Below are 57,671 nucleotides of genomic sequence, written 5' to 3'. Positions count from 1 at the left end.
GCTCGGCAATTGGAATTGGTGCTAGCGCTAGACGGTGAAGAAAAGGTAGCAGGTGACCCGCTGGCCTCCTTCGCATACCTCACGGAAGATGTGCAGGAAGAACCTCAAATCCTTGAGGAGGGTCGGTACCACCTCGTTGTGGGGAATCCCCCCTATGTCACGGTTAAGGATAAAAAGCTCAATGAGCTTTACCGTGAGCTGTACAGTGCTTGTTCAGGCACTTATGCGCTTTCCGTTCCGTTCGCCCAGCGATTCTTCGAGCTTGCTAAAAGAGGGGGAGCGGATGGGTTCGGTTATGGTTTTGTTGGGCAGATCACGGCAAGTTCCTTCATGAAGCGAGAATTCGGGACTAGGCTAATCGAAGAGTATTTTGCCCGTAACGTCGAGCTCACTGAGGTGATTGACACATCGGGTGCCTATATTCCCGGACACGGAACACCAACTGTGATTCTGGTTGGGAAGCGCCGGGCGGGTCGCATGCGTTCCGCAACTGTTCGGGCTGTCCGCGGGATTCAGGGAGAGCCCTCTGCCCCTCGGATCGGGCGAGAGGGTTTGGTCTGGAGTGCCATTGTCAGGCAGGTCGATCAGCCGGGCACGGTGAGCAGGTGGGTTGCTGTCGAGGACCTAGATCGTGAACACTATTTTGGTAAGCATCCGTGGGTTCTGTCAGATGGCGGAATCGAAGTCATGGGGCAAATGGCCAAGGCTGGCGACCGCTCACTCAAGTCCATTATTGAGCCGCCTATTGGGCGTGCTATTCGAGCTGGGGCGGACGAGGCGTACCTTCGCCCTTCCCGTAGAACTTATAGGACGGTTACTGGTCCAGAAGGCCTCCGACCTCTGATGGTTGGCGAAGTGGTGCGAGACTGGGACGCTAATCCGACCGAATCAATCTGGTACCCTTATGCTCCAAATATTGACACGCGGTCTCTAGAAGTAGATTTGTGGCCACTTCGGCGAGTTCTAGAAGCCCGTCGTACCTTCCAAGGTGACATGGCTGCAGCTGGCCTGCGGTGGTGGGATTATATGCAGTACACGGCTTCTGCGTATCGTACTCCGCTTTCCATTTCGTTCTCCTTTGTTGCTACACATAATCACTTCGTGCTGGATCGGGGGGGCCGGGTATTTAATCGGTCTGCGCCAGTCATCAAGCTTGCTACCGACGCTACCGAGAAAGATTATCTGCGTGTTGTCGGAATCCTAAACTCATCTTCTGCGTGTTTTTGGCTAAAGCAAGTTAGTCATAATATGGGGAGTACGGTTGACTCTAAGGGGGCTCGCCAAAGCACCCTTCCATTCGAAGATTTTTTTCAGTTCAATGGGACACCAATGGCGGAATTTCCGGTCCCTGCCGAGTTGCCGAGCGGGTTGGCTGCCGCCATTGACACACTAGCTCAACGACTTACGTCAGTCGGTCCGAGTGTCATGCTGACTGAGCGCACTCCAACATCTGCGGAGCTCAGGGAATGTAGGAGTCGGTGGGAATCCGTTCGCGCCCAAATGATCACTCTCCAAGAGGAACTCGATTGGCAGGTCTACTCGCTCTACAATCTGCACTCCGAAGACCTCCGCGTATCCGAGGACCCCGACGACCCCAATATCCCCGAACTCGCCCTCGGTGAGCGTGCCTTCGAGATTGTGCTCGCGCGCCGCGTGGCCGCAGGCGAGGCCAGTGATGAGTGGTTCAAGCGGCACGGGTCCACGCCCATCACGGAGATCCCCGCTCACTGGCCCGCCCCCTACCGGGAGATCGTCCAGAAGCGGATTGACGCCATCGAGTCGAACCGGGCCATCGGCATGGTCGAGCGGCCCGAGTACAAGAGGCGTTGGGCGACCGAAGGTTGGGACGCGCTGCAGGAGAAGGCCCTGCGGGCCTGGCTGCTCGACCGGATGGAGAACCGCGACCTCTGGTTCGACCAGAACGGGCAGCCGACCATCCTCACCCTGGCCCGCCTCACCGACGCGCTTTCGCGCGACGAAGACTTCGTCTCCGTCGCCAAGCTCTACGCGCCCCGTAAGGACTTCGCGAAGGTCGTCGCCGAGCTGATCACCGACGAGCACGTGCCGTTCCTCCCGGCCCTGCGCTACAAGCCGTCCGGGCTCAAGAAGCGCGCTGACTGGGAAGAGGTGTGGGACCTCCAGCGCAAGGAGGACGCTGCTCCCGACGAGCCCGCCAAGCGGAAGATCCGGGACTCCATCCCCGTGCCGCCGAAGTACACCTCGGCCGACTTCCTCCGCCCGTCCTACTGGCGGGCGCGCGGCAAGCTCGACGTGCCGAAGGAGCGATTCATCTCCTACGGGCAGACCAACTCCGCCACCCCCGAGCTGTACGGCTGGGCCGGTTGGGACCACAAGGAGCAGGCGCAGGCCCTCGCCACGTACTTCACCAACACGGCACTGTCCACCGAGGAGATCACGCCGTTCCTCGCCGGCCTGCTGGAACTCCAGCCGTGGCTGTACCAGTGGCACAACGAGTTCGACATGCTCTACAGCGGCTCCCCGGCCGACTTCTTCGCCGGTTACCGCCAGCAGATGCAAGGCGAGCACGGGCTCACAGACGACGACCTCCGTGGCTGGCGTCCTCTGGCCGCGACGCGGGGTCGTCGCGCAGCAGTGAAGCAGTAGATAGGAGTAGGTCGACATCCGTCGGTGCGGGGGTCGCTCGGGGCGTGTGCGAGTGGCCCCCGGTCGGTACGCGCAGTTCGGCCCAGACGGTTTTGCCTGGGGCGGCCGGGCGAGGGGTGACGCCCCAGTCGTTCGCGAGCGCCGATACGAGGAGCAGGCCCCGCCCGGACTCGGATGCCGAGTCGGGAGTTGGGGGAGTGGACGGAGGTCGCCTCTCGGCACGGGTGTCGGTCACCTCGATGCGGAACACCCCCTCGGTCAGCGTGAGTTGGATGTGGAAGTCCCGGCCGGGGACGTTGCCGTGGCGTACCGCGTTGGCGGTGAGTTCTGCCGTGATGAGGGTGAGCGCTTCGTTTACGGGAGTCGCGTAGGGGTGACCCCAGTCGTTCAGGCGGTGCGAGACGAGCCGGCGGGCTAAGCGGGCGCCGCGCGGAGTTGAAGTAAAGCGCATGGCGAACTCGTGTTCGGGAGCTGGGCACTGGGGCATATGCCCGTTCGGGGGAGTTGCTGACTTCATGCGGTCAACCGTCGCGGACTCTGCGTAGCGTTGAACAGGAGCAACGCGCTGACGGGCGTGGGCTGTACGCGGGCGCGGTGTGCTTGTACGCGGTGTTGGGCGTGACCGGTTTGAGAGCCCCGCGTTGGGCGGGCGGGTCCGGTGGCTGTGAGGGTCGTACGGGAGGAGCTGCGGCGTGGACGACGAGGTTCAGCAGCCGGAGTACGAAGACGGGACGGGCATGTTGTGCGTCTTCGGGCGGCAGTTGAAGCTGTTCCGGGAGCGGGCAGGGATGGACCGTGTGCGGTTCGGCTCGCTGACCGGGTACTCGGCCTCGACCATCGCGTCGTTCGAGCAGGGGAGGCGCATTCCTCCGCCGAAGTTCATCGATCAGGCGGATGAAGTGCTAAGCGCGGGCGGGGTGTTGAGAGCGAGCAAGGAGGAGGTGGCTCGCGCTCAGTACCCGGCGTTCTTCCGCGATGCGGCCAAGCTGGAGGCCGAGGCGGTTGTGCTGCATGTGTACGCCACCCAGGCGATGCCGGGACTCTTGCAGTCCGAGGAGTACGCGCGAGCTGTGTTCGCCATGTGGCTCCCTCAGCTGGACGAAGAGATCATCGAGCAACGGTTGGCCGCCCGACTGGCACGACAGCAGATCTTCGATCGGAGGCCTGCTCCGCATCTGAGCTTTGTAGTCGAGGAGGCCGTACTTCTGCGGCCCCTCGGCGGTAGGGCGGTGTGGCGGGTGCAGTTGGAGCAGCTCTTACTCGTGGCGGAGAAGCGGAACGTGGAGATCCAGGTGATGCCACTCTCCCGTCAGGAACATGCGGGACTGGCCGGTCCGTTCACCTTGATGGAGATGAAGGATGGGCGCAGGATCGCCTACGCGGAGGTGCAAGGCGACAGCCGTGTGCACACGGAGCGAGAGAAGGTCCGGGAGCTTGAACGTACGTACGGAACTCTGCGCGCACAGGCCCACACTCCGGCAGAATCACGTGCGTTGATCGAGAAGCTGTTGGGAGAGAGATGAGCGGGGAGAAGGTCAGGCTCGGCCTGGACGGACTGGCCTGGTTCAAGAGCAGCTACAGCGCCGGTAACGGTGGCGAATGCGTCGAAGTCGCCGCCCTCCCCGGCACCGTCCACGTCCGCGACTCCAAGGACACAACCCGCGCCACCCTGGCCGTAGACCCCACGGCATGGACCACGTTCGTAAAGTTCGCGGCACTCTGACAACGACAAGACGAAGGCCTCGGCACGCGTAGCGCTCGCGCTTGCCGGGGCCTCCGCATATGTGCTGCACCTGTGAGGTAACCTGCACCTAGTGGGCACAATATGCACACAAGTGCGCGGAGTTACTGTAAGTTCCTGCTATGAACGAGGGCAAAGCGACCGAGAACCCCGAGTCCCGCTTCTCCGTGGCGCTGGTGAGCGCGGCGAGGCTTCCCGGTGTCCGCATCCACAGGGAGGCGTATCTCCGGAAGGCGCTGGCGCGCTATTGCTCCGAGGAGGAGATCCGCGTAGCCGTCGAACAGACCCCCGCCGTGGCGGGCATCTCGCTCGACGTGCTGGACAAGGCGGCCAACGACTCGATCCGCTACGAGACCGCGAAGGTCAGCGCGCTCTCGGCCGCCGCCGGCCTACCGGGTTTCATGGCCCTCCCCGCGACCGTGCCCGCCGACCTGGCGCAGTACTTCAGCCATATGTTGCGGATCGCGCAGAAACTCGCCTACCTCTACAGCTGGCCGGACCTGTTCTCTGACGACGGCGATGCCGTCGACGACGCGACGATGGGTGTGCTGACGCTGTTCTTCGGCGTGATGTTCGGTGCCCAGTCGGCGAACGCCGCCGTAGGTAAGGTCGCCGAGATGATGGCGAAGCAGGTCGCCAAGAAGCTGCCACAGAAGGCGCTCACCAATGGCGTCATCTACCCCATCGTCAAGAAGGTCGCGGCTTACATCGGTGCCGAGATGACGAAGCAGACCTTCGCGAAGAGCGTGTCGAAGGCCATCCCGGTCGTTGGGGCCGCCATCTCCGGCACGCTCACGTTCGCCACGTACCGGCCCATGGCGAAGCGCCTGAAGAAGCACCTCGCCGACTCGGAACTGGCGAAGCCGATGCCCCGAGTTGTGGTGGTGGAAGCCGAGGAGGTCTACGAGCCCTCCGTCGTCGCACAGGCTGAGAACCCTGCTCCGGACGAAACCGCCGTCGCGGCCGAGGGTTCCCCGTCCGCGTAGCTCACTCGCAGCCTGGCTGCCCTGCCCTGCCCTGGCCGTAGGCCCGTATCCCGTCAGTGCGGGGCGCGGGCCCGCACGATGAGCGTGCCCACGTTCTCGGGATCCGGTGCCTCCAACACCTGGGCGTCGACGTCCACGAAACCGTGTCGCTCAAGGATCTCGGTCCAGTCCTCCGGCGTGTAGGCCCAGCGGTAGATCCACAGCCGGCGGCCTTTGAAACCGGCCCCGTACATGCCCTGGACGCCGTAAGAGCCGGGCACTGCGGGGGCGTTGGAGAAGGCGAGCACTCCTCGGGGAGCGAGGCACTGGCGGACCAGCGGAAGCAGGCGTTCGGGGTCGGTGAACCACAGCGCGCCCCACACGCTGTAGATGGCGTCGAACCGCTCTTCGTCGTCGCCGGCGGTCGTGAGGTACCGGCACACCTCACCTTGTTCGAAGCGGGCGCCCGGGACGTGCCCGTACCGCTCGCGGGCCCGTTCGCACTGCACACCGGAGATGTCGACTCCGGTGGCCCGCACGCCCTTGCGGGCCAGGTATGCCACGTTACGGCCGCGTCCGAAGCCGAGTTCGAGGGTCGTGTCAGGCTGCTCCAACAGCTCCTCGCCGGGGCCGTGACCGTCGTACTGGGTCCAGCCGAACGTCAGCGGTTCGGCCGGTTCCTCGTCCTTCACCCCCTCCCCGTACCGGTTCCAGTAGGTCTCGAGGTCGTGGCTCATGGCGCGTTGGTCCCCATCTGACAGCGGTACGACGGACGTCCCGGCTGGGATGGGGGTGACGGTAGTGGTCACGGCGGACGGATTTCTGCTGGATCTCCGGAGTTTCAGTCGTACGGGAGGAGGCCGACTCCGCGGTGCGGGGCCGGCCTCCGGTGATGTTCGGCTAACTGAAACGTCCGTGCGTTCCCGGGTCAGTGGCAGTTGCTACCAGGGGCGCAGGGCGAGCACTGGAGCGCGTCCTTCTCCCACAGCGGCCAGTCGATCGCGAAGCCGTTGCTCTCTATGACCTGGGCGGTGCGCATGACGGTGCCATCGTTCTTGCGCTCGATCTCAGGGACGTGGTGGAGGAACCAACCGTCGAAGTTCCTGGCGCAGAAGTCGGCGTAGTTGCGGGTGTCGAGGATGAAGGCGTGGACACCCATGTCCACCAGGTAGCCGCAGCCGATCTCCAGGCCCTGGCCCCACTTCTCCATGGCAGTGATGAGGTAGGCGATGGCCTGGCCGAAGATGCGCTCCGCCGTCACGGTGTCGAACGGGTTGTCGCGGACCAGGAGCTTGATCTCCCGGTCCCACACCTCCGGGGAGACGAACGAACGCGGGTCCCGGACCTCGGTCCTGCGAGTGGTGATGGTTGTCATGGTGGTGCTCCCTTCGTTGTGGGTGTGCCGTGGTCGGGTGTGCCTGTTCCGCTCCACCACGGAAGCCTCTGGCCGGAGCTCGGGGAAGCGGCCCGGCGCAGTGCGCACGCCTTGTGCGTGATGCGCAAGCGCTGTGCGTGCGCCCTGCCGGTGACAGGCCGTCAGAGCTACGGTGGGTGGCACCGCGGGGGGACCGGGGGAGAGCCGAATGGGCACTGGTGTGGGGACACGCATCGACACCGTGACCGCCGCCGCGGATCTCGGCGCGGTCATCCGCGCCGCGCGTGCCGCCGTACGGATGACTCAGGTCCAACTCGGGCGGCAGTGCGGGTATTCGGCGTCGGCGGTGAGCCGTATCGAGTCGAACAAGTTGGTGCCGCCGCGCGACACGCTGCTGCGCCTGGCCGCGGCGCTCGGTGTCGAGCCCGTAGCGCTGGGACTGGTGCCTCACCCGGGCGAGTTACGCGCGGGACATGATGCGTCGAGGGCGGCTCCCGCGGGAAGGGTGGCCGTTAGGGTGCTGGGAAACGCAGACCCTGACCGCCAGGAGGACGAGCCGGTGCGACGCAGGCAGTTACTCGCGGGAGCAGTCGGCCTCGGGGCCGCCATGGCCACTGGGCAGGGGCGTGCCGTCGCGAGCAACAGGGCGTCGGACCCAGCGGGTCTACTGGAAGCCGCACTCTTCCAACCGCAGCCGGCCAAGCCCATGTCGCCGGCCCGGTTGCAACACGCCCTCAGCGCCGCCCGTCGGGACTTCAGGGCTGCCCGTTACGCGGTGCTGGGCGAGGATCTGGGCCGGCTGATCGCAGTCGGCGAAGCCACGCGCGAAGTCACGACCGGCGCTGCTCGAGTGCAGACCCAGTCGGTGGTGGCGCGTTCGTACGTGCTGGCCAGTGAGTTGGCGGTCAAGGTGAACTCCGATGTCGCATGGGCGACCGCCGACCGCGCGTTGAACGCCGCGCGGGAGAGCGGTCAGCCCGCGCCGCTGGGGGAGGCTGTACGGGTCCTGGCGATCGCGATGCGCCGATCCGGCCGTGCCGGGTCGGCGGTGCATCTTCTCGCCCGCACGGCGGCCGAGCTGGGCGGAGAGAACTCCGTGCAGGCCCACGCCGTACGCGCATCCCTGCTCTTGACCGGCGCTTACTCGGCCGCGCAGGCAGGTGACCGGGCCACGGCACTTGACCTGGCCGGAGAGGCCGAGGAGACCGCCGCGCGGCTCGGCGCCGACCCTCGTGTCGAGCTCTACACGGTCGAGGCCACCCCGGCGCAGGTGGCTCTCTATCGGATCGGCATCCACAACGTCCTGGGCACGCCGGACGAAGGCGTGGCCTACGCCCGCAGCATCTCGCCGACTGTGTTCCCCACAGCCGAGCGGCAGGCTCGGTATTGGACGGACGTCGCGCGCATGTGGGCACAGATCGGCGACCACCACCGCACCTACACGGCCTTGCGCGCAGTCGACCAGGCCGCGCCCGAGGAGGCTCGCCGACCCTCTGTACCGGCGCTCACCGCCGACCTGCTGTACACCTCCGCCCGTCTGCCCAAACTGCGGGAGTTCGCGGCCCGTACCGGCGCGGCGTGAACTCGCAGGTCTACGAAGGCGAAACGACGCGCTGTTCACCCTCGGCTTCACCGACCGTCCGACCGCGTGAGAGTCTCGGCTCACGCGGGCCGGGTTCGCCGCGGTCGACGCGCCGGTCTTCGATGCACCCGAATTCGGGCGCAACGGGGCCCTGCTCGTCAGCGGTCGCTCCATGCCGACACAGTCATGAGCGTTCTGCAGGACGCGATCACCGCTGAGGCAGGCACGTCGGGCCGGGGCTTTCGCCGTCGCCCGGTGAATCGACGCTCGCGGCGGACTCGCAGGGGGCGAGTCCGGCCAGGAAGGCCTCCGTGGCCGTGGCCCCGGCGGCGCCGATGTCCTGCTGGATACGCAGCGCCTCGCGCGCCCGTGCGCGGGCGGTGCCGATGTCACCTGCCGCCTCGGCGGCCCGGGCGAGCCCGGCCAGCGCTTCCGCTTCCTCCAGGGGACTGCCCAGGCTGCGGGCGATGTCCAGGGCAGACTCGTGTGCGGCCGAGGAGGCAGCCGCAGCACCGGCGGACAGCTCCAGCCTGCCCAGCGAGTTGTTCGTCGCGGCCACGCCCAGGCGATCATCGAGCTTGCCGTAGAGGTCGTGCGCCTCGCCGAGGCGCCGACGCGCCTCGTCCGGCCGGCCCGTGGCCAGCAGCACGTCGGCGGACTCCTTGAGCGCACAGGCCAGCCCCAGGTCCTCGCCGATCGCGCGGTAGAGGGTCAGCGAGGAGGCGAAGGCATCCTCGGACTCACGGTCCCTGCCGAGCTGATGCAAGGCGGCGCCGTAGTCGATGAGCAGTTCCGCTTCTAGGGACCGGTCGGCGAGCGTGCTCGCCAGCTCCCGTGCCCGGGCGAGGAGTTCGGCGGATTCCTCGTATTGGCCCATCAGGCGCAGGACGCTGCCCAGCTTGGTGGTCGCCTGCGCCTCGACGAGGGCGATCCCCAGTTCCCGGGAGAGCGCGATCGCCTCGCCGAGGGCGTCCTGGGCCTTGTCGTAGTGGTCCATGAAGTAGTAGGTGTTGCCGAGGTTCTTGAGCGCCGTGACCCGGCCCAGCACGCTGTGCAGCTCCTCGTAGAGGGGGAGCGCCTCGGTGAGCCGGCGCTCGGCCTCGGGGTAGTCGTCGACGATATAGGCCAGGGTGCCGAGTTCGACCAGCGCGTCCGCCACGCCCAGGCGGTCGCCCGCCGCACGGCTCAGCTCCAGCGCCCGGCGGTAGCTGTCCCCGGCCTCGGCGGTCCGTCCGGTCAGGAAGCACACCGAGCCCTGCTCCAGCAGGGCGGCGGCCCGGCCGCGTTCGTCCCCGGACGCGGAGAAGGCGTCGAGGGCGGCGGTCGTGGCGCTCTCGGCCCTCGGGTAGTCGCCGTGGTTGCGGTGCGCGTTCGCGAGTTCCAGGAGGGCGGTGGCCTCCGCCACTGGATCGCCCATCTCCCGTGCCGCCGCCACCGCTTCCTGGTGCAGCCCGGCGGCCACGTCCCAGGGCCCGCTCAGGCGCAGGTGCTGTGCCATGGAGGCGGTCAGAGCGACCACCCGGGGCGGACTGCCGGAGGCGGTGCGCAGGCAGGCGAGGAGATTGCCGCGCTCCGCCGCCATCCACGCCATCGCCGCTTTGCGGTCCCCGAGCGCGGGCAGCTCGTGGGTGGCACCGGTCGTGCGGGCACTGGGCGAGAGGGCGGCGGGGGCCGAGGCCGCCGGCGGACGGAGCAGGCGGTCGGCGACGAGGGAGGCGTCCTGGAAGTAGTCGAGCAGCCGCTCCACCGCGTTCCGCCGCAGCTCGGGGTCCCGGGTCTCGTTCAGTCCGCGCAGATACTCGGCGATCAGGTCGTGGAGTTCGTAACGGCCGAAGACGTGCTCGTCCAGCAGGTTGGCGTTGTACAGGGCTTCCAGCTGACGGGTGGTGCCGCGCACCGTGGCGGTCGTGAGCGCGGCGCCAGCGTAGGCGTCCAGGTCGGGGCCCGGGTGCAGCCCCAGCGTGGTGAAGAACTCCCGCCGGGCGGGAGGAAGGGCGCGGTACGACAGCTCGAAGGCGGCCGCCACCTCGCGGTTGCGGACGCGCAGGGCCGCTAAGCGGTCCGTCCCGTCGCGCATCTCCGCCACCAGGTGCTCGACGGTGAGCGTCTTCCGGTTCCTCATGCGCGCCCCGAGCAGGGAGATGGCCAGCGGCAGGTGCCCGGCCAGCTCCATCAGTTCGCCCACCGGGCTGCCCGGCGGCAGCGGACGTTGTGCCGTCCGGCGGAACATCTGCGCCGCCTCCTCCGGTGTGAGCACGTCCAGAGCGACCGTCACCGCGTCGAGGCCGGTCATCCGGTGCCTGCTGGTCACCAGGACCAGGGACGAGGGGGAGCCCGGCAGCAGCGGGCGGACCTGCGCGTCGTCCTGTGCGTTGTCCAGGACCAGCAGCACCTTGCGGTCGGCCATGAGGCTCCGCCACAGGGCGGCGCGCTCCTCCAGGGAGTCCGGCAGGTGGCGCGGCGAAACACCGAGCGCCGACAGGAGGTCCGCAAGCGCTTCGGCCGGAGACACGGTCGGCTGAGCCGAGAACGCGTGCAAATTCACGAAGAGTTGCCCGTCGGGAAACCGTTTGCGCAGCGCGTGACCGGCGTGCGTGACGAAGGCCGATTTTCCCACGCCCGGTTTGCCGTCCACCGCGTGCACGGCGATCACCCGGCCACCGGCCCTGGCCTTCCGCACGCCATCGGTGAGCAGTCGGAGTTCCCGCTCGCGGCCGGTGAAATGCGCTGTGTCACGGGGGAGTTGGTTGCGGGGCGGCACCTGTGGCCTGGTGTCGGCCACCGAGGACAGGTTCTCCAGGGCGTCGAACAGGGCGAGTATGTCGCGGCGACGCAGGTCGGCGACGCCCTTCGGTCCGCCGATGACGCTCAGGCAGTGATCGACGTACTGCTCCACCAGTGACCGGTCGAAGGAACGCCGCCACTCGCCACGCTCGATCATCGAGATCGTGGACTTCGATCTGCCCGTCGGTTCCCGCAGGTCGGTCAGCGTGAGCCCGGCGTCGCGGCGCAGCCGCTTCATCTCGCGCCCCAGCGCGGCCTTGTGTTCGTTGGTCATGTTTTGTCACTCCTCGTGCCACGTCCGGGTGGACTCCGGCGGGTTCCAGCGCGTTCCATGGATTCCCGTGCGTTCCGTGGATTCCAGTGCCGCGATCACCGGCGCGCCCCCGCTCACCTGCAAGAAAGCTGACATCTACGGTCCCCGTTCCGGAGTCCGGTCGATGACGGCGCGCTGGAAAAGATCCTGGGCTCGCGAAGCGAACCAGCTTCTGGCCGTCCGGCCGGGGGTGCGGCCAGGCAGCGAGAACGGCGAAGAGCATGACAGGGCAACCGCGTACCGAGCACGCGTCGTACGCCACCGGCACCGGCGCGTCGAAGTCGTATCTCTTCCTCTGCCCAATGTGGGCGCCGGCCCGGGGCGGAGTGCCCGCGTTCAACCGGGTGTTCGCCACGGCGATGGCGGAGAACGGACACCGCACCGCGTGCCTGGTCCTGAGCGCCACCGCCGAGGAGCACGAGGACGCGCGGCGGTGCGGGGTGACCCTGCTGACCGCCGACCGGACCCCGGCCGGGCCCGACTTCCTGCTGCCCGCGGCGGCCGCCGTCGGCTTCGGTGCCGATGTGGTCGTGGGGCACGACCGGTTCAGCGGCAGTGCGGCGTGGGCCTACGCCCGCCTGTACACGTCCGCCCGGCTGGTCTACATCGCCCACACGGTGCCCGCGGAGATCGAGCGGTACAAGAACTCGGGGGCGGCCACCGCCCGGATCGAGGAACGGGAGCGGATCATCCGCGAACTCGGCGCAGCGGCCGATGTCGTGGCCGCGGTCGGCCCGCGGATCGCCCGCCGCACGGCCGACCTGCTCGCCGGCGACGGCAGCACGGCCGCCGACGGCGTCGTCCGGCTCGACCCGGGCATCACGCTGCCTCGTCATCCCTCCCGGCGTCCGCCCGCGACGCGGCACGTGCTGGTGCTCGGGCGCACCGAGGACATCGGTCTCAAGGGGCTGGACCTCGCCGCCCGTGCCGTCGCCGACGTGCCCGTACTGCCCGGACCACCGCTGACGCTCCTGGTCAGGGGGGCCTCCGCGGACGAGTGCGACGGGCTGCACAGCACCCTCGTGGAGGTGTCCCGGCTGGCCCGGGAACGCGTCGACGTCCGCCCCTACACCGTCGACCCGGCCGAACTGCGGCGAGACCTCACCCGGGCCGCGCTGTGCCTGATGCCCTCCCGGGTCGAAGGTTTCGGCCTGGTGGCCCTGGAGGCGATCGCCGCGGGCACACCGGCCCTCGTGAGCGGCAGCAGCGGCGCCGCCGAACTGCTGCGCGAGGTGCTGGGATTCGAAGCGGAACCGATGATCGTGGAGATGTCCGGCGACGAGGACACCGACGTACGCCGCTGGAGCAGCGCGATCGCCAAGGTGACCTCCGACCTCGACGCGGCCTTCGCCTACGCCGAGAAGGTGCGGACGGGACTGGCCGGGCGGCTCGACTGGCAGGCCACCGCCCGTGCGCTCGCCGCAGCCGTCGACCGTGCCGCCGACGCGGCCCCCGCTCGCGACGCTTCCCCTCCGTCGCCGGTCTGACGCGCCCGTACGCCCGGCATGCGAGGTCTGTCCACCGGTAACGCGGGTATGTACCCGACCGGAGCCGGCGTACCGGGGGAGGCGACGGAGATTCTGTCGGTGGTGGTCAACATCGTGGTCGGTCTCGTGACCAGTGTGATCAGCGGCGGCTGCGTCTGGCTGTGGCAGCGGGGCAAGCACGCCCGTGTACTGAGCCGGAAGGCGGCGTTCTTCGGGATCAGGCCCGGAGGGGAATGCCTGATCGTGATGAACCACAAGTACGACCGGCCCGGCAGCGCGGCCCACCGTGACGTACAGGCGATGGTCGAAGTGGCCACGCTGGCGAGCGAGTTGAACAGCCAGGTGACCGTGGAGGCGAGCGGCACCTTCCAGGAGAGCAACGACGACCGGACCGAGTTCTGCATCGGAGGGCCCTGGAGCGGCTCCAACTCCCGCACGGCCGGACACCTGGCCGCGCATCTGCCGGGGGTGTCCTGGCTGCCGTTCGGTTCCGGACCCGACTCCAGCGCGATCCTGGTCGGCGGCAACCGCTTCCTGTGGGACCGGGGGAACGAGGAGTACGCGCTCGTCGCCAAGTTCACGCCGCTGGAGTCGACCTGTCCGGTGTTCCTGGTCTGCGGGCAGAGTTCGCTGGCCAATCACGCCGCCGTCCACTTCCTCAAGCGCGCCCACACGCAGGTGGCGAGGGCCGTCCCGTCGACCGACCGGTTCGCCGTCGTCGTACGGATCTCGTCCATCGCCACCTACGGCTTCCAGCGCGCCGACTTCGAACGCGACGTCTCCGCCGCCGCGTTCGCCGCACCTGTCTGATCACGACGGTCGACGGCGGTGACGGTCACCGCCGCCGGACCGAAGAACTGGGGGCCGGCGGCCGGAGGTGCTCAGCCCGTCGCCACCTGGGCACCCGGGTCGGCGCCGGTGAACGCTTCGGCGACCTTCGTGACCAGCTTTCGGGCGTGCATGCCCCCGCCGATGCCGTGCGGTGCGAACAGCTCCACGGTGCGCGTCGTGCCCCGGTCCCACACGTACATGTGGATCGCGGTTCCGTTGCCCTGGCCGCCGCCGCTGAACTTGGGCACGAACACGCCCACCGAGAAGTCCGGCGGGTCGTCATCCAGGGCGGCGAACGGTGAGTCGTTGTCGGGGGTGAAGTATCCGCTCAGGTCGTTGCCCATCACCTTCGCCGCCACGCCGCCGAGCACCGAACCCACGCCCCGTGCGCTCTGCGCTCCCGTGCGGAACACCTCGGCGCACTGCTTCACCGAGAGCGCGGTCTTCAACTGAGCCTGCTTGCTTCCCATGTACCGACCTCTGAGTTTCGTGTACGGCATTCCGGCCGTCCCCACGGCGGGGGGCCTGGGCGCGCTGAAGGCGGTGGGTCCGGCGCCACGAGGGGGAAGGCCGGCCAACCCGTGTCTCCCCCTCGCCACGGGCATCACCCGTCCTGCCCCCTCGCGACGCAAGCAGCGTATGGGCGTGACAGGGGGCCCAAACAGCGTTGCCCGTTGCCAGATCAACCGGTCGCCGTGCAGCCCGCGCAGCGCGAGGCGGCCGCCACGCGGGCGTGCAACTCCCGCATCCCCGGCCGGGCCTGACGCCGGCGCAGCGCGCGGGCCAGCAGCTGCAGCTGGGACCTGACAGCGTGCGAACACAGTCCTTGTGCGTCCTTCAGCAGGCCGTCCATCACGGGGACGACGGCCGTCAACTGGCCGGACGCGGCGTGGCCGAGGGCGAGCCGCGCGGTGAACAGGGCACGCAACCTGGTCGCCCGGACCGGCAACTGCTTCAGACCTGCCTCGATCATGGCCGCGGCCTCGTCCGGCCGCCCGAGGTCGTACAGGCACCAACCGCCGACCAGGCCACCGAGACTCGGCGTGCACTGTGAGCCGACCACCAGCGCGGACGGGCGCAGCCGGGCGTCCGGGCTCTGCGCCGCTTCGGCACCGCGGCCCTCCCCGGCCCCGGAAGCGGTGGCCGCTTCGAGTAGTTCACCTGCCCGGTTCAGGGCCGCCGTGCAGCGATCGCCGTTTCCCTCCAGCGCCAGGCCCTGGGCCTCCCGCAGGGCCGCAAGGGCCAGGATGCGCGGTTTGCCGGCGCCCCGCCGACCGGCCTCGGCGGCGTACTCGGTGACCCGTCGTGCGTCTCCCTGGTACAGCGCCAGGCCGGCCCTGCGGATGAACGTGTGGTCGGCGAGGTCGAACGCCTGGGCTTCCCGGGCCACGGCCTCGGTGCGCCCGATCCATCGTTCGGCCTCCTGCCGCTTCCCGGACTCCTGCGCCATCCATCCGGCGAACTCGCAGTAGAACGCCAGCAGTTCGAGGTACTGACGGCGGACGGCCGGGGTCTGCGCCGCGCGGGCCAGCATCGTCAGCACATCCACCGCACTGCTCACCTGCCCCAGTACAGGGGCGGGCGACATGCGCTGCGCGAGCCGGCGCAACTCGTCCAGGTGGACGGCGAAGTGGGTGACGGACCGAAAGCCCTCCGCTTCGTCCTCCTCGGGCAACACGGCCGGGCAGAGGGCCGACGGAGGGGCCCCCACACCGTCGTCCGCAGCGGCCCGCAGTTCCTGGTCCGCTTCTCGGGACGGGGCGGAGCGGGAAGGCCCGGCCGCAGCGGCGGGCGCCGGCACCAGGACGGACAGCTCCCCACCGGCGTTCAGCGCCGCGTCGCAGAGCCGGGCGAGGTCCGGGCTCGGTTCCCGCCTTCCGTTCTCCACCCGGCTGAGCTGGGACGACGAGTAGTGGACGCGTCCGGCCAGCTCGGACAAGGAAAGGTTGGCCCTTATTCGGCGTAAGCGAAGGGCTTCCCCGAAGGCGACAGGTGGCAAGGCGGTACTCCTGCTCAAGAGGGTGAGTCAGGACGATATAGGCGACACTTGCTACTTGTCCGATGATTCCCGATGATCCTTTGAGATGCGAGCCCTGCTGGGGACCGCCCGGAATCCGGCCTGTTCGAGCCTCCCGGGGCTGTCGGCCGGTCGGTCGAGCGGTGCCTCCACCTCGTCGACCAGCCGTGCCAGCTCGGCCGGTGCATAGCGGTGGTGCAGCCGCAGGTACTGATGGCTGCTCAGTTGCGCGATGGCCGGAGGCAGTTCGTGCTCCTGCGGTAGATTGGCGTTCAGCAGGACCGGGATCACCCGCACCCCGCTGTGGAACGCCTGAAGGATCTCCCGGCGCACCCAGTCGGCCGGATCGTGCAGACGCGGCCTGCCGTCGCGGTCGGTGGCCTCCAGCCAGCGCGGACCGATCACTGCCAGCAGCACCGAGGACTTCTTCACCGCGTTCAGGATGGCGTGCGCGAAGTCCTCGCCCGGAGGAATCGACCGAGGGGCGCGGAAGACGGAATCCGGCCCGAGACGAGCGCACAGTGCGGTGTCGATCAGGGCCGCGCCGAACGGTTCGTCGCCCGTCCGGTAGCTGATGAAGACATGGGGCGAGGGGCGGCCGCCGGGCTGCCGGTCCACCGAAGCGGGGGTGTCAGTGCTCATGGGGGGATCGAAACGCAGGGCGGCGGGTGAAAAAAACGGCCCCAAGGTGAAAACGCCTTCCGCCCCTGCTCAGCAGCCCGATCCGGGTCCCGCGGTGCCGCCCGGCTTTACCGCCGTCTGGCACGAGCTGCGGTCGGGCCTGCGCCAGGTGCACCGGGTCATGGCGTGCGCCCTGCGCGAGGACCAGGACGGCGAGAACGAGGCACTCCTGGCAGTGGCCCGCGCCCCGGCCTTCGCCCCCTTCGGACCGCGGGACGACTGCACCGACACCGAGCGCGGACGCTGGCTGACCGACCGCGTCGTACGGGGCGTGCAGCAGGCCCGCGACACCGCTTCCGCCGTGGTGCCGGGCGGCCTGGGCGGCGCCGCGGGCCAGGCCCTGGTCTTCTGGTGCCTGCATGTCGCACTCGGCATCCCGGTCGACGAACTGGGCGCAGCTCAGGAAGGTGACATCGAGCCCCCGCTGCGGGGACGGGACCTGGCGCAGAAGATCGAGGGCCGGATGTGGCTCAGCGCCCGACCCACCGGCAGGGCCGCGCCCGGTGTCGTCACCCTGCACCACGAGGTGCAGGCCGCACTGCGCGACCGTTTCCCCGCAAGGGAGGACGGAAGCGACGACGAACTCGCGCGCGCCCGCTTCGGTTACGAATGGCGCCGCCTCGCCGGCCTCGGCCGGCAGTCGGAGCGTGATCTGTTGACCCTGCTGAGCACCCTCGCCGCCGAACCGCTGCCCGTCTCCTTCCTCGCCGAGGCATGGGGGCCGCTCCCGGAACCACTGCGCGACCTGGGAACCAGCACATCCCTGATGGCCCTGGCCCTGCGCCGGCTGCTCGACCGCGGCCTGCTGCTGGTGACATCCAGAGGGGACGGCATCCGGCTCGTCGGCATACCGCGGCCGTTGCATCCGCTGCCCGCCGGGACGCTGGACGCCGCGCAGCGCCGCCGCTGGGCCAACATCGCCCTGCGCTTCCTCGCCGTGGCCCTGCGCGGGGACACCCACGACCACGACTCCTGGCCCGAGTGGCGTGACGCCCTGCCCCATGTGCGGCACCTCGTCGCGCTGGCCGAGGAGTACGGCGAGGGCCTGCCGGAGGCGGCCGACCTGATGGACCGGCTCTCGGTCTTCCACCGGGTCCGCGGCGAGGACATGGAGGCCCTTCAGGCCGCCCACCGCGCCCTGCACCTCTACGACAGGGCGGGCCACCCCGCGCCGGTCCAGCACGCCACGTACCTCACCAACTACGCGATGGCCGTGCGCATGGCCGAAGGTCCCGCCGCGGCGCTGGAGCCCGTCGAGCGCGCGCTCGCCCTGGAGGTTGACCGATCCGACGCCGACCACGCCCAGACGCTCAACCTCTATGCCTCGATCCTGGAGAGCGCCGGCCGGACCCGGCAGGCGGACGAGGCCTTCCGGCAGGCCCTCGCCATGGCCCGCCGCACCTACGGCGACTCCGGAAGCGAGGAGGACGCCGAGGCACTGGCCATGGTCCTCAACGACTACTCCGTGCACCTGCTGCGCCACGCCCCCGAGCAGGGCCCCGCGGCCAGAGCCGTAGCCGAGGAGGTGCTGCGGATGCTGGACGAGGCCGAGCGCGTCTCCAGCCCGGGAGGCTACGGAACAGAGCAGATCCTGCTGAACCGCGCCGCGGCCCTGCGCCGGCTGGGCCGCCTCGACGACGCCCGCCAGGTTCTGGAACGGCTCGTCTCTCTGTGCGAGGAGTGGGACGAGCCCACGCTTCTGCTGTTCGCCGCCCTCGTCGACCTCTCCGAAGTCCTCGATGACCTCGGTGATCCGCGCCACACCGAAGTCCTGCGCCGGGCGCATCAGGTCGACGACCTGCTCGCTGCCGCGCAGTCCGCCTGAGGCCGCTTCCGGCGGCCCCCGCAAGCGGGGCCCAGCGGACCTCGTACCTCCCGGTCCTCCCTTCCGTTCCTCCTCTACGATTCGGAACGTGAAAATGTTGTGGACTCACGGCTGGGCGACCGGCAGGTGAGCAGGGGGTTCCAGTCGAAGACTGGTATTCCGCCTGATCGAGTACAACAGGCGGCGGACGCCGCCGGATGGAGAGCGTGACACGACATGGCGCAGCCGCCCCTCCTCCGCGATGTCATCGACATCAAGGAGTCCATCTCCACCTCGGACTTCGTGCTGTCGCTCGCCGAGGCGACGACGCCCGAGGGCGCCGAACACGCGCTCAAGGACTACGTCGTCACCGAGCGGCTGCTGGAGAACTTCGACGAGGCGCTGGCCCTCATCAAGTCCGCGCTCGACGGGCACCGCTCCAAGGCGGCTTATCTCCACGGCTCGTTCGGTTCCGGTAAGTCGCACTTCATGGCCGTGCTGTACGCGTTGCTCAGCGGCCACCCCGCCGCCCGCGCGCGCACCGAGTTCGACCCGGTGCTGACCAGGCACGAGTGGCTGACCACGGACGGCAAGAAGTTCCTGCTCGTCCCGTACCACATGCTCGGCGCCAAGGCCCTGGAGCAGCGCGTGCTCGGCGGGTACGTCACCCACGTCAAGAAGCTGCGCCCGGACGCCCCGACCCCGCAGGTCTACCGGACCGACTCGCTCTTCGCCGACATTCGCGCCATGCGCGCCGGCATGGGCGACGACGCCGTCATCCGCGGGCTCGGCGGCAGCGACGCGGACGACGGAGAAGAGGACGAGTGGGGCGAGGGCTTCGCCTGGACCCCGCAGCTCCTCGACACCGCGCTCGCCGCCGAGGAGAACCACGAGGCCGGCACCCCACTCGACCTCCGCAACCCCTCCACCCCGGCCGAACTGCGCGCCAAGCTGGTCAACGACGCCAGCACCACCCTCCTCCCCGGCTTCGCCAAGAACGCCGCCGAGGACGAGCACGGTTTCATCTCCCTGGACGCCGGGCTGTCGGTCATCGCCGAGCACGCCAAGTCGCTCGGCTACGACGGGCTGATCCTCTTCATGGACGAGTTGATCCTCTGGCTTGCCACCCTCATCCACGACCAGAAGTTCGTGGCCCGCGAGGCCAGCAAGATCACGAACTTCGTCGAGGGTGGCGACGCCCGCCGCGCCATCCCCATCGTGTCGTTCATCGCGCGCCAGCGCGATCTGCGCGAACTCGTCGGCGAGGAGGTCTCCGGCGCCGCCGAGTCCTCCATTCAGGACACCCTGAACCTCGCCTCCGGCCGGTTCGACAAGATCACCCTGGAGGACCGCAACCTCCCGCAGATCGCCCATGCCCGCCTCCTCAAGGCCAAGGACGCCGAGGCGGAACGGCTCGTCGACGCGGCCTTCGAGCAGACCAAGCGGGTCGGCACCCAGGTGTGGGACACCCTGCTCGGCTCCGAGAAAGGCACGACCGGCGCGGACGCGGAGTCGTTCCGGCTGACGTACCCGTTCTCACCGGCGTTCATGGACACCCTCGTCCACATCTCGTCCGCGCTGCAGCGCTCCCGTACCGGCCTGAAGCTGATGGGCCAGCTCCTCGCCGACCACCGGGGCGAGCTACGGCTCGGCCAGCTCATCCCGGTCGGCGACCTCTACCCGGTGATCGCGGAGGGCGGCGACAAGCCGTTCACCGACAGCCTGAAAGTCGTCTTCGAAGCCGCCGACAAGCTCTACAAGACCAAGCTCCGGCCTTACCTGCTCAGTTCGCACGACGTCACCGAGGACGACATCGAGCAGTACCTCAACCGGCCCGAGTCCCTCACCGATCCGCAGCGGGCCAACCGCTGCCGCATGTTCGTCGGCGACAACCGGCTCGTGTGCACCCTGCTGCTGTCCGCGCTCGCGCCCAGCGTGCCCGCCCTGGCCGAGCTGACCATCCGAAGGCTCGGCGCGCTCAACCACGGCTCGGTCCTCGCGCCGATCCCCGGCGCCGAGGTCGGCATCATCAAGAACAAGGTCGCCGAGTGGGCGGCCAGGTTCCCCGAGATCAAGGAGACCGGCACCGACGCCAACCCGGGTGTACGGCTCGAACTCTCCGGCGTCGACGTGGACTCCGTCATCGCCAACGCCCAGGTCAACGACAATCCCGGCAACCGAGCAGCGCTCGCCCGCCGCCTGCTGTCGGAGGAACTGGGCGTCGAACACGGCCAGTTGAGCGACCAGCTCGGCTTCACCTGGCGCGGCACCGCCCGCAGCGCGGAGATCGTCTTCGGCAACGTCGCCGACGAGGACGAGCTGCCCGACCACGACCTCATGCCGCAGCAGGAGGGCCACTGGCGCATCGCCATAGACCTTCCCTTCGACGAGGGCGAGTACGGGCCCCGCGAGGACGCCAACCGGATGCAGCGTCTGCGTGAGCGCCAGCAGGGCGAACGGTCCCGTACCGTCGCCTGGCTGCCCGCGCATCTGTCCGCACAGCGCTTCCAGGACTTCCGCCGCCTCGTCGTCATCGACAAGGCGCTCGCCGATGAGCACCGCTTCGACACCCAGTACGCCGGCCACCTCAACGCCGACAACCGCAGCCGCGCCAAGGGCCTCCTCGAAACCCAGCGCGAGGCGCTGCTCAAGCAGGTCAAGGGTCTCTTCAAGCAGGCGTACGGTCTCGCGCAGAAGCATGTCGCCGATGTCGTGCCCCCTGACTTCGACGACCACCTCGTCGCCCTCCCGGATGTCGACGGTCTCACCCTGTCCTTCGGACAGAGCCTGCACGACTGCATCCGGCATGTCGCGGGCAAGCTGCTCGCCCACCAGTACCCCGCACATCCCGACCTCGATCCCGACGGCACCGGCATCCCCGTCAAGTCCGCCGACACGAAAAGGGTGTTCACGCACGTCCGGGCCGCGGCCGAGGCACGCGACGGGCGGGTCGAGGTCCCGGCCGCCGACCGCAAGCTCATGCAGCGGATCGCGGGACCCCTGCGCCTCGGGCAGCAGAAGGAGGCGTACTTCGAGCTGTCCCGTTACTGGGCCGACCACTTCCGCCGGCTCGCCAGCGCTCAGGGCGTCACCGGCGACCTCTCCCTGATCACCCTGACCGACTGGACGGACAAGCCCCAACCGCGCGGCCTGCCCGACTTCATCGCCCGGCTCGTCGTCGCCGCCTTCGCCGAGATGGACGACCGGGTGTGGGTGCGCGGCGGCACGGTACTGGACCCCGCACCCGAACTGTCCGCCATCAAGGACCATGACGCGCTGCGCAGCCAGCCGCTGCCCGCCGAGTCCGACTGGGACGTTGCGCGCGGGCGCTTCGAGACGATCTTCGGGCAGAAGGCGCCCGCTCTGCGGCGGGGCCGGATGGTCAACCAGTTCGCCCGCCAGATCATCGAGTCAGCGCGCACCCTTCGGGACCACGCGGCGGACCTGGTGCACCAGTTGGAGACCCACGCCACCTTCCTCGGCCTCGACCAGACCGCCGACACGGGCCGGCTCGCCCTCGCCCGCCGTTCCCTGCAACTGCTGGACGCCCTCACGGCGGAGGCCGGCAAGGGTGCGGCCGGGGCGAAGAAGACGGTGGAGGCCCTGGCCTCCTTCGACCTGGGCGAGACCAGCGCCGACCGGTACGGCACCTCCATCAAGCAGGCCCGCAGCGTCGCGGAGGCCGTCGCCTCCGCACCCTGGAGCACCCTTGAACTGGCCTCCGGACTCGGCCCCGAGGGCGAGGCACTGCTCGACTCGCTGCGCAACGTGGCCCGCGACGACCAGCGCACCGCGGACCTCCGTGACGCGCTGACCCGCACCCAGCGCGAGGTCGTTGCCCTGGTGAGGCGCAGCCAGTCCGCCGCCACCCCGCCCCCTCCCGTCGCGCCCCGGCCCACGGCCGACGACCTGTCCCTGAACACGGCGACCAGCGACCCGCGCATCCCCTACGTGCCGCAGGAGACTCCCGAAGCGGTCCCCCCGGGCAGCGGTAGCGGGCGGACGTCCGGCGGGCGCCGTACGACCGTGGCACGCGCCGCCGCCGACCTGCAGACGGAACTGTCCGAACTCGCCGCCCGCCATCCCGACGCGACCATCGAGATCACCTGGAAGGTCGTCGAATGACGGACACCGTCGCAGCCGCTCCCGGCGCCGTCCGGCTGAACACCGCGACCGTCACCCAGTACCTGTCCTCGCAGACCTCCCTCGCCGCCTCCCTGGCGGGGGAGGGCAGGCGCCGCGTCGTACTGCTGCGGTCCACGCCCCAGTGGGACGGGCCCGCCGAACCCGCGTGGGGCGAGGGCCGCACGGCCGGCATCGCGGTGGCCCCCTCACCCCTCGCCGTCCACGAACTCGTCCTCGACCACCTGGCAGGCCGACGACCCGGCCCCGCCGTCCTGGTCGTCCTGACCGACCGCGAACAGAACGAACTCGACCCGGCGATCCTCGCCCGCGTCCACAAGCTGCGCATCGACATGGTCGACGGCTGGGACGTCGTGCGGGAGGCCTTCGGCGCCCGGCAGATCGACCCGCGCCTCAAGGACGTCAACTGGGCCGCCGAAGCACTGCTCGACGCCACCCCGCCTGGCGGCTGGCCGCCCGTGCCCGGCGGCTGGCTCTCCCGGCAGTACGCGCTCACGGCGCTCGCCCAGCGCCGCCTGCGCCTGGGCCGCTACGACACCGAGGGCGGCACACAGCGCCCCGGCGACGACCGGCTCGACGCGCAGACCCTGCTGCACTGGTCGACCCGGCCGGGCGCGCCCGAGCGTCTGTCGGGGCTGCGTGGCCCCGAGCGTGCCGGACTGTCCGCCTTCCTCGCCGAGGAGGATCAGGCCGGTCTCGCCGGACGTGCCGTGCTCGCTCTCGTCGACGCCGAGCGCGGCGCGGACGCCGCCGCCTTCGGCCTCGTATGCGCGGCGCTCTGGCAGCACGCCGAGCCCGCCCCCGAGACGTATCAGGCGCGAGGCCGAGCCGAACGCTACTTCGGCGACCAGCCCCCTGCCGCCGGCGAACAACTCGACGCCCTGGTGGTCGTCTTCGGCCGCTTGGCCGAGGAGTACGTGACCATGCTGCTGACAGCCGGACACCGCACCAGCGGCGCCGATGCCGACCAGGCCCGCGAGGCACGCCGCACCACGGGCATCGTGCTCGACCGGGCGGCCGTGCTGGCCCGCCAGTTCGGCGCGCAGGCAGCCGCCGCCGCGAGCCCTGTCCTGCGCGGCGGTCTGGAGGCCCGGTTCACCGCCGTCGGGCAGGCACTCGCGGCGGGTGCCACGCCCGCGGTCGCCGACGCCGTACGACGCCTGGCGGACCACCGGCTCGCCGGCGATCCGGAGGAGTCGGCCCGCATCGAACGCGCGCGCATGGGGCAGCGTCTCGCCCGCTGGCTGGCCACCGAGCCGCCCACCGAGGCCGCCACTGTGGCCGACGCCATCCAGCGGCATGTCACCGAGACCGGCTGGGTCGATCTCGCCCTGGAGCACATCGAGGCCGGCGGCGACCCGGACCCCGTCCTCAAGGCCGCCTACGACACCCTCGGCACACGCGTCAGGGAGCGGCGGCGGCACATCGACGCATCCTTCGGACGCGCACTCGCCGCATGGACGGAAGCCGGCACCCAGCCCGGCGCCATGCTCACCGTCGAGACCTTCCTCAGCCGCGTGGTCGGACCGATGGTGCGGCGTGCGGAGGAGCGGCGGGTACTGCTGCTCGTGCTGGACGGAATGAGCGCGGCCATAGCGAACGAACTCGGCGAGGAACTGCGCCGTTCCTGGGCGGAGTTCGACCCCTTGCCGGAGGGCGGTCCCGTCCGCAGGGCGATGGCCGCGGCCCTGCCCACCGTGACGGCCGTGTCCCGTACCTCGCTGTTCGCGGGCACCTTGATGAAGGGCACCCAGGCCGACGAGAAGCGGCTCTTTCCCGCCCTGAAGGTGTGGGGCGGGGCCTCGGCCGCCGTGTTCCACAAGGACGATCTGCGCACCGAGACGGCGGGCGACACCTTCGGCCCGGCCCTCACAGAAGCACTCGCCGACGGCACAACCCATGTCGCCGTCGTCCTCAACGCCATCGACGACCGCCTCGCCAAGGAACAGAAGCTCGGCGACGGAGCGTGGCGGGTCGACGACGTACCCGGCCTGCGCGACCTGCTCCGGGTGGCCGCGGCCCAGGGGATGGCCGTCATCGTCACCAGCGACCACGGTCACGTCGTCGACCGTCACGGCACAAAGGCCGACGCCGCCACCGAGCCCGCGTCGGCGCGCCACCGCCTTCCCGGCGGCGGCCCGCTCGGCGAACGGGAGATCGCCCTTTCCGGGCCGCGCGTGGTGTGGCCCGAACCCGGCGCCTCCATCGTTGCGCTCTGGGATGCCGACTCCCGCTACACCGCGCTCAAGGCCGGTTACCACGGCGGGGCTTCCCTCGCCGAGTTCACGATTCCGGTGCTTGCCTTCCTGCCGTTCGGGGCAGAACCCCCGAAGGACTGGCGGGAGTTGGGAGACCAGCAGCCGGTCTGGTGGGCTCCCGACGAGACGGGCAGGCCGGTTCCGGTCGAACGTGTGGGGCAGACGGCCGACGCAGCCACGAGGAAGGGGCCCGCCAAGTCACGGAAGAAGCAACCTGGTCCAGGGACGCTTCCCGAGGCGCTCTTCGACGTACCTCCGACACCCCAGGGAGACGACGCTCTTGTCGCACCCACCGTCGTTTCGCGGACCGAGGCGCTCGTGACGGCGCTGCTCGCATCGGACACATACCAAGCACAGCTCGAGGGCCTGGCCCGCAAGCCACAGCAGGAGCAGGTCCACAAGGCCATCAGCGCTCTGCTCGACGCGGGCGGCACCCTGCCGGCGACCGCGCTGGCCCAGCGTGCGGGCATGCCCACCGCGCGCGGCGACGGCTTCGCGGCGGTCCTGCGGCAACTCCTCAACTTCGACGGCGTACAGGTGCTGGAGACGCTGCCGGACGGGCGCACCCTGCGGCTCCACGAGGCTTTGCTGCGCGAGCAGTTCGCCCTTCGAACGGGTTGACGGTGTCCGGGGTGCCTCCAGGTGAACGCCGGAGGCACCCCGGACGCCGCGGGCCTCAGACCACGAACGCCCGCAGCACAGTCGCGAAGGTCGTCAGCTCGTCGAGCAGTTCCTGCGGGAGCGGCTTCTCGTCGAAGTGGGCGATCCGGTTGCGGATGTCCTTCACTCGCTTCAACCGCCCGATGAACTGCTCCCGGGGCATGTTGGGCCACTTCAGCGCTTGCCAGTTGGCGTCGGCGCGTTCGGCCAGCGAGGTCTTCGTCTGGTCGCCGTCCAGGAGCCTCAGATAGTCGCCGAACATCAGGTCGGACACCTGGCCGCTGCGGTGTTCCGGCTTCTTGTTCGTCTGGACGGCTTTGACGGTCTCCGTGTCCAGGGCCGCGCCTAGGCAGCGGCGCAGCAGGGACTCGATCTCGCCCACGATGAAGAATGGGCGCGCCGCCCCCTCGAAGCGTTCCGTGACGTCCGCGGCAGTGATGATGCCCGAAAGACAGCCGTCGTCACCGCGGACGAGCAGGTAGCCGTGTTCGCGGATGACCGGGAGGGCGGCGAAGAACTCCTGGCGGGCGTCGTGGACCGGCAGCGAGTCCTTCTCCATCGCGTTGTCGAGCGTGGCCTGCTTGCCCGCCTCGTACATCTTGGCCACCGACCCCCAGGTGACGACCCCGTGAACCTGCGCCATGCCGGTGGTCACCGGCACCTGGGAGAGGCCCTTCGTGCGCATGAGGAAGGTCGTCTGGGACAGGGGTGTGCCGGGGCCCACGGACACCAGTCCGCGCCGGGCCGACGGCATGTCGCCGAGCAGCAGACGCTGCGGCAGGGCGTGCGAAGGCAGCGCCTCGTCCGCCTCGTCGGCCTCACCCTCCGGTTCGGCGGGCGTGCGCTGTGCGGGAACGGCCGTCAGCGGCACGACGTCGACAGTGCTGCGCAGACCGCAGACAGCGAAGTCCGGCAGCGTGGTCAGCCCGGCATCCGTCAGTGCCTGCGAGATCTGGTGCACCGTGCGATGGTCGCGGACCCTGACCTGGAAAAGGTCGAGGATCTCCTGCACCGACACGGTCCTGCCCTTGAGCGATGTCACGTCCCGCTCGTGTGGCCTGGTGGTCATCGCGCGTCGCCCTCCGGCAGATCGCGGAGCATCGTCCGCTTGCCCATGGCCGAGTGCACCAGGTCCTGCAACTGCTTGGAACGGTCGTGGTAGAAGCGCTCGTAGTCGTTCTCACGCAGCGCGTCAGGGTCGATCAAATGCGTGGTCAGGACGTCGTCGAACCACTCGGGACGCATGTCGGACGCCGCGATCATCGTGGACAGGTACGACGACGGCGCCCCTGTCATGTCCATCGCAGCACGGTAGGACAGGGGGGTCTTGTTCACGATCGAACTCGTGGGCAGCCCGCCGCTGTTCCCCCGCCGGAACCATGTCTTGGGGAAGATCTGCCGGATGTCCACGCCATACTCGTCGAGCCGACCGGGGTTGAGGGGCGCGCCCGTGTGGTGCCAGTCGACGGCCCCCTGCTTGATCAACAGGGCGTAAATGCCTTTGTAGGCCGCACTGTTGCGGGTGGTGAGAGTGTCGAGGCGGTCGGCGAAGAAGAACGCCTCGGTCACCGTCTCAGGCGCCCTGTCATCCTGCGCGATCCAGGGGACGAGCTGCTCCACGTCCTTGGTGAAGCGCGTCTCCGTGGAGCCGCCGTACATCTCCCCGAGGACCCCGCACCAGTACCACTGCTCGATCCTCTCCTCCGCGCCCAGACCGTCCGTCCCCGTGTCGAGGATGGCGCGGACGGCGGCGAGCGGGACGAGCTGGGTCTTGTACGGCAGATCGGCCGGCCGGACGATGCACTGACGCTCCAGGAAGTCCCCCACCCAGGCGAAGGCATCGGCGAGCTTGGGCGCAAGGCGCACGAAATCGGCCAGGGGGAGTTCGAGAAGGTCGCGGCGCTTGCAGGACACCGTAGTTCCGATGCCCTTCTGCTTGCGCTCCCAGGTGCGTACCAGCGCGATCGCCTGCAGGAAGTCGATGCTGCTCAGCCCGTTCTCGAGACCGCTGTCCAGACGGCCGAAGACGGGATACTTGCTCGCCAGCGCCTGCTTGATCTCCCGCCACACCTCGGGCAACTGGTAATAGTCCCCGGTGCGTTCGACGTAGTCGCGGTCCCCGGCGTAGGTCGCCGTGAGCAGTTCGAAGACGTTGAGGGGCACACCGCCCGTGTTGACCCGCTCGAACACCGCGCAGACAGCGTCCATGGAGGTGGAGGCGGCCAGCCGGATCATCGGGACCTGAAAGGCGCGGACCTGCTGAAGGACCGCCTCGTCGAACTGGCCCCACAGGTCCCAGTTGCGGTCCTCGTCCGCCTTGATGTACGCCCTCTTCCAATCGTTCACGCGCTGGGCGTCGAAGACGAAGTGCAGAGGGAAGAGGCCGGCCGCGCACTCGGCCTCGGTCGTGCTCAGATCCAGCACCACGGTGCGGTTGAAGTCCGTCCGGAGCACTTTGTCGGCCGGAACGGAGACGACCGCCTCGTCGCGGTCCGCGGACGGTCCCACGGCCTTCGCGATATCGACGTAGTACCAGCGCTGGATGGCCTTGCCCCGGGCGTCCGCCGTCTCCACCGGTGCGTCCAGCCACAAGGACTGGAACAGCGAGGTCAGGCGCTGCTGCCCGTCCAGCAGCAGAAGGTCGGCCTCCGGGTCGCTTTCCGGCCGCGCGCCGGTCAGGGTCCGCGAGCGGAACCGGGTGGCGCCGCCGGTCTGCAGCGTCATCACGACACCAAGTGGATAGTCCAGGGTGACCGTCGCGATGATCGCCCGGATCCGGTCGTCGTCCCACTTCCAGTTCCGCTGGAAGTCGGGCAACTGTAAGGAGCCCGAGGCGACATCCGCCAGAACGTCCTTGAGTTTCACGTTGTCGAGGGCCGCCATGTGACACCACTCCCCGCGCCGATAGTTGTACGGAGAGTGATTTCAGCAGCGGCTGAGGGTGACCGTCAACCGATTCAACGAAGTGGGCGGCACCGCCGGCGACAAGCGCTGGCGCACTCCCGTTCCGCTCTCGGTCTCCCGGCACGGATATGCCCGAGGAAATGGAAGACTGGTCCCGTGAGCACCACCGGATCACAGCGCCCCGTGCAGGTGAGCGCCGCCCGCCGCCGTACCGTCATCGACGCGCTGCGGCGCGGTGCCGTGCCCGAGAGCGGGCTCGATCTGCTGGCCACCGGACTCGACCGGTTCGAAGCGGCCCTCGACGCGGAACTCGACGCCGTCGCATCCGGCGCATCCGTGTTCAAAGCCGTCCGGGGCGAGTACGGGTCCGGCAAGACCTTCTTCACGCGCTGGCTGGGAGAGCGGGCCAAGCGCCGCAACTTTGCCGTGGCCGAGATCCAGATCTCGGAGAACGAGACCCCGCTGCACAGACTGGAAACGGTCTACCGGCGTCTCACCGAGCGCCTCGCCACCACCAGCTTCCCGCCCAGTGCCCTGCGGCCCGTCGTGGACGCCTGGTTCTACGCACTCGAGGAGGACGCCCTCGCGGACGGCGCGACCGAGGTCGAACTGCCTGCACAGGTGGAGAAGTTGCTCGTCGCGCGGCTCGCGGAGGTGTCCCGGCACGCCCCGTCCTTCGCCACCGCGCTGCGCGGCTACCGGGCCGCCCTGGCGGACGGCGACGAGGCCACCGCTGCGGCCGTCCTGGCCTGGCTCGGCGGCCAGCCGCATGTCGCGGCCGCCGCCCGCAGGTCCGCCGGGGTACGCGGCGACCTCGACCACTTCGGCGCCCTCGGCTTCCTGCAGGGGCTCCTCACCGTGCTCCGGGACTCCGGACACACCGGACTGTTCGTCGTCCTCGACGAGGTCGAAACCCTCCAGAGGGTCCGGTCGGACGCCAGGGACAAGGCGCTCAACGCGCTCCGGCAACTCATCGACGAGGTGCACTCCGGCAGGTTCCCCGGCCTGTACCTCGTCATCACGGGCACACCTGCCTTCTACGACGGTCAGCAGGGCGTACAGCGCCTCGCCCCGCTCGCTCAGCGCCTCGCCACCGACTTCACCACCGACCCGCGCTTCGACAACCCCCGCGCCGTGCAGATCAGGCTGCCCGGCTTCGACCAGGAGTCGCTGGTCGGCCTCGGCGCCACCATCAGGGACCTGTACGCGCAGTCCGCAACTTCACCCGAACGTGTGCGGACAGTCGTCGACGACACCTACGTCGCGGACCTCGCCCGGGCGGTCGGCGGGGCACTGGGCGGAAAGGTGGGGGTTGCTCCCCGCCTGTTCCTGAAGAAGCTCGTCGGCGATGTGCTGGACCGGGTGGACCAGTTCGACGACTTCGACCCCAGGCAGCACTACCGGTTGACGGTCGCGAGCAGTGAACTCACTGACGTGGAACGCAACCTCGCCGCCTCGGTTTCCGGCGGCCCCGCGGCGGCCGACGACATCGACGTGGAGCTGTGACGGTGGATGCCGGGACCCCCGAGGGGAAGGGCACGGGCGGCGAACCGGTCGATGTCCTCGACCGGCTCGACCCCGTAGTCCTGCACCACATCGTCAACACCCTCGGCTGGGCCGACCTGCGCCCCCTTCAACGGGCGGCCATCGATCCGCTCATGGACGGTCAGGACGCGGTGCTGCTGGCGCCCACGGCAGGCGGGAAGACCGAGGCCGCCTGCTTTCCCCTGCTCTCGGCGATGACCGAGCAGAAGTGGACCGGCACATCGGTTCTGTACCTGTGCCCGCTCAAGGCACTCCTCAACAACCTCATCACGCGCGTCGATTCCTACGCCCAGTGGCTCGGGCGGCGTGCGGCGCTCTGGCACGGCGACACCAAGGAGTCCCAGCGGCAGCGCATCCGTTCCGAGTCGCCGGACATCCTGCTGACCACACCCGAGTCGCTCGAAGCCATGCTGATCGGCGTCAAGACCGATCACGCACACCTGCTGGGAAGCGTAAGGGCCGTGGTGGCCGACGAGGTGCACGCCTTCGCCGGCGACGACCGCGGATGGCATCTGCTCGCCGTGCTCGAACGGCTGGAACGGGTCACCGGCAGACCGATCCAGCGGATCGGCCTCTCGGCGACGGTAGGCAACCCCGCCCAACTCCTGCGTTGGCTGCAGGGCGCGGGCGCCGAGAGCCGTATCGGGCAGGTCGTCGCCCCGGGGGTGCAGTTGCCGCTCGTCCCTGGCGAATCCCGGCACGCCGACAAGGCCGTGGCCGCCTCACCTCCCAGGCCCGCGGGGGAAGTTGAACTTGACTACGTGGGCTCCCTGGACAACGCCGCCAAACTCATCGCGGCCCTGCACCGTGGGGAGAAACGCCTCGTCTTCTGCGACTCGCGTCGCCAGGTCGAGGAACTCGGCGCCGCACTCCGTGAACGCGAGGTGACCGTCTTCCTGTCACACGCCTCCCTCTCGGTCGACGAACGCGTCCGCTCAGAGCAAGCCTTCGCCGAGGCCCGCGACTGCGTCATCGTCTCCACATCCACGCTGGAACTCGGCATCGACGTGGGCGACCTGGACCGTGTCATCCAGATCGACTCACCGGCGTCGGTGGCGTCGTTCCTGCAGCGCATCGGCCGCACCGGCCGCCGTTGCGGGACCGTACGCAACTGTCTGTTCCTCACCACGCACAAGGACACCCTGCTGCAGGCAACGGCCCTTCTGCTGCTGTGGTCGCGCGGCTGGGTCGAACCGGTCGTTCCCCCGCCCGAGCCACGTCACCTGGTCGCCCAGCAACTGCTCGCCGTCACACTTCAACAGCACAGACTCGGCGACCAGTTGTGGGACCGGCAGTGGAACGGCCTCGCACCCTTCGACCGATCCGCTGCCCCGATCCTCCGCTTCCTGACCGAGGAGGGATACCTCGACACCGACGGCGGAATGCTGTTCGTCGGACCCGAGGCGGAACGCCGCTTCGGCAAGCGGCACTTCATCGAACTGACCGCGTCCTTCACCGCGCCACCGCAGTTCACCGTCCTGTCCGGACGCACGGAGATCGGCCGCACCGACCCGAGCGTGCTCACCGAGGAACGCCCGGGCCCCAGACGGCTGCTGCTCGGCGGACGCAGCTGGCAGGTCACCTACATCGACTGGCTGCGCAAACGCGTCTTCGTCGAGCCCGCCGACGGTGGGGGGATCGCCAAGTGGATGAACGGCGGCATCGCAGGACTCTCGTTCGCCCTGACGCGGGCCATGCGCGAGGTGCTGCTGGGCGAGGATCCGCCGGTCTCACTCACCCGGCGTGCGGTGACGTGCCTGGCCGAACAACGTGAGTCGGATGCACCCGACACCGTGCACCCGGGCGGCACGTTGGTGACGCGCACCGGCAGGGATGTGCGCTGGTGGACGTGGGCCGGTTACCGCGCCAATGCCACACTGGCCGCCACACTGCGGTCGGTCACCGATCCGCTCCAACGGCCCACCGACAGTTGGCTGCGTCTGCGCGAAGACCTCACTTTGTCCGACTGGCGTGCGGCCCGTGAGGGCGTCGGCGAGAACCTGGTCCTGCCCGACGTGGACCATCGCGCTGTACGCGGCCTGAAGTTCTCCGCCGCCCTTCCGGAACGCCTGGCCGTGGCCACGGTGGCGGCCCGCCTGGCCGACTTCGAGAGTGCCCGCGCGGTGCTGGGCGAATCCGTCCGCTTTCAGCAAGCTAACTGAATGCCTATGCGTCACGTACATGTACAGGTACAGGTAGGGGACTGGGTATCGGTACGCGTTCTGACAACGGCCGTACGACGAGGGCGAGTTGATGCTGACGACGAAGTACTGTAGAGGCCGTGTGCAGGCGGGGGCCGACGGGTACGATTGCACCTCCGACTGGACCGATGCTCGCCCGACAACTCCCGGCTTCCGTGCGCGGGCTGAGCGACTGACCGCAGGGGGAACCGTGGCGGCGGATTGGATCTACATCCTCAACCCGCACCGGGACGTCATCGACGAGGAGCCGTGCGACAAGGAGAAGATTCTCCGGCTGGCGCTGGAGGATCCGGAGGCGGAGTTCTGGCTCAGCAGGCGCAATCGTATGAACCGCGGCGACCGCATCTGGTTCTACTTCACCAGCCCGGATGCCGCGGTCGCCGCCGTAGGTGAGGTCGACGACGAGCCGCGGGTCGATCCGGACGTCTCCTACCTGGTGGCCGTGAATCTGCTGCCCGAGGCGACGAAGACCCTGTACCGCGACCCGGTGGGACGTGAGGAACTCAACCTCGGCCAGGTCCGGTCCGTGCAGATGGTGAAACCGCACGCACTGCCCGTGCTGCTGGAGCGGGCCGGATTCTGAGGGCGACGGCGGCGGCGCGGCGCGTGCTCGCTAGGCTGCCGGCGTGCCCGACACAAAAGATCACCAGAGGGAACTGATCAGCAGGCAATCCCGCGTGCGCGGAATGATGCTCGGGCTCGCCCTTGGGGACTCCGTCGGAGCCGCGCGCGGCGCCCTGCCCGCCGCGGGGCCGCTACGGGCCGGTGTCAGCACGCAGCTCGCCTGCTTCACCGCCGAAGGCATCATTCGCGCGCAGGTGCGCGGCAATCACAAAGGCATCTGCTACGCGCCCGGGGTCGTTCTGCACGCCTACTGCCGGTGGGCGTTCCTGCAGGGCATCGAGACCGACAAGATGCGTAGCCGATGGGGGTCCCACACCCACTCCTGGCCCGACGGCTGGCTCGCCCGCGTGCCCGCTCTGGGCGAGCGCCGCGGCAGTGCACCCGCGACGGTGGCGGCCTTGTCCCGGATCGACGCGGGGGAGGAGCGGATGGCCACCGCGAGCAGGGGCCATCACGCCCTGACCCGAGGGCTGCCGATCGCGGTCACCGGCCTGCAAGGGATCACCCAGGCCGACGCAGTCGCCGCGCTGACCCACGCTGACCCGGCCGGGCGGAGCGCCACTGTCCACGCGGCCGTACTGGCCCACTACTGTCTGACGGCCGCCGCCGCCGACGACGTCGAGTCCGGTCGTTCCGTCGTACGGGACGCGCTGCAGGCGGGCGTCGCGGCCCTCGCGCCCCGAGACGAGCGCAGGAGTCTCGTCGCCACCGACGAGGAACACAGCCGCCTCGCCGAGGCGTTCCGGCACGCCGTAAACGAGCCGGCGGACCCCTCACGCCTGGCGCAGCTCGCACCCGACCCCACGGCACCCTCGGCACTACTCGGCGCCCTCTACGTCGCCGCCTCCTTCCCCGACCGCGCGGCCCTGCCCACTGCACTGGACTTCGCGGCGAAGGCGCCGGACGGGGAGTCGGTCGCCTGCGTGGCCGGTGCGCTCCTCGGGGCCGTACACGGCGTGGAGGCCCTGCCCGTCGCCCTGGTCAGCCGTCACGAACTGGCCTGGGTGCTCGACACGTTGGCTAGGGACCTGGTGCTGGAGCTTGACGACTCACCGAGCGGCGGGGAGTACGTGAAGGGGTGGGATCCGCATTGGTGGGAGCATTATCCCGGATGGTGAGGCTTGCGGCCGCGCACGCTCACCCGTGCCAACTCGGCAAGCAAGGCGCCCCGTTATTGGTGCAGACCTATTGACGCTGCATACCGGCGATGATTCACTCCGTGGCTGAGAGCGCTCTCTCGCGGTTGGGGACCAGCCGCGGTCCCGATTTGCTCATCATCTTCTGGGAGAGCCGTGTCCGTGATTCCCTCTCGCCGCACCGTACTTCGTGGAGCGGCGGTCGCAGCCGTGCCGCTGGCAGGCGCCACCGCAGGACCCGCCTTCGCCTCGTCCTCCGCCTCCGCCTCCGTCGGCGCGGACGATCATGGCAAGGGCGGCCATGGCACGACAGGTCTGGGGCCGAACGTCCTGGTCTTCGACCCGTCGATGGGTGACGCGGCGATCCAGAAGCAGATCGACGCCGTGTTCGCCGTTCAGGAGTCCAACCAGTTCGGCACCGAGCGGTACGCCCTGGCGTTCAAGCCGGGCACGTACAACGTCGAGATCAACGTCGGCTTCTACACGCACGTGCTGGGCCTCGGCGCGAGCCCCGAGGACGTCGTCATCAACGGCCATGTGACCGTCGACGCCCAGTGGTTCGACGGCAACGGCACGCAGGACTTCTGGCGGGCCGCCGAGAACCTGACCATCGTGCCGCCGGACGGGCTGGACCGCTGGGCCGTCGCCCAGGCCGCGCCCATGCGCCGGGTCCACGTCAAGGGCGACATGATCCTCATGCCGAGCCCGCCCGGCAACGGCTGGTCCAGCGGCGGCTTCCTGGTCGACAGCGTGGTGGACGGACAGATCGACTCCGGTTCGCAGCAGCAGTGGCTGACCCGCAACGCCACCATCGGCAGCTGGAAGGGCGCCAACTGGAACATGGTCTTCGTCGGCGTGCAGGGCGCACCCGCCACATCCTTCCCGACCCCGCCCTACACGACCGTCGACCGCACCCCGATCGTCCGGGAGAAGCCGTTCCTCACGGTCGACCGCCGCGGGGCCTACCAGGTCTTCGTGCCCGCGTTGCGCCGCAACTCCACCGGCACCACCTGGTCCGGCGGCCGGACCGCCGGTCACAGCATCCCGCTGACCGCGTTCCACGTTGCCAAGCCCGGCGACTCCGCCGCCAGCATCAACGCGGCGCTCGCGCACGGCAAGCACCTCCTGCTCACGCCGGGCATGTACCCGCTCTCCGAGCCGCTGAAGGTCTGGCGGCCGGGCACCATCGTCCTCGGCCTCGGCCTGGCCACCCTCCAGGCCGTCAAGAACAACTCGCTCATCGAGGTCGCCGACGTCGACGACGTGACCGTGGCCGGCGTGCTCCTCGAGGCCGCCTCCGCCCATTCCCCCGTACTCCTGCGCGTCGGCCACGGCCGCACCCGCAGGAGCCACGCGCACCGCCCCACCGCGCTCTTCGACATCTTCCCGCGCATCGGCGGCTCCGTTCCCGGCGGCACGGACGTCAGCATCCAGATCGACAGCAACGACGTGATCGTCGACCACGTCTGGGCCTGGCGTGCCGACCACGGCCTCGACGGCTCGGTCGGCTGGGCGGTCAACCCGGCGGGCGTCGGCTTCCTCGTCAACGGCGACCGGGTCACCACGTACGGCCTGTTCGTCGAGCACCACCAGAACTACGAGGTGCTCTGGAACGGCAATCACGGCCGCACCTACTTCTTCCAGAACGAGCACCCGTACGACGTCCCGACGCAGTCGGCCTGGAGACACGGCACCACCAACGGCTTCGCCGCCTACAAGGTCGGCGACCACGTCACCGACCACCATGCCTGGGGCCTGGGCAGCTACGCCTTCTTCAACCTCAACGCCGACATCTACACCGACCGCGCCTACGAGATCCCCGACACCCCGGGCGTCACCTTCACCTCACTGATGACCGTCTGCCTCAACGGCGCGGGCGGCGGCGGCATCCTGCACTGCATCAACAACACGGGTGACCCCGTGGTGAACGGCTTCGGCACCTACAACATGAAGTCGTACTCGAACGGCGTCGGCGTGGTCTGACCTGCGCCGCAGACAGTCACTTTCATACGGCGCACTCCGCCCACACCGTCTTGCCGGGACCGCCGTCGCGCGGGTCGGCCTCCGCGGTGTGGGCGGTCGGCATGTGGGGGAGGCGTTCGCCCCGGGTGTTGGTGACTTCGAGAAGCCCCGGCCACCGGCGTAACGCGCGGTCGCTGCCGGGCTGTTGCTGCACAAGTAAGGTCGCCGCCATGAAGATCGGGATTGAGACCGCGCGGCAGGCGGACCAGGAACTCGTGGACGCACTCGGCCGGTTGCTGCCGCAGTTGTCCTCGACCGCGAGGCCGCTCGACGTCGAAGCGGTGCGGCGGATTCTGGAGTGCGATGCGAACACCGTGCTCGTCGCCCGTGGCGGGCGGGCGATCGTCGGCACGCTCTCCCTCGTCATGTTCCCCGTCCCGTCCGGCCTGCGGGCCCGTATCGAGGACGTCGTGGTCGACGAGGCGGCGCGTGGTCACGGGGTTGCCGGGCTGCTGATCGAGGATGCCCTGCGGATCGCGCGGGAGGCCGGGGCCAGGACGGTGGACCTCACGTCCCGGCCGGACCGGGCTGCCGCCAACCGGCTCTACGAGCGGCTCGGGTTCGCGGTGCGGGAGTCGACCGTGTATCGGATGACCGTGACGGGTTGAACCGCGGCGGAACCGCCTGTCTCAGGACGCCACCCTCTGCGGCTCCGCCGCCAGTTCCAGCATCTCCTCCACCTCTCCGTCCTGCACGTGCGACGTGCGCCGCAGCCACAGGATGTCCCGGCCGAAGGACCAGATCAGGGAGGTGAGGGACAGGGCTACGACGCCGTAGGACAGGGGGTGCGGAAGGTAGCCGGAGGCGGCCAGGAGGAGGCAGATGCCCTGCATGGCGGCGACCGTCTTGCGGGCCATGCTCGGGGGGAGTTCGGCGTTCAGCCAGGGGTAGACGCGGGCGGCGGCCACGAAGGCGTAGCGCATGCCGCCGATGAGGAGGACCCAGGGGCCCAGCTGCATGGAGACGTAGACGCTGAGCACCAGGATGAGGAACGCGTCGACCTCCATGTCGAAGCGGGCGCCGAGGGGGGTGGAGGTGCCGGTGGCTCGGGCCACCTTGCCGTCGACGCCGTCGAGGATCAGGGCGACCGCCGTCAGGCCGACGAAGAGCGTGACCGGGGGTGAGCTCTCGAAGGAGTCCGCGACCAGGGCCGTGACTCCGCCGACCAGCGTGGCCCGGCCGAGAGTCACCCGATTGGCGGGGCCGAAGGAGCGCAGCCGGGAGCGGTGCAGCGCCCGGGAGAGCACCGCCCAGCTGGCCACGGCGAAGGCGAGGCCGGTCAGCCAGCCCGCCGGCCCCATGCCGATCGCCGTGCCGAGCAGGGCCAGCAACAGGATCTGAACGCCCGCTCCCACAGCGGTCTCCTGCTGGACCAGCCTTGCGTCGTAAGTGTTGTTCAGGGCCACCGCACACCCTCCGGCCGTATGACAGAGTCGATCAACGCCGCGTACTGTGCGCGGCCTGTGCACACCTCGGTACGTGAACTGCTTCCCGATCGTTCAGGAGGACGCCCGATGAACCGCATAGCACGAGCGTTCTGGCTCAGTCGTCCCGGTCTGGGCGAGATACGGACCGCCGACCTGCCGGAACCCGGTGAGGGCGAGGTGCTGGTGCGGACCGTTTACTCGGGCATCAGCCGTGGCACGGAGACCCTCGTCTTCCGCGGCGGCGTCCCCGAGAGCCAGCACGCGGTCATGCGGGCGCCCTTCCAGGACGGCGATTTCCCGGCTCCTGTGAAGTACGGCTACCTCAATGTGGGGGTGGTGGAGGAGGGGCCGCAGGAGTTGGTCGGGCGGAACGTTTTCTGTCTCTATCCGCATCAGACCCGGTACGTCGTTCCGGCCGCCGCCGTCACCGTCGTACCGGACACCGTGCCCGCCGAACGGGCCGTCCTCGCCGGCACCGTCGAGACCGCCGTGAACGCCCTGTGGGACGCGGCCCCGCTGATCGGCGACCGGATCAGCGTGGTCGGCGGCGGCATGGTCGGCTGCTCGGTGGCCGCCTTGCTGGCCCGATTCCCGGGGGTACGTGTGCAACTCGTCGACGCCGATCCGGGGCGCGCCAAGGTCGCACAGGCCCTCGGCGTCGACTTCGCCCTGCCCGCGGACGCGCTCGGCGAGCGCGATCTCGTGGTGCACGCCAGCGCCACCGAGCAGGGCCTTTCCCGCGCGCTGGAACTGCTGGCCGCCGAGGGCACCGTCGTGGAACTGAGCTGGTACGGCGACCGCAGGGTCAGCCTCCCGCTCGGCGAGGCCTTCCACTCCCGGCGGTTGACCATCCGCGGCAGCCAGGTCGGCACCGTCTCCCCGGCCCGCGCGAGCCGCAGTTACGCCGACCGCCTTGCCCTCGCCCTCGACCTGCTCGCCGACCCGGCGCTCGACGCCCTCATCACAGGGGAATGCGCGTTCGACGAGTTGCCGGAGATCATGCCGAAACTCGCCTCGGGCGACATTCCCGCCCTGTGTCACCGTGTGAGGTACACCGAAAGGGCCTGACCTGAGAAAAGAGTGAGAGTGGACTGAACGCGGGAACGTGAAGAGCCGTACTAAGGGCATCCCCCGGCAGGGATCAGCCGGTGGACCAGACGCGCCGCACCTGGAGGGTCGTCCGTTGTTCAGTGTCACCGTCCGCGATCACATCATGATCGCCCACAGCTTCCGCGGCGAGGTCTTCGGACCCGCGCAGCGCCTGCACGGAGCGACGTTCCTGGTGGACGCCACCTTCCGGCGCGAGCAGCTGGACGACGACAACATCGTCGTCGACATCGGCCTCGCCACCCAGGAGCTGGGCGCCGTGGTCAGCGAGCTGAACTACAAGAACCTCGATGACGAGCCGGACTTCGCCGGGATCAACACCTCCACGGAGTTCCTCGCGAAGGTCATCGCCGACCGGCTCGCCGAGCGGATCGAGAAGGGCGCCCTGGGCGAGGGCGCCAAGGGCATCGCGGGGCTCTCCGTGACCCTGCACGAGTCGCACGTCGCCTGGGCGAGTTACGAGCGTGCCCTGTGACCCACGTGACCCTGGAGAAGACGGAGATGGCGGACAAGACGGGGAAGTCGGGGAAGCCGGGGCTCGGCTATGTGCCCCTTCAGCACTCCGTTCAGCACTCCGTCCCCGTCCTGAAGAACGCCGAGATCATCCCCATGTCCCTGCGCTCCGTGCACTTCGTCATGCCGGGCGGCGTCGACGACCCTGCCGCGCCGAGCGGCGGCAACGCCTACGACCGGCGCGTGAGCCTGGATCTGTCCGGCTTCGGCTGGCAGGTCCACAAGCACGCGGTGGCCGGCCAGTGGCCCCGGCCCACGGCGGCGGCCCGCGCCGAACTCGCCCGTACGCTCCGCGAGTTGCCGGACGGCTCGGTCGTCCTGCTGGACGGCATCGTCGCCTGCGGCGTCCCCGAAGTCGTCGTACCGGAGACCGAGAGGCTGCACCTCGCGGTCCTGGTGCACCTCCCGCTCGGCGACGAGACCGGCCTCGAACCGGCGCTCGCCACCGAACTGGACGCCAAGGAACGCGACGTCCTGCGGGCCGTGCCCGCCGTGATCGCCACCAGCGACTGGGCCGTACGCCGCCTCGTCTCCCACCACGGCCTCGCCCCCGAGCGGGTCCATGTCGCAGCCCCCGGTGCCGACATCGCACCGCTCGCCTCCGGCACCGACGGAGTCTCCCGGCTGCTGTGCGTCGCCGCGGTCACCCCGCGCAAGGGGCAGCACCGGCTGGTGCAGGCGCTGGCCGCGGCGGCCGACCTGCCGTGGAGCTGCGTGTGCGTCGGCGGGCTCGGACATGATCCTGAGTACGTGGCCCATCTGCGGCAGCTGATCAAGGAGCACGGTCTTCAGGACCGCATCGAACTGGCCGGCCCGCGGTCCGGTGCCGAGCTCGACGCCAGCTACGCCACCGCCGACCTGATGGTCCTCACCTCGTACGCCGAGACGTACGGCATGGCGGTCACGGAGGCCCTCGCGCGGGGCATCCCCGTGCTGGCCACGGATGTCGGCGGTCTGCCCGAGGCGGTCGGACGCGCCCCCGACGGCGGCGTCCCCGGCATCCTCGTCCCGCCGGAGGACCCCGCCGCCCTCGCCGCCGAACTGCGCGGCTGGTTCGGCGAGGCCGATGTACGACGTCGGCTGAAGGCCGCCGCCCGGGGCCGGCGGGCCGCCCTGGACGGGTGGGCGACCACGGCCCGCAGCCTCGCCGGAGTACTGGGCCGGCTGCCCAGCGAACCCAGGAGGGCGGCATGAACAAGGCGGCAGAGATCGGTGAGACGACCCCGGGGCACCCCGGGCCCGGCGATCACCGTGCACCGGCGGACTCCGGGGTCGGCAGCGACCGTGCATCGACGGACTCTCCGATTCCGGACTCCGTGATTCCCGGCGCGGGGCCATCACCCCGCCCAGCCACACCGCGTTCCGGCGACCCCGCTCCCAGCCCCGGCGGGACTCCCCGCCCCGGCGAGCGCGCCACCGTCCGGCTGCGGGACACCGGGGACGAGGAGCCGCCGCGCTACGCGCCCGAGTGGCTGGAGCTGCGCGAGCCCGCCGACGCCGCCGCGCGGGCGCACGACCTGCTCGACCCGCTGCGGATCCGGCTGGCCAACCTGCCCGGCAAGGGCGGGATCGTCATCCACGACCTGGGATGCGGCACCGGCTCGATGGGCCGCTGGCTCGCGCCACTGCTGGACGGCGCCCAGCACTGGGTCCTGCACGACCGCGACCCCTACCTGCTGCACTTCGCTGCCGTCGCCTCACCGCGCTCCGCCGCCGACGGCAGCCGGGTCACCGTCGAGACCCGGCGCGGCGACGTCGCCCGGCTCACCCCGGACGCCCTGCGCGGCGCCTCGCTGGTGACCGCCTCCGCCCTCCTCGACGTCCTCACCCGCGAGGAGATCGAGACTCTCGCCGACGCCTGCACCGGAGCCGGTTGCCCCGCCCTGCTGACGCTGTCGGTGGCCGGACGCGTCGAGTTCAGCCCGTCCCACCCGATGGACGAGGAGATCACCGAGGCGTTCAACGCCCACCAGCGCCAGGACGGACTGCTCGGCCCGGACTCGGTGACGGTGGCGTGCGAGGCGTTCTCGGAGCGCGGGGCGACGGTACGGCTCAACCCGAGCCCCTGGCGACTCGGTCCCGACCAGGCGGAGTTGACGGCGCAGTGGCTGCGCGGCTGGGTCGCCGCGGCCGTAGAGCAGGAGCCCGCGCTGAAGGCTCGTGCAGAAAAGTATCTGCAGGAGCGCCTGGCCGCCTGCGAGGCGGGCGACCTGCACGTCACCGTCCACCACACCGACCTGCTCGCGCTCTCCCGGCCCACGGGCGGCGCGTCATGAGCCTGTACACGGTGAGCGCCCGACTGGTGCCGTACGGGACACCCGGCGAGCCGCATGCGCACGTCGATACGCATGTCGACACATGGACCGGCCCTGCACCTGCACCTGCACCTGCACCTGTCTCCGTCACCCCGCCCGCCGTCCCTTCCTCCGGGCCCGCCGCTGCCCGCACGGGGGCCGGGACCGGCGTGATCGTCACCCCCGTGGGACGCCCCGACAAGCCCGCCTCCTGGTGGCGTGGGCTCCTGGCGCGGTTCAACTCCCCTGCCGTACGCGCCCACTTCGGCACCGTCGCCGGAGTTGTCATCGTCGGTGCGCTGCTGTGGCGGCTCGGCACCGGCGTCCTGCTCGACGGGCTGCGCCGCATCGACACGGCGACGCTGCTGGCGGCGCTCGCCATCGGTCTGGTCACCACCGTGCTCAGCGCCTGGCGCTGGGCCCTGGTCGCCCGGGGCCTGAAGATCCGGCTGCCGCTGGGAGCGGCGGTCGCGGACTACTACCGCTCGCAGTTCCTGAACGCGGCCCTGCCCGGCGGGGTCCTCGGCGATGTGCACCGGGCGGTGCGGTCCGGGCAGAACGCGGGCGACCTCGGCCGCGGCGTGCGCTCGGTCGTGCTCGAACGGGTCGCGGGACAGGTCGCGTTGACGGTCGTGGGAGCCACGATGCTGCTGACGCTGCCGTCGCCGGTACAGGCCGAGGCGCGGCACTTCACCCCGCTGGTCGGGCTCGCCGCGGTCGGCGCCCTCGCGGTCGTCGTAGCGCTACGCATGAACAGAGCGCCCTCCCGCCGCGGCCGGGCACTGCGCGCGACGCTGAGCGAGGCGCGCGAGGGACTGCTCTCCCGCCGCAACTGGCCCGGTGTCAGCGTCTCTTCGCTGATCATCCTGGCCGGCCACTTCGGGATGTTCGTGCTCGCCGCCCGGATCGCCGGCTCGCACGCCTCCGTCGCCGTGCTGCTGCCGCTGGCCGTGCTCGCGCTCGTCGCCATGGGGCTGCCGCTGAACGTCGGCGGCTTCGGGCCCCGCGAGGGCGCCACCGCCTGGGCGTTCGGCGCCGCGGGCCTCGGCGCGAGCACGGGTGTGGCGACCGCCGTCGTGTACGGCGTACTCAGCTTCGTGGCCGCCCTGCCCGGAGCCGCTGTCCTCCTCGCCCGCTGGTACACGGGCCTCCGACCGGCCGCGGAGTCCGGGACGGCCGCGGAGTCCGGGACGGCCGCGGAGTCCGGGACGGCCGAGGCAGCCCCGGAACTCCCGGAACTCCCGAAACGCCCCGAACTCCCGGAACACGCAGGCGGCTACGCCCGACCCTCCGCCGAGGTGAGGAGCGAGAAATACGCGCCGAAGGAATCCGCGAGGCTCGCCAGCAGTTCCTTCCCCTTTTCCGCCGAACCCAGTGAAGGGCGCCCGATGACGCCCGAATCGGTATAGCCGGACATACCGAGAGTCAGCAGATGGCGCCGGTCGTCAGCGACGAAATCGGAGGTCTCGTAACCGGGCCGAAGAAATTCCGGGTGAGCATGCAGAAGGATGGAGGTCTCGATTTCTCCCGCGTGCATGTCGGTCAGCAGCGAGGTGGTCACTCCCGCCCGCTGCCGCGCCGTTTCCCAGTCCTCCACGGCAGGGAACAGCGCCATCCGCTCGCCGCGGGCGGAGGATTCCTGAACGATGTTGCCCAGTACGTAGTTCCCGCCGTGGCCGTTGACCACCACCAGGGCGTCGACGCCGGAGCGGCGGAGGGACTGTGCAATGTCACATACCACCGAGTGAAGGGTCACCGAGGAGATGCTGACGGTCCCGGGCCAGGCTGCGTGCTCGTGCGAGCAGGAGATCGTCACCGGGGGAAGGAGGTGTACCGGGTACGCCGCGGCGATCTCCCGGGCGACGGCACAGGCAACGAGCGTGTCGGTGGCCAGCGGGAGGAACGGACCGTGCTGTTCGAAGCTGCCGACGGGAAGGACCGCGACCTGCGTTGAGACACCCGCTGCCCTGGCCCGTACCTCCTCCGTAGTGTCCGCCGGCACCAGCCCGCCTGCCGCCGTACGCGCGCCCGAACCACTCATTTCTTCACGGCCTTTCGTCTCTGCTTAGGAATCAGATCATGACAGAAAAAATCGGCGTACTCGGCAAGGGGTCTTCAGAGCGCACGCAGCGCACGGGTGTGGAACGGATCGTGAATGCACCGCTGCCCACGGTGTACGGGAAATTCCGCGCCGTCGGCTACATGGATCACGATCGTGGCGACGAACAAGTGGCCCTGGTGCACGGCGACATCGGCTCCGAGGGCGTGCTCACCCGGCTGCATTCCGAGTGCCTGACCGGTGACGCGTTCGGCTCCCAGCACTGCGAGTGCGGCGATCAACTGGCCGGGGCGCTCAAGGCCGTTGTCGCCGAGGGCAGCGGAATCGTCGTCTATCTGCGCGGACATGAGGGCCGCGGCATCGGTCTGCTCGCCAAGCTGCGGGCGATGGCGCTGCAGGCGGAGGGACTCGACACCGTCGAGGCGAACCTCGCGCTCGGACTGCCGGTGGACGCCCGCGACTACGGCGTGGCGGCGAGAATCCTGCAGGACCTGGGCGTGAACTCGGTGCGCCTGCTGTCCAACAACCCGCGCAAGCGCGAGGCGCTGGTGCAGCACGGCATCGAAGTGGCCGAGACCGTACCGCTGTTGATACCGCCGTGCGAGAGCAACATCACCTATCTGCGCACCAAGCGGGAGCGGCTCGACCACGTCCTGCCGCATCTGGACGCGGTCGCGCATCTGTCCTGATCACACGCGCCCACCTCGCCGCCGGTGTCTGCAGGGGACTCACCGTCGGCGAGGTGGGCGGTGCCTCAGTTCGTGACGACATCGTGAACCAAGCGCCGCAGTTCAGGGATGACCCTCAGCGACGACTTCGGGCGTACCTGGGTCATGAACTGCACCGTCAGATCACGGGCCGGGTCGACCCAGAAGGTCGTCGTGGCGGCTCCGCTCCAGCCGTAGGTGCCCGGGCTGGTCGGCGAGGCGGTGCGCTCCGGGTCGATGACGACCGAGACGCCGAGGCCGAAGCCGACGCCGTCGTTGTTCGGTTCGTCATGGGCCGGACGGCTGCCGAAGGCGCGCAGATCGGCGCCGCCGGGCAGGTGGTTGCGGGTCATCAGGTCCACCGTCTCGGGGGCGAGCAGCCGGACGCCGTCGAGTTCGCCGCGACGGCGCAGCAACTCCATGAACCGGTGGAAGTCGTACGCGGATGCCACCATGCCGCCGCTGCCGGACAGCAGGCGGGGCCGTCCGCCGCGCAGCGGCAGCCCGGGTACCGGCTCGATGCCGCCGTCGTCGCTCTCGCCGTACAACTCGGCGAGCCTGGGCGCCTGTTCGTCGGTGACGCAGAATCCGGCGTCGGTCATGCCGAGCGGGCCGAAGATCCGCTCGGCGAAGAACGCGTCGAGGCTCTGCCCGGACACCACCTCGATCACCCGGCCGAGCACATTGGTGGAGACCGAGTAGTTCCACTGCGTGCCCGGCTCGAACTGCAGCGGCTGAGCCGCGTACACGTCGACCGTCTGCGCCAGGTCCGTGCCCGGCACCACCGACGACTCCAGGCCGGCCGCGCGGTAGAGGGCGTCGACGGGATGGCTGCGGTAGAAGGCGAAGGTCAGCCCCGAGGTGTGGGTCAGCAGATGACGGATCCGTATCGGCCCGTCGGCGGGGCGGGTGCGTACGCCGGTGCCCTCGCCGCTCTCGTACACCCGCGGGTTCGCGAAGGCCGGCAGATACCGGTCGAGCGCGTCGTCCAGCGCGAGCCGGCCCTCCTCCACCAGCATCAGCGCGGCCACCGAGGTGACCGGTTTGGTCATGGAGTAGATCCGCCACAGGGTGTCCGCCTCGACGGGCAGACCGGCCGCCACGTCGCGCAGGCCGTGGGTCGTCAAGTGCGCGACGCGTCCGCCGCGGGCCAGGGCGACCAGGAAGCCGGGCAGCCGCCCTTCGTCGACATACCGGGCGCAGGTCCGGTCGAGGCGGTCCAGCGCCTTCACGTCCAGCCCGGCCTCGTCCGGGTCGACCTCTTGTCGCAGCTGTGCCATCGCTCTCCTCCGAATGCGCTCGTCGAGGCACGTCCGGCCGTACCCCGCCCGAACGCCCTCGGAGCTCATCCTCGCTCAGGAAGCCGCGCCGGGTCCCCCTGTCGGACGTGATTGATCATTTCGACGGAACGTTCCGGCAGAGCCCGCCCCGCGACCGCTCCCGCCGCGGCCACCACGGCGAGGACGAACAGCGGCAGCGCGACGACATGCGTCGCCGTCACCGTGCCGAACCCGGACCGGGAATGCCGAGATCGGTCGTGCGGGTTGATCCGGATATGACTCAGGACACACTGTTCGACCTGCTCTCCCAAGGCCGCGGCGGGGTGCTGGTCACCCTCAAGCGGGATGGGCGGCCTCAGCTGTCGAACGTCAGCCACCACTTCTACCCGGACGAGCGCATCATCCGGATCTCGGTCACCGACGACCGGGCCAAGACCCGTAATCTGCGCCGCGATCCGCGGGCCTCGTACCACGTGTCCACGGCCGACCGCCGGGCCTACGCGGTCGCGGAGGGCACCGTCGAGCTCTCGCCCGTTGCCGAGGACCCGCACGACGACACGGTCGAGGAGCTGATCCGGCTCTACCGTGACGTCGTGGGTGAGCACCCCGACTGGGACGACTACCGTGCCGCGATGGTCCGCGATCGGCGGCTGGTGGTGCGTCTGAAGGTGGAGCGGACGTACGGGATTCCGGAGGGCGCCAACAGGGGGTGAACGGGCCCCCGGCCCCGTGTGCCCCGGCCGCCCCTGAAACCGGCCGGAGCACACGGTGATCCCTCATGATTACCGCAGTGCGCGCAATGCCTCAACGGCGCCTTTCGCGTGGAGGTTCACGAACGCCGGGGTGACGCCGAGCGGAGCGGCGTACGCCTTGAGAGTGGTGGGACCCTTGATCGTCGTGTGACGGTTGACGTCGTACCACCTGCCGGGCGGCAGATGGATGTCCCGCGTGTCCGCCGACGTCAGATTCGGCGCCGAGAGCACGGCGGGGCCGAGCATCCACTCGTCGCCGACCGTGTAACCCGCCTTGTCCTGGGGGAAGTCGAAGAACAGCGGCCGGACGATCGGGTCGCCGGTTTGCAGCGAGTGCTGCACCTGGTCCCAGATGTAGGGCGCGAGCCGCTCGTGGCGGGCGATCGCCTCGCGGTAGAGGTCGACGGTCTGCTGGTCGTAGTCCACCTTCTGGCCGGTCGTCGCGTCGATCGTGTCCACCGGTGAGGTGGAGGCGTACATCAGCGGCATGTACGACGCCGTCTGCGCCCAGCGGACCAGGACCTCCTTCGTCGGCGCGGGCTGCCCGCTGGAGCCGCCGATCATGTCGGTCTCCACGAACGGGTAGCCGATCGTGGACAGGGCGAGGTTCTGCGAGACGGCCGCCCGCAGCGAGTCCCAGCCGGTGCCCTTGTCGATCTGCCGGACGACGAAGCCCGCCTGGTGCGCGGCGCTGCCCCAGTGGACGCGTATGCCGGCGCCCTGGAGGTCGTAGGAGTCGGCGAGTTCGGAGCCCAGGCGCTGGTAGTCGGTGCGGGTGTTGCCGTCGCGGCCGGTGCAGTGGTCGTCGAAGAAGCGGGTGTCGAACTTCAGGCCGTCGACGTCGTAGGTGTCCATCAGCTTCTTGAGGTTGCCCTGATACCAGGCCTTCGCCTCGGGGTTGGCCAGGTCGACGATGCCGGCGGTGCCGTTCCACCAGCTCACCGTGCAGGGCTTGGTGGGGTCGGCGGCGTCGTGCAGCAGATAGTCGTGGTCGGCCGCGTACTGGTAGTTGGCCGAGTCCAGGTTGATCCACAGGGTGACCCAGAGGCCGAAGTCGTAGCCCATGGCGTGGATCTGGTCCGACATCGCCTTCGGGTCGGGGTAGGCCTTCGGGTCGAAGGTCATGTTCCCGTAGTTCGACTCCCACTTGTCGTCGAGCTGGATGGTGTGGCCGTCAACTTCGTTGGCGTGCAGGTCGGTTGCGTACTTGAGCAGCTTCTCCTGATTGACGTTCGTGTAGAACTGCGCCCAGGAGTTCCACAGCGGCTTCGCGTACTGCTCGTACGTCGCGTCGCTCTGGCGCGGCTTGCCGACGATGCCGATGTAGTCGCGGTAGACGTCGCGCGGCGTCGACTCGACGAAGACGGTCGCCTTGTACGTGCTCCCGGACTCCACGGTGAAGCGGCCCAGGCCGTAGCCGCCGCTGTTGAGGGCGACGTCCATGGTGTCGCCGGTGTCGACGTACAGTCCGGCCGAACTCTGCGTGTACCAGAAGGGATCGACCATCTGGTACGAGGCCGCGCTGAAGTCGTCCTGCTCGACCTGCCCGGCGTCCAGCGGCCAGGGCTGGTCGGTGTACGGGCCGCCCGAGGGGGTGGTCGTCTCGCCGTGGCCGTACCAGTGCCCCGCGCTGTGCAGGCCGTAGGTGAGGCCGAGTCGGGTGGCCTGAACGCCCTTGACGTCCCAGTCGAGCCGGTAGCGGTCGGCGCTGGGTGTCACGCGTGCCTCGACGGTGGTCCCGGCGAGGGTCGTGGCCGCCGTCAGGGTGAGCACGCCGTCGTGCCAGCGCCAGCCGGTCAGCGTGGTGGCGTGCTGCCAGGTGTCGTCGCCGGACGTGAAGCGCAGGGCGTCCGGGCCCGTCGCCAGAACGGTGTGGCCGGATCTTCTGGTGGTCAGGGCGAGTTGGCCGGTCTTCGGGACGGAGACCGAGTAGCCGGGGGAGTCGCGTGTGGCCGCTACGTCGAGCGTGACCGCGCCCGCGGACTGCTTGACGCGCGGCCCGTGCGCGGTTGCGCCGTGGGCCGTGGAGCCGTGGGCCGTCGACGGCAGGAACGTCACCGTCAGGGCGGCGGCGAGGAGACAGCCGAACTTGCGGGAAAGGTTGCGCACCACTCATGTCCTTCTGCGGGAGAGGGGGAGTCATGGGGTTGCCGTGCCGCAGTACTGTTCATTTCTGCTCGTTCCGGCCGATGTTCTTGCTGAAAACGTCATCTGTCAACGGGGGCGGGGGGCTTCGCGGAGACCTAGGGCCCGGGGTGCAGGGCGGATGGCCGATGGTCCGCGGATCACCCGCTGCCTAGGCTGCGAAGGTCGAATCCGCAGCTCGGAAAGAGAACACCATGCCCGTCAACGGCCGCAGCCACATCCGTGTCGCCCGCCCGTCCCGGGACCTCGCGGCCGCCGAGCGGTTCTGGGTGGAGGGACTCGGACTGAGCGTGGTGTGGCGGACCGAGGGCGGCACGGAACCCGGCGAGCACGACCTGCTCATGGTCGGCCGGCCCGACGCCGCCTGGCACCTGGAACTCGTCCACGAGCCCGCCCGCCCCGTCGAGCCACGCCCCACCGAGGAGGACCTCCTCGTCATCTACGTCGACGGACCGGTGCCCGAGGACCTGGTCGCCCGTCTTGAGCAGCACGGCGGCAAGCGGGTGGCCTCGCCGAACCCCTACTGGAACCGGTGGGGGGTGACGATCGAGGACCCGGACGGCTACCGGCTGGTGCTGTGCGAGCGGGGGTGGTCCAACATCCCGCTGCCGGGCACGGGTGCCTGATCTGCACAGCAGGAGACGAACCCCGGCCCCCGGAGCCGAAAGGCGTCCGGAGGCCGGGGTGTTCGCGGGGCGGTGGCGCCGCCGAGCCCTCAAGCCTTCAGGCCGACACCGTCTCTGGCTGTGACGCCTGGTGGGCGGTGTGCTCGCCCAGATGTTCCGTCTGGATCTTGTGGGTCTCGCGGGCCGAGAGGGCGGCGATCACCGGAGGGACGCACAGGGCCGCCGTGAACAGGGCCACCGAGGACCAGTCGGTGCCGTCGGGGCCCGCGATCTGCGCGGCGAACGTGACGGCGAAGCCCGCCACGGCGAAGCCGATCTGGGTGCCGATCGCCATGCCGGACAGCCGGACGCGGGTGGAGAACATCTCGCCGTAGAACGCGGGCCACACGCCGTTCGCGGCGCTGTAGTCGACTCCGAAGGTGACGATGCCCAGCAGCAGGGTCAGCGGGTAGTTGCCGGTGGAGATCGCCCACAGGTACAGGAACATCGTGATCGCGCTGCCGGCCGCGCCGATCAGGAACACGGGACGGCGGCCGATGCGGTCCGACAGGGAGGCCCACAAGGGGATCGCGGCGAGCGCCACGACGTTGGCGAGTGCGCCCACCCACAGCATCGAGGACCGGGACATGCCGACGGAGTCACTGGTGGCGTAGGCGAGGGCCCAGACCGTGAAGATCGTGGAGACCGATGCGACGAGCGCACCGCCGATCACCCGCAGCACGTCCGCCCAGTGCTCGCGCAGCAGCACCGCGAGCGGCAGCTTGACGACGCCCTCGGTGGCCGCCTGCTTTTCGAAGGCCGGTGTCTCCTCCAGCCTGCGGCGGATGACGTAGCCGACGGCGGCGACCACGACGCTCGCCCAGAACGGGATCCGCCAGCCCCACGACAGCAACTGGTCCTCGGGGAGTGCGGCGATCGGGATGAAGACCAGGGTGGCGATCAGCTGGCCGCCCTGTGTGCCGCTGAGGGTGAAGCTGGTGAAGAAGCCGCGCCGGTGCGACGGGGCGTGTTCGAGCGTCATGGAGTTCGCGCCGGCCTGCTCGCCCGCGGCCGAGACTCCTTGCAGGATGCGGCACAGCACCAGCAGCACCGGGGCCAGGGAGCCGACCTGGGCGCGGGTGGGCAGACAGCCGATCAGGAAGGTCGACAGGCCCATCAGCAGCAGCGTGAAGACCATGATCTTCTTGCGGCCCGTCCGGTCGCCGAAGTGCCCGAGGAAGAGCGCGCCGACAGGCCGGGCCGCGTAGGCGACACCGAATGTGGCCAGCGAGAGCAGGGTCGCGGTGGCGGGGTCGGACTCGTCGAAGAAGACCTTGGGGAAGATCAGCGCGGCCGCGCTGCCGTAGATGAAGAAGTCGTAGTACTCCAGAGCGCTGCCGATCCAGGCGGCGGCTGCCGCCTTCTTCGGCTGCCCGACGGCTTCGGCGGGGACGGACACGGGCGTGCTCCTTCGAGAAAGCTCCAACGTAGGCGGAGTGAGCGGAAGCGGGGAACGGGAGGCGAAGAGCGGAAGGGGGAGCGAAGAGCAGAGGCAGAGGGTTGTCGGGGGGGCCGGGTCGCGGCCTAATTAACCCACTGGATAGTTAGTCCCGATGGGTAGGGATGGTGCTTCGCCGTTTCCCACGTGTCAAGGGGTGCCGTCGTGCGACCTCAGCCGGCGGCCCGCTCCGCCGTCAGGTAGGCGATCACCATGTCGCCGAGCATGGCGCGGTAGTGCTCGCGCTGGGCCGGGTCCACCAGGTCGCGGCCGAACAGGGCGCCGAAGGTGTGCCGGTTGGCGACCCGGAAGAAGCAGAACGAGCTGATCATCGCGTGCAGGTCGACCGCGTCGACGTCGGCCGTGAACAGACCGGACTCCTGTCCGGTGGCCAGGATGCGGCGGATCACGTCGAGCGCGGGGGAGCCGATCTTGCCGAGCTTCTCGGAGCCGGCGATGTGCGCGGCGTCGTGGATGTTCTCGATGCTGACCAGGCGGATGAAGTCCGGGTGCTGCTCGTGGTGATCGAAGGTCAGCTCCGCCAGCCGTCGGATCGCCGCGACCGGGTCCAGGTGCTCGACGTCCAGCTCCTGCTCGGCCTCGCGGATCACGCCGTAGGCCCGCTCCAGTACGGCCGTGAAGAGCTGCTCCTTGCCGCCGAAGTAGTAGTAGATCATCCGCTTCGTGGTGCGGGTGCGGGCGGCGATCTCGTCGACCCGGGCGCCGTCGTAGCCGGCCCGTGCGAACTCCTGTGTCGCCACGTCCAGGATCTCGGCCTGGGTGCGGGCGGCGTCGCGGATCCGTCCGTTGGGTCGTGCCGGTTCGTCGACGCTGGTCATCGGGTTCCTTAGGGAGTACGGCCAGTGCCGCAGATTGTAGAAGGCGGGGCGGGGGTTCCCAGCGGGCAGTGCGGCTGATATAGCTAACGTACTGGTTCGTACATTAGAGCTCCGCTCGGACTCAGACTCATGCTCATGCTCAGACACAGGCTCAGACACGTGCTCACGCTCAGACACAGGCTCAGGAGGTCCGTGTGGCCAAGGACTCGTTTCTCGTCGGACTGATCGGCTCCGGCATCGGCCCGTCGCTCAGCCCGGCGCTGCACGAGCGGGAGGCGGACCGGCAGGGTCTGCGCTACGTGTACCGCCTCATCGACATCGACGTCCTCGGTCTGCCTCCGCAGGCGGTGGGCGACCTGGTGCGGGCCGCGCGCGACCTGGGCTTCGACGGGCTGAACATCACCCACCCCTGCAAACAGCTCGTGATCGAGCATCTGGACGCGCTGGCCCCACAGGCCGAGGCGCTGGGTGCGGTGAACACGGTCGTCTTCGAGAACGGCCGCGCGACCGGGCACAACACGGACGTCACCGGCTTCGCGGCGTCGTTCGCGCGCGGGCTGCCGGACGCTTCGCTGGAGCGGGTGGTGCAGCTCGGCGCGGGCGGGGCGGGGGCGGCTGTCGCTCACGCGACGCTCAATCTCGGGGCGGAGAGGGTGACTGTCGTCGATGCGGTGGTGGAGCGGGCGGTGTCCTTGGCCGGTCAGCTGAACCGGCACTTCGGGATGGGGCGGGCTGCCGCGGGCTCGCCGGACGAGCTGGCGGGGTTGTTGTCGTCCGCCGATGGGCTGGTGCACGCGACGCCCACGGGGATGGCCGCGCATCCTGGAGTGCCGTTTCCCGCGGGGCTTTTGAGGGCCGAGTTGTGGGTTGCCGAGGTGGTGTACCGGCCGTTGGAGACGGAGTTGGTGCGGGCCGCTCGGGCTGGGGGGTGTGCCGTGCTGGACGGGGGTGGGATGGCTGTCTTTCAGGCTGCTGACGCGTTTCGGTTGTTCACGGGGTGTGAGCCGGATGTTTCGCGGATGTTGGCGGACATCGGTGAGTTGGCCGGGGCGGCGGAGAGTTCGGTCCAGTAGGTCGGGGGCGACTGCGGGTTGGCCGTGTTGAGCGCGCAGTTCCCCGCGCCCCTGAAGTCTTTGCAGCCAGGCAGTTGGAAGGAGTGCGCCATGCGTACGTCTATCGCCACCGTTTCGCTCAGTGGGTCCCTCACCGAGAAGCTGACCGCTGCCTCGCGGGCCGGGTTCGACGGGGTGGAGATCTTTGAGAACGACCTGCTCGCAAGTCGGCTCGCTCCCGAGGAGGTTCGGGAGCGGTGCGCGGATCTCGGGTTGAGTATTGATCTCTACCAGCCGATGCGGGACATGGAGGCGGTGCCCGAGGAGGAGTTCGGGCGGAACCTGCGGCGGGCGCGGCACAAGTTCGAGGTGATGCGGCGGCTGGGAGCCGACACCGTTCTTGTCTGTTCCAGCGTGCATCCGGCGGCCGTCGACGACGACGCGCTCGCCGCCCGGCAGCTGAGCCAACTGGCCGACCTGGCATCGGAGTTCGGGATCCGGATCGCCTACGAGGCGCTCGCCTGGGGGCGGCACGTCAGTACGTACGACCATGCCTGGCACATCGTGGAGACGGCGGACCACCCAGCGCTGGGCACCTGTCTCGACAGCTTCCACATCCTTTCCCGGGGGTCCGATCCCAAGGCCATCGAGGACATCCCGGGCGAGAAGATCTTCTTTCTGCAGCTCGCGGACGCCCCGCTGCTCGCGATGGACGTCCTGCAGTGGAGCCGGCATTACCGCTGCTTCCCGGGGCAGGGCGGGTTCGACGTCGCCGGGCTCGTGCGGCATGTGCTGCGGGCGGGGTATGACGGGCCGCTCTCGCTGGAGGTGTTCAACGACGTCTTCCGGCAGGCGGAGGCCGGTCCGGCGGCCGTGGACGCCCACCGGTCGCTGCTGGTGCTCCAGGAGTCGGTGGGGCCGGTCGAACTGCCCGGTCCTGTCGTCCCCAGCGGTGTCGCCTTCGCCGAGCTGGTGACGCCCGATGCCGAGCCGGTCTGCGAGGTGCTCGGTGCGCTGGGCTTCGCCCGCATCGCGCGCCACCGCAGCAAGCCGGTCGATCTGTGGCAGCAGGGCGAGGCACGCATCCTCGTCAACACCGGACCGGCCGTACGCCGCGAAGGCACCGGGCTCGCGGCGATCGGCCTGGAGTCACCTGACCCTGCCGGTGCCGCCCGACGCGCCGAGGCCCTGCTGGCACCGGTGCTGCCGCGCAGGCGCGCCGCGGACGACGCGCCGCTGGACGCCGTGGCGGCCCCCGACGGCACGGAACTGTTCTTCTGCGCCACCGGACGGCCCGGACTCCCGGACTGGCGCGCCGACTTCGAGGACGTCGCGCACAACGCCACGGAGCCCGGTGCGCACATCTCCACCAAGCCCTGTGTGAGAGGGATCGACCATCTCGCCCTCGTCCAGCCGTGGCACCAGTTCGACGAGGCCGCCCTCTTCCACCGAAGCGTCCTCGGGCTGTTGGCGCAGGAGAGCGTGGACGTCGCCGATCCGTACGGGCTGCTGCGCAGCAGGGCGGTCACCAACGCCGACGGGAGCGTGCGGATCGCTCTGTCCGTCGGGGCGGCACCGAGCGACGACACGGTGCACGCCCAGCACATCGCTCTCGCCACGGACGACGTGGTGGCCGCGGCCCGCCGCTTCCTCGCCGCGGGCGGGCGGCTGCTGCAGATCCCCATGAACTACTACGACGACCTGGCCGCCAGGTTCGAGTTCGCGGACGGAGAGCTGGAGACGTATCGCGAGCTCGGCATCCTCTACGACCGTGACGCGCACGGGGAGTTCCGGCACTGCTACACCCGTACCGTCGGTCGAGTCTTCTTCGAGCTGGTCCAGCGCGACGGCGGTTATCGCGGCTACGGTGCGCAGAACGCGCCCGTGCGGCTGGCCGCCCAGCACCTCACTGGCGGCTGACGGTCCGGGTCACGCCGGTGACGACCGTCGTGGCGAGGATCCAGCCGGTGATGATCAGGGCGTAGGAGAGGTACTGGTACCAGCCGTCCGGTGCGAACGCGTCCTCCTGGCCGAAGGAGATCACCGGCAGCAGCAGGTCGAGGGTGTAGAAGACCGGGTTGAAGTGCGGGGCCTCCGACGCCTTGAGCGCGTGCGGATGGTGCAGCGCGTAGGCGATCGAGCCGACGGCCAGCAGTGAGAGCAGCCAGACGGCGGCGCGCAGCGGGCGGAAGCCGTAGCCGACGGTGGCGTCCTGGACGTAGCCCCAGATGCGGCCGTACCAGGAGCGGGTGGTGCGCAGCCTGCGCTGCTTGGCGAGTTGGACGAGCCGGGCGGCGTCGTCGTCGCCGATGCGGCGGTAGGAGGCGGCCAACTGCTCGTAGGAGTACGGGACATAGCCTTCGCGGTCGCGCTCCAGCATGGGCAGGCGGTGTTCGGCCGGCGCGTGTGGGGTGAGCGAGGTGTAGACCAGGTCGCTCAGGAGCACCTCGGCGGGCAGCACCTCCGGCTCCAGGAACAGGACGTCGATCTGGGCGCGGCGCAGATTGAGGATGCCCTGCATGGGAGGGCTCTTGCGCAGCCACAGTTCCCCGAGGGTGCAGCTGCTCGCGCGCAGCGCCGTGTCCCCGGGGTTCGACAGCCGCGCGTGGGACAGTTCGAGGCGGCCCTCGACACGGGCGCCGCGCAGGCCGATCCAGCCCTGGCTGCGCACGTGCCGCATGAGGACGTCACCGTGCACCGTCAGGGTCTCCGCGTCGAGAGCGGGGCCGCCCGGACTGCTGAGCCGTGCGTCGTTGAGCCTGAGGGACCCCGCGACCTCGGCACTGTTCAGACGCACCTCGCCGTCTGCCTGCAGCCCGGGTGCCCACAGATCGTCGCCGACGCTCACGTGGTTGAGATGGAGCGCGCCGTCCCAGCCGTCCGAGGCGGAGAACCGGGCCCCGTCCAGGAACAGCGCACCCGAGATGTGCGCCCCGCCCAGCCGCACCGTTCCCCCGAAGCGGCAGCCCGTCAGCCGCAAAACACCGTCCACCTGCACGGTGGCCGCGACCAGCCCCGGCAGCACCGAGTCGCTCAGGTTGAGCTGCCGGAACCGGGCGCCGTACAGCTGCGGCACCTCGTCGAAGTGGCAGTGGCTCAGCCGGACGGCGAACTCCGTTGTCCCGTACCGCAGATCGAGTACGCCGGTGACGCGCGCCCCGGAGAGTTTGAGCGCCGATATCTCGCCCGGTTCCTGGGGCCCGTTCAGCAGCAGGGCGCGCACCACGGTTGCCCGGATGGTGCGTTCGGGTCCCCAGTGCGCGCCCTGCGCGACGTCCTCGTCGTCCTCGGCGCGGAAGTCGACCGCCGCCCCCGTCGCGAACGCCCGCCACACCTGCTGCTCGGCCGGCGTCAGTTCGTTGATCTCCACAAGCCGGGAACTCTAGTGCCACGACTGCGCGTGCCGCCCGTGTGTTCCGAAGCGCCCTACGGCCGCGTGTTCCACTCCGCGATCACCGGGCGGTCGTGTTCGGTCGACAGGCGGCTGACGGTGGCCGTGGCGAGTTGGAAGAGGCGGCCGTCCGACGGGGGCAGGCCGAGGCGGCGGGCGGTCAGGACGCGCAGGAAGTGGCCGTGGGCCACGAGGATCACGTCGCCGTCGGGCAGGGCCCGGGCCACGCGGGACAGGATGCGGTCGGCGCGCCGGCCGATCTCGTCCGGCGACTCGCCCGGGTGCCCCTCGGGGCCGGGCGGCACCCCGTCGGTCCACAGGTCCCAGCCGGGGCGGGTGCGATGGATCTCGACGGATGTGACGCCCTCGTAGCCGCCGTAGTCCCACTCGTGCAGATCGGGGTCGGCGACGGTGCCCGTGAGGCCCGCGAGTTCGGCGGTGCGTAGCGCGCGGCCGAGCGGGCTGGTCAGGGCGAGTGCGTAGGTCCGCTGCGAGAGGAGTGGAGCGAGCGACTTGGCCTGCTGCTCACCGCGCTCGGTCAGGGGCAGGTCGGTCCAGCTGGTGTGCTGTCCCGACACGCTCCACTCCGTCTCGCCGTGGCGGACCAGGAGAAGGTCCCCCACGGTGGGCCTACTTCTTCGACTCGACGGCGTGCCCGCCGAACTGGTTGCGCAGCGCCGCGACCATCTTCATCTGCGGGGAGTCGTCCTGCCGCGAGGAGAACCGCGCGAAGAGGGAGGCGGTGATCGTGGGCAGCGGGACGGCGTTGTCGATGGCCGCCTCGACGGTCCAGCGGCCCTCGCCGGAGTCCTGCGCGAAGCCCTTCAGCTTGTCCAGGTGCTCGTCCTGGTCCAGGGCGTTGACCGCGAGGTCCAGCAGCCAGGAGCGGATAACGGTGCCGTCCTGCCAGGAGCGGAAGACCTCACGGACGCTGTCCACCGAGTCGATCTTCTCCAGCAGCTCCCAGCCCTCGGCATACGCCTGCATCATGGCGTACTCGATGCCGTTGTGGACCATCTTGGAGAAGTGCCCGGCGCCGACCTTGCCCGCGTGGACATAGCCGTACGGGCCCTCCGGCTTGAGCGCCTCGAAGATCGGCTGGAGCCGCTCGACGTGCTCCTTCTCGCCGCCGACCATGAGCGCGTAGCCGTTCTGCAGACCCCACACACCGCCGGAGACACCGGCGTCGACGAAGCCGATGTCCTTGGCGCCCAGCTCGGAGGCGTGCTTCTCGTCGTCCGTCCAGCGGGAGTTGCCGCCGTCGACGACCGTGTCGCCGGGGGACAGCAGGGTGCCCAGCTCGTCGACGACCGACTGGGTGGCGGGGCCCGCGGGCACCATCACCCAGACCACGCGCGGGGCTTCGAGCTTGTCGACCAGCTCGGCCAGGCTCGCCGCGTCGGAGAGGTCGGGGTTGCGGTCGTAGCCGATGACGGTGTGGCCGGCGCGGCGGAGGCGCTCGCGCATGTTGCCGCCCATCTTGCCGAGCCCGATGAGTCCGATCTGCATGGTCAGTTCACTTCCTTGAGCTCGCGGTACGCGGCCACGAGAGCGCGGGTGGAGGGGTCGAGACCGGGGACTTCCGTGCCCTCGGTCAGGGCGGGTTCGACGCGCTTGGCGAGCACCTTGCCGAGCTCGACGCCCCACTGGTCGAAGGAGTCGATGTTCCAGACGGCGCCCTGCACGAACACCTTGTGCTCGTACAGCGCGATCAGCTGCCCGAGGACCGACGGGGTCAGCTCACGCGCCAGGATCGTCGTCGTCGGGTGGTTGCCCAGGAAGGTGCGGTGCGGCACCTGCTCCTCGGGAACGCCCTCCGCGCGCACCTCCTCGGCGGTCTTGCCGAAGGCGAGCGCCTGCCCCTGAGCGAACAGGTTCGCCATCAACAGGTCGTGCTGCGCCTTGAGTTCGTCGCTCAGCTCGTCCGCCGGGCGGGCGAAGCCGATCAGGTCGGCGGGGATCAGCCGGGTGCCCTGGTGGATCAACTGGTAGTAGGCGTGCTGGCCGTTGGTGCCGGGCGTGCCCCACACCACCGGTCCTGTCTCCCAGCCCACCACTTGGCCGTCGCGGTCCACCGACTTGCCGTTGGACTCCATGTCCAACTGCTGCAGATAGGCGGTGAACTTCGACAGATAGTGGCTGTACGGCAGCACGGCATGCGTCTCGGCGCCGAAGAAGTTGCCGTACCAGATGCCCAACAGGCCCAGGATCAGCGGGGCGTTGGCTTCGGCGGGCGCGTTCTTGAAGTGCTCGTCGACGATGCGGAACCCGTCGAGCATCTCCCGGAAGCGGTCCGGGCCGATG

Annotated in this window: 45 protein-coding genes and 1 pseudogene (1 of these 46 running past the window's edge); 26 read left to right on the top strand and 20 right to left on the bottom strand. The window is 69.7% G+C overall.

Features of this window, described 5'->3' with window-relative positions; genetic code table 11:
* A protein-coding gene (gene pglX, locus JYK17_RS16530; protein ID WP_128801446.1) for a BREX-2 system adenine-specific DNA-methyltransferase PglX crosses the window boundary here: on the top strand, positions 1 to 2,625 show its 3' portion. It extends 990 nt beyond the left edge of the window; only the last 2,625 of its 3,615 coding nucleotides appear in the window; its start codon lies beyond the left edge, outside the window; it ends in the stop codon at positions 2,623 to 2,625.
* Here the strand turns inward: pglX and JYK17_RS16525 are convergent.
* Positions 2,552 to 3,076: an ATP-binding protein gene (locus tag JYK17_RS16525; RefSeq protein WP_234548516.1), complete on the bottom strand. Its 525-nt coding sequence runs from the start codon at positions 3,074 to 3,076 to the stop codon at positions 2,552 to 2,554. The two genes, pglX and JYK17_RS16525, sit on opposite strands and share 74 nt — an antisense overlap.
* Before the next feature lie 241 nt (positions 3,077 to 3,317).
* Between JYK17_RS16525 and JYK17_RS16520 the strand changes: the two genes are divergently transcribed.
* The 3 genes from JYK17_RS16520 to JYK17_RS16510 all read left to right on the top strand — a co-directional run bounded on the left by JYK17_RS16520 (position 3,318) and on the right by JYK17_RS16510 (position 5,352).
* Positions 3,318 to 4,148 carry a helix-turn-helix domain-containing protein gene (locus JYK17_RS16520; RefSeq protein ID WP_108006178.1) on the top strand — a complete coding sequence of 277 codons (831 nt, stop codon included), beginning with the start codon at positions 3,318 to 3,320 and terminating at the stop codon, positions 4,146 to 4,148.
* Positions 4,145 to 4,348: a DUF397 domain-containing protein gene (locus tag JYK17_RS16515; RefSeq protein ID WP_108006176.1), complete on the top strand. Its 204-nt coding sequence runs from the start codon at positions 4,145 to 4,147 to the stop codon at positions 4,346 to 4,348. The genes JYK17_RS16520 and JYK17_RS16515 overlap by 4 nt, the downstream gene beginning before the upstream one ends.
* A gap of 140 nt (positions 4,349 to 4,488) precedes the next feature.
* Positions 4,489 to 5,352 (top strand): hypothetical protein, encoded by an 864-nt coding sequence (locus JYK17_RS16510; protein WP_128801444.1) that lies wholly within the window; start codon positions 4,489 to 4,491, stop codon positions 5,350 to 5,352.
* Positions 5,353 to 5,405: 53 nt separating this feature from the next.
* On the opposite strand, the gene JYK17_RS16505 is transcribed toward JYK17_RS16510, so the two are convergent.
* Positions 5,406 to 6,068 carry a class I SAM-dependent methyltransferase gene (locus tag JYK17_RS16505; RefSeq protein WP_128801443.1) on the bottom strand — a complete coding sequence of 221 codons (663 nt, stop codon included), beginning with the start codon at positions 6,066 to 6,068 and terminating at the stop codon, positions 5,406 to 5,408.
* Between the two features lie 191 nt (positions 6,069 to 6,259).
* Positions 6,260 to 6,706, bottom strand: coding sequence for a glycine-rich domain-containing protein (locus tag JYK17_RS16500; RefSeq protein ID WP_128801442.1), 447 nt, complete (start codon positions 6,704 to 6,706; stop codon positions 6,260 to 6,262).
* 208 nt (positions 6,707 to 6,914) lie between these two features.
* Between JYK17_RS16500 and JYK17_RS16495 the strand changes: the two genes are divergently transcribed.
* Entirely contained in the window at positions 6,915 to 8,288 is a 1,374-nt protein-coding gene (locus tag JYK17_RS16495) for a helix-turn-helix domain-containing protein (RefSeq protein ID WP_222810634.1), read from the top strand.
* Between the two features lie 208 nt (positions 8,289 to 8,496).
* On the opposite strand, the gene JYK17_RS16490 is transcribed toward JYK17_RS16495, so the two are convergent.
* Positions 8,497 to 11,346, bottom strand: a complete 2,850-nt coding sequence (locus JYK17_RS16490; RefSeq protein WP_222810633.1) for a tetratricopeptide repeat protein — start codon at positions 11,344 to 11,346, stop codon at positions 8,497 to 8,499.
* A gap of 260 nt (positions 11,347 to 11,606) precedes the next feature.
* Here JYK17_RS16490 and JYK17_RS16485 point away from each other — a divergent pair, with 260 nt between their 5' ends.
* Positions 11,607 to 12,872: a glycosyltransferase family 4 protein gene (locus JYK17_RS16485; RefSeq protein ID WP_108006164.1), complete on the top strand. Its 1,266-nt coding sequence runs from the start codon at positions 11,607 to 11,609 to the stop codon at positions 12,870 to 12,872.
* A 48-nt stretch (positions 12,873 to 12,920) separates the two neighbouring features.
* Positions 12,921 to 13,682 (top strand): hypothetical protein, encoded by a 762-nt coding sequence (locus JYK17_RS16480; protein WP_234548252.1) that lies wholly within the window; start codon positions 12,921 to 12,923, stop codon positions 13,680 to 13,682.
* A gap of 71 nt (positions 13,683 to 13,753) precedes the next feature.
* Here JYK17_RS16480 and JYK17_RS16475 read toward each other — a convergent pair whose 3' ends face one another.
* The 3 genes from JYK17_RS16475 to JYK17_RS16465 all read right to left on the bottom strand — a co-directional run bounded on the left by JYK17_RS16475 (position 13,754) and on the right by JYK17_RS16465 (position 16,362).
* The gene (locus tag JYK17_RS16475; protein WP_108006162.1) at positions 13,754 to 14,173 is read right to left on the bottom strand and encodes a hypothetical protein; all 420 of its coding nucleotides are present in this window, start codon (positions 14,171 to 14,173) and stop codon (positions 13,754 to 13,756) included.
* A 212-nt stretch (positions 14,174 to 14,385) separates the two neighbouring features.
* Entirely contained in the window at positions 14,386 to 15,702 is a 1,317-nt protein-coding gene (locus tag JYK17_RS16470; protein WP_222810632.1) for a helix-turn-helix domain-containing protein, read from the bottom strand.
* Positions 15,703 to 15,753: 51 nt separating this feature from the next.
* Positions 15,754 to 16,362 (bottom strand): toll/interleukin-1 receptor domain-containing protein, encoded by a 609-nt coding sequence (locus tag JYK17_RS16465; protein ID WP_222810631.1) that lies wholly within the window; start codon positions 16,360 to 16,362, stop codon positions 15,754 to 15,756.
* Positions 16,363 to 16,408: 46 nt separating this feature from the next.
* Here JYK17_RS16465 and JYK17_RS16460 point away from each other — a divergent pair, with 46 nt between their 5' ends.
* From JYK17_RS16460 to pglZ, 3 genes are all read left to right on the top strand, one after another.
* A complete protein-coding gene (locus JYK17_RS16460) occupies positions 16,409 to 18,226 on the top strand; it encodes a tetratricopeptide repeat protein (protein WP_222810630.1) in 1,818 nt (605 codons plus the stop codon).
* A gap of 216 nt (positions 18,227 to 18,442) precedes the next feature.
* The gene (pglY, locus tag JYK17_RS16455) at positions 18,443 to 22,330 is read left to right on the top strand and encodes a BREX-2 system ATPase PglY (RefSeq protein ID WP_222810629.1); all 3,888 of its coding nucleotides are present in this window, start codon (positions 18,443 to 18,445) and stop codon (positions 22,328 to 22,330) included.
* Positions 22,327 to 25,227: a BREX-2 system phosphatase PglZ gene (pglZ, locus tag JYK17_RS16450; protein WP_108006152.1), complete on the top strand. Its 2,901-nt coding sequence runs from the start codon at positions 22,327 to 22,329 to the stop codon at positions 25,225 to 25,227. The genes pglY and pglZ overlap by 4 nt, the downstream gene beginning before the upstream one ends.
* Positions 25,228 to 25,282: 55 nt before the next feature.
* Here pglZ and JYK17_RS16445 read toward each other — a convergent pair whose 3' ends face one another.
* Positions 25,283 to 26,335, bottom strand: a complete 1,053-nt coding sequence (locus tag JYK17_RS16445) for a CBS domain-containing protein (RefSeq protein ID WP_108006150.1) — start codon at positions 26,333 to 26,335, stop codon at positions 25,283 to 25,285.
* Positions 26,332 to 28,149, bottom strand: coding sequence for a DUF262 domain-containing protein (locus JYK17_RS16440; RefSeq protein ID WP_128801435.1), 1,818 nt, complete (start codon positions 28,147 to 28,149; stop codon positions 26,332 to 26,334). Before JYK17_RS16440 ends, JYK17_RS16445 begins: the two co-directional genes overlap by 4 nt.
* Before the next feature lie 177 nt (positions 28,150 to 28,326).
* On the opposite strand from JYK17_RS16440, the gene brxD reads away from it, so the two are divergent.
* The 5 genes from brxD to JYK17_RS16415 all read left to right on the top strand — a co-directional run bounded on the left by brxD (position 28,327) and on the right by JYK17_RS16415 (position 35,659).
* Entirely contained in the window at positions 28,327 to 29,676 is a 1,350-nt protein-coding gene (brxD, locus tag JYK17_RS16435; protein WP_128801434.1) for a BREX system ATP-binding protein BrxD, read from the top strand.
* A gap of 2 nt (positions 29,677 to 29,678) precedes the next feature.
* Complete coding sequence (locus JYK17_RS16430) at positions 29,679 to 31,877, top strand: DEAD/DEAH box helicase (protein ID WP_222810628.1); 2,199 nt, start codon at positions 29,679 to 29,681, stop codon at positions 31,875 to 31,877.
* A gap of 229 nt (positions 31,878 to 32,106) precedes the next feature.
* The gene (locus JYK17_RS16425; protein WP_234548254.1) at positions 32,107 to 32,499 is read left to right on the top strand and encodes an EVE domain-containing protein; all 393 of its coding nucleotides are present in this window, start codon (positions 32,107 to 32,109) and stop codon (positions 32,497 to 32,499) included.
* Between the two features lie 43 nt (positions 32,500 to 32,542).
* Positions 32,543 to 33,658 carry an ADP-ribosylglycohydrolase family protein gene (locus JYK17_RS16420; RefSeq protein ID WP_222810627.1) on the top strand — a complete coding sequence of 372 codons (1,116 nt, stop codon included), beginning with the start codon at positions 32,543 to 32,545 and terminating at the stop codon, positions 33,656 to 33,658.
* Positions 33,659 to 33,832: 174 nt separating this feature from the next.
* A complete protein-coding gene (locus JYK17_RS16415; RefSeq protein ID WP_234548255.1) occupies positions 33,833 to 35,659 on the top strand; it encodes a pectate lyase-like domain-containing protein in 1,827 nt (608 codons plus the stop codon).
* 22 nt (positions 35,660 to 35,681) lie between these two features.
* Here the strand turns inward: JYK17_RS16415 and JYK17_RS16410 are convergent, their stop codons facing one another.
* The gene (locus JYK17_RS16410) at positions 35,682 to 35,870 is read right to left on the bottom strand and encodes a hypothetical protein (protein ID WP_128801431.1); all 189 of its coding nucleotides are present in this window, start codon (positions 35,868 to 35,870) and stop codon (positions 35,682 to 35,684) included.
* Between JYK17_RS16410 and JYK17_RS16405 the strand changes: the two genes are divergently transcribed.
* Positions 35,869 to 36,306 (top strand): GNAT family N-acetyltransferase, encoded by a 438-nt coding sequence (locus tag JYK17_RS16405; RefSeq protein ID WP_128801430.1) that lies wholly within the window; start codon positions 35,869 to 35,871, stop codon positions 36,304 to 36,306. The genes JYK17_RS16410 and JYK17_RS16405 overlap by 2 nt on opposite strands.
* Before the next feature lie 21 nt (positions 36,307 to 36,327).
* Here JYK17_RS16405 and JYK17_RS16400 read toward each other — a convergent pair whose 3' ends face one another.
* Positions 36,328 to 37,104, bottom strand: a complete 777-nt coding sequence (locus JYK17_RS16400; protein WP_108006138.1) for a CDP-alcohol phosphatidyltransferase family protein — start codon at positions 37,102 to 37,104, stop codon at positions 36,328 to 36,330.
* 108 nt (positions 37,105 to 37,212) lie between these two features.
* On the opposite strand from JYK17_RS16400, the gene JYK17_RS16395 reads away from it, so the two are divergent.
* The 5 genes and pseudogenes from JYK17_RS16395 to JYK17_RS16375 all read left to right on the top strand — a co-directional run.
* Positions 37,213 to 38,193 (top strand): zinc-dependent alcohol dehydrogenase, encoded by a 981-nt coding sequence (locus JYK17_RS16395; RefSeq protein WP_108006136.1) that lies wholly within the window; start codon positions 37,213 to 37,215, stop codon positions 38,191 to 38,193.
* A gap of 115 nt (positions 38,194 to 38,308) precedes the next feature.
* Positions 38,309 to 38,707, top strand: coding sequence for a 6-pyruvoyl trahydropterin synthase family protein (locus JYK17_RS16390; RefSeq protein WP_108006134.1), 399 nt, complete (start codon positions 38,309 to 38,311; stop codon positions 38,705 to 38,707).
* 26 nt (positions 38,708 to 38,733) lie between these two features.
* On the top strand, positions 38,734 to 39,939 hold the full coding sequence (locus JYK17_RS16385) for a glycosyltransferase family 4 protein (protein WP_108007428.1): 1,206 nt from the start codon (positions 38,734 to 38,736) through the stop codon (positions 39,937 to 39,939).
* A complete protein-coding gene (locus tag JYK17_RS16380) occupies positions 39,936 to 41,021 on the top strand; it encodes a class I SAM-dependent methyltransferase (RefSeq protein WP_108006132.1) in 1,086 nt (361 codons plus the stop codon). Before JYK17_RS16385 ends, JYK17_RS16380 begins: the two co-directional genes overlap by 4 nt.
* Positions 41,018 to 42,091 (top strand): annotated as a pseudogene (locus JYK17_RS16375) (lysylphosphatidylglycerol synthase transmembrane domain-containing protein); the annotation flags it as partial. The gene JYK17_RS16380 and the pseudogene JYK17_RS16375, both read left to right, overlap by 4 nt.
* A 224-nt stretch (positions 42,092 to 42,315) precedes the next feature.
* On the opposite strand, the gene JYK17_RS16370 reads toward JYK17_RS16375, so the two are convergent.
* Entirely contained in the window at positions 42,316 to 43,080 is a 765-nt protein-coding gene (locus tag JYK17_RS16370) for a creatininase family protein (RefSeq protein WP_108006130.1), read from the bottom strand.
* A gap of 38 nt (positions 43,081 to 43,118) precedes the next feature.
* Between JYK17_RS16370 and ribA the strand changes: the two genes are divergently transcribed.
* Positions 43,119 to 43,787, top strand: a complete 669-nt coding sequence (ribA, locus tag JYK17_RS16365; RefSeq protein ID WP_222810626.1) for a GTP cyclohydrolase II — start codon at positions 43,119 to 43,121, stop codon at positions 43,785 to 43,787.
* 65 nt (positions 43,788 to 43,852) lie between these two features.
* Here ribA and JYK17_RS16360 read toward each other — a convergent pair whose 3' ends face one another.
* Positions 43,853 to 45,085 (bottom strand): serine hydrolase domain-containing protein, encoded by a 1,233-nt coding sequence (locus JYK17_RS16360; RefSeq protein WP_222810625.1) that lies wholly within the window; start codon positions 45,083 to 45,085, stop codon positions 43,853 to 43,855.
* 275 nt (positions 45,086 to 45,360) lie between these two features.
* Between JYK17_RS16360 and JYK17_RS16355 the strand changes: the two genes are divergently transcribed.
* Positions 45,361 to 45,798, top strand: coding sequence for a PPOX class F420-dependent oxidoreductase (locus JYK17_RS16355; protein ID WP_234548257.1), 438 nt, complete (start codon positions 45,361 to 45,363; stop codon positions 45,796 to 45,798).
* A gap of 69 nt (positions 45,799 to 45,867) precedes the next feature.
* On the opposite strand, the gene JYK17_RS16350 is transcribed toward JYK17_RS16355, so the two are convergent.
* Positions 45,868 to 47,946, bottom strand: coding sequence for a glycoside hydrolase family 31 protein (locus tag JYK17_RS16350; RefSeq protein ID WP_222810624.1), 2,079 nt, complete (start codon positions 47,944 to 47,946; stop codon positions 45,868 to 45,870).
* Between the two features lie 230 nt (positions 47,947 to 48,176).
* On the opposite strand from JYK17_RS16350, the gene JYK17_RS16345 reads away from it, so the two are divergent.
* A complete protein-coding gene (locus JYK17_RS16345; protein ID WP_128801425.1) occupies positions 48,177 to 48,608 on the top strand; it encodes a VOC family protein in 432 nt (143 codons plus the stop codon).
* A gap of 97 nt (positions 48,609 to 48,705) precedes the next feature.
* Here the strand turns inward: JYK17_RS16345 and JYK17_RS16340 are convergent, their stop codons facing one another.
* Positions 48,706 to 50,046, bottom strand: coding sequence for an MFS transporter (locus JYK17_RS16340; protein ID WP_222810623.1), 1,341 nt, complete (start codon positions 50,044 to 50,046; stop codon positions 48,706 to 48,708).
* Positions 50,047 to 50,258: 212 nt separating this feature from the next.
* Positions 50,259 to 50,924 (bottom strand): TetR/AcrR family transcriptional regulator, encoded by a 666-nt coding sequence (locus tag JYK17_RS16335; protein WP_108006116.1) that lies wholly within the window; start codon positions 50,922 to 50,924, stop codon positions 50,259 to 50,261.
* A gap of 194 nt (positions 50,925 to 51,118) precedes the next feature.
* Between JYK17_RS16335 and JYK17_RS16330 the strand changes: the two genes are divergently transcribed.
* Together JYK17_RS16330 and JYK17_RS16325 are read left to right on the top strand one after the other, a co-directional pair.
* Entirely contained in the window at positions 51,119 to 51,997 is an 879-nt protein-coding gene (locus JYK17_RS16330; RefSeq protein ID WP_222810622.1) for a shikimate dehydrogenase, read from the top strand.
* A gap of 90 nt (positions 51,998 to 52,087) precedes the next feature.
* Complete coding sequence (locus tag JYK17_RS16325; protein WP_108006112.1) at positions 52,088 to 53,896, top strand: bifunctional sugar phosphate isomerase/epimerase/4-hydroxyphenylpyruvate dioxygenase family protein; 1,809 nt, start codon at positions 52,088 to 52,090, stop codon at positions 53,894 to 53,896.
* On the opposite strand, the gene JYK17_RS16320 is transcribed toward JYK17_RS16325, so the two are convergent.
* The 4 genes from JYK17_RS16320 to JYK17_RS16305 all read right to left on the bottom strand — a co-directional run.
* Entirely contained in the window at positions 53,883 to 55,346 is a 1,464-nt protein-coding gene (locus JYK17_RS16320) for a pentapeptide repeat-containing protein (protein WP_108006110.1), read from the bottom strand. The genes JYK17_RS16325 and JYK17_RS16320 overlap by 14 nt on opposite strands.
* A gap of 56 nt (positions 55,347 to 55,402) precedes the next feature.
* The gene (locus JYK17_RS16315) at positions 55,403 to 55,990 is read right to left on the bottom strand and encodes a histidine phosphatase family protein (RefSeq protein WP_108006108.1); all 588 of its coding nucleotides are present in this window, start codon (positions 55,988 to 55,990) and stop codon (positions 55,403 to 55,405) included.
* A 7-nt stretch (positions 55,991 to 55,997) separates the two neighbouring features.
* A complete protein-coding gene (gene gnd, locus JYK17_RS16310; protein ID WP_108006106.1) occupies positions 55,998 to 56,876 on the bottom strand; it encodes a phosphogluconate dehydrogenase (NAD(+)-dependent, decarboxylating) in 879 nt (292 codons plus the stop codon).
* 2 nt (positions 56,877 to 56,878) lie between these two features.
* Positions 56,879 to 57,671 (bottom strand): phosphoglucose isomerase-related protein (locus tag JYK17_RS16305; RefSeq protein ID WP_504739975.1); only part of this gene is annotated, 793 nt, incomplete at its 5' end.

This window comes from Streptomyces plumbidurans (assembly GCF_019857225.1).
Classification (GTDB): Bacteria; Actinomycetota; Actinomycetes; order Streptomycetales; family Streptomycetaceae; genus Streptomyces; species Streptomyces plumbidurans.
This window is presented reverse-complemented; position numbering and strand designations above follow the sequence as displayed.

Bases quoted from the DNA above. Each gene is read 5' to 3' on its own strand.
- JYK17_RS16525 (WP_234548516.1), bottom strand. From the start codon at position 3,076: ATGCGCTTTACTTCAACTCCGCGCGGCGCCCGCTTAGCCCGCCGGCTC.
- JYK17_RS16515 (WP_108006176.1), top strand. From the start codon at position 4,145: ATGAGCGGGGAGAAGGTCAGGCTCGGCCTGGACGGACTGGCCTGGTTC.
- JYK17_RS16510 (WP_128801444.1), top strand. From the start codon at position 4,489: ATGAACGAGGGCAAAGCGACCGAGAACCCCGAGTCCCGCTTCTCCGTG.
- JYK17_RS16505 (WP_128801443.1), bottom strand. From the start codon at position 6,068: ATGAGCCACGACCTCGAGACCTACTGGAACCGGTACGGGGAGGGGGTG.
- JYK17_RS16500 (WP_128801442.1), bottom strand. From the start codon at position 6,706: ATGACAACCATCACCACTCGCAGGACCGAGGTCCGGGACCCGCGTTCG.
- JYK17_RS16495 (WP_222810634.1), top strand. From the start codon at position 6,915: ATGGGCACTGGTGTGGGGACACGCATCGACACCGTGACCGCCGCCGCG.
- JYK17_RS16490 (WP_222810633.1), bottom strand. From the start codon at position 11,346: ATGACCAACGAACACAAGGCCGCGCTGGGGCGCGAGATGAAGCGGCTG.
- JYK17_RS16485 (WP_108006164.1), top strand. From the start codon at position 11,607: ATGACAGGGCAACCGCGTACCGAGCACGCGTCGTACGCCACCGGCACC.
- JYK17_RS16480 (WP_234548252.1), top strand. From the start codon at position 12,921: ATGTACCCGACCGGAGCCGGCGTACCGGGGGAGGCGACGGAGATTCTG.
- JYK17_RS16475 (WP_108006162.1), bottom strand. From the start codon at position 14,173: ATGGGAAGCAAGCAGGCTCAGTTGAAGACCGCGCTCTCGGTGAAGCAG.
- JYK17_RS16465 (WP_222810631.1), bottom strand. From the start codon at position 16,362: ATGAGCACTGACACCCCCGCTTCGGTGGACCGGCAGCCCGGCGGCCGC.
- pglY (WP_222810629.1), top strand. From the start codon at position 18,443: ATGGCGCAGCCGCCCCTCCTCCGCGATGTCATCGACATCAAGGAGTCC.
- pglZ (WP_108006152.1), top strand. From the start codon at position 22,327: ATGACGGACACCGTCGCAGCCGCTCCCGGCGCCGTCCGGCTGAACACC.
- JYK17_RS16445 (WP_108006150.1), bottom strand. From the start codon at position 26,335: ATGACCACCAGGCCACACGAGCGGGACGTGACATCGCTCAAGGGCAGG.
- JYK17_RS16440 (WP_128801435.1), bottom strand. From the start codon at position 28,149: ATGGCGGCCCTCGACAACGTGAAACTCAAGGACGTTCTGGCGGATGTC.
- JYK17_RS16405 (WP_128801430.1), top strand. From the start codon at position 35,869: ATGAAGATCGGGATTGAGACCGCGCGGCAGGCGGACCAGGAACTCGTG.
- JYK17_RS16410 (WP_128801431.1), bottom strand. From the start codon at position 35,870: ATGGCGGCGACCTTACTTGTGCAGCAACAGCCCGGCAGCGACCGCGCG.
- JYK17_RS16395 (WP_108006136.1), top strand. From the start codon at position 37,213: ATGAACCGCATAGCACGAGCGTTCTGGCTCAGTCGTCCCGGTCTGGGC.
- JYK17_RS16385 (WP_108007428.1), top strand. From the start codon at position 38,734: ATGGCGGACAAGACGGGGAAGTCGGGGAAGCCGGGGCTCGGCTATGTG.
- JYK17_RS16380 (WP_108006132.1), top strand. From the start codon at position 39,936: ATGAACAAGGCGGCAGAGATCGGTGAGACGACCCCGGGGCACCCCGGG.
- JYK17_RS16370 (WP_108006130.1), bottom strand. From the start codon at position 43,080: ATGAGTGGTTCGGGCGCGCGTACGGCGGCAGGCGGGCTGGTGCCGGCG.
- ribA (WP_222810626.1), top strand. From the start codon at position 43,119: ATGACAGAAAAAATCGGCGTACTCGGCAAGGGGTCTTCAGAGCGCACG.
- JYK17_RS16360 (WP_222810625.1), bottom strand. From the start codon at position 45,085: ATGGCACAGCTGCGACAAGAGGTCGACCCGGACGAGGCCGGGCTGGAC.
- JYK17_RS16355 (WP_234548257.1), top strand. From the start codon at position 45,361: ATGACTCAGGACACACTGTTCGACCTGCTCTCCCAAGGCCGCGGCGGG.
- JYK17_RS16345 (WP_128801425.1), top strand. From the start codon at position 48,177: ATGCCCGTCAACGGCCGCAGCCACATCCGTGTCGCCCGCCCGTCCCGG.
- JYK17_RS16335 (WP_108006116.1), bottom strand. From the start codon at position 50,924: ATGACCAGCGTCGACGAACCGGCACGACCCAACGGACGGATCCGCGAC.
- JYK17_RS16325 (WP_108006112.1), top strand. From the start codon at position 52,088: ATGCGTACGTCTATCGCCACCGTTTCGCTCAGTGGGTCCCTCACCGAG.
- gnd (WP_108006106.1), bottom strand. From the start codon at position 56,876: ATGCAGATCGGACTCATCGGGCTCGGCAAGATGGGCGGCAACATGCGC.